At 63.8% G+C, this 54,027-nt stretch carries 63 protein-coding genes and 7 pseudogenes (1 of these 70 only partly in view); 28 read left to right on the forward strand and 42 right to left on the reverse strand.

Annotated features, from left to right (window positions below; genetic code table 11):
• Positions 1-259 precede the first annotated feature (259 nt).
• Positions 260-586, forward strand: coding sequence for a hypothetical protein (locus SYNGFB01_RS11780; protein ID WP_048018191.1), 327 nt, complete (start codon positions 260-262; stop codon positions 584-586).
• On the opposite strand, the gene aroB is transcribed toward SYNGFB01_RS11780, so the two are convergent.
• Positions 583-1,701 (reverse strand): 3-dehydroquinate synthase, encoded by a 1,119-nt coding sequence (gene aroB / locus SYNGFB01_RS11785; RefSeq protein WP_048018192.1) that lies wholly within the window; start codon positions 1,699-1,701, stop codon positions 583-585. The genes SYNGFB01_RS11780 and aroB overlap by 4 nt on opposite strands.
• Positions 1,702-1,772: 71 nt before the next feature.
• Here aroB and SYNGFB01_RS11790 point away from each other — a divergent pair, with 71 nt between their 5' ends.
• A complete protein-coding gene (locus SYNGFB01_RS11790; protein WP_161795896.1) occupies positions 1,773-2,339 on the forward strand; it encodes a hypothetical protein in 567 nt (188 codons plus the stop codon).
• A gap of 16 nt (positions 2,340-2,355) precedes the next feature.
• On the opposite strand, the gene SYNGFB01_RS15735 is transcribed toward SYNGFB01_RS11790, so the two are convergent.
• The 5 genes from SYNGFB01_RS15735 to SYNGFB01_RS11810 form a co-directional block, all read right to left on the reverse strand.
• Entirely contained in the window at positions 2,356-2,568 is a 213-nt protein-coding gene (locus SYNGFB01_RS15735; RefSeq protein WP_235300145.1) for a hypothetical protein, read from the reverse strand.
• Positions 2,544-4,709, reverse strand: coding sequence for an arylsulfatase (locus SYNGFB01_RS11795; RefSeq protein ID WP_235300146.1), 2,166 nt, complete (start codon positions 4,707-4,709; stop codon positions 2,544-2,546). Before SYNGFB01_RS11795 ends, SYNGFB01_RS15735 begins: the two co-directional genes overlap by 25 nt.
• A 102-nt stretch (positions 4,710-4,811) precedes the next feature.
• Positions 4,812-5,210 carry an ester cyclase gene (locus SYNGFB01_RS11800; protein ID WP_048018194.1) on the reverse strand — a complete coding sequence of 133 codons (399 nt, stop codon included), beginning with the start codon at positions 5,208-5,210 and terminating at the stop codon, positions 4,812-4,814.
• Positions 5,211-5,313: 103 nt separating this feature from the next.
• Positions 5,314-5,676, reverse strand: coding sequence for a TSUP family transporter (locus SYNGFB01_RS11805; protein WP_048018230.1), 363 nt, complete (start codon positions 5,674-5,676; stop codon positions 5,314-5,316).
• An 85-nt stretch (positions 5,677-5,761) separates the two neighbouring features.
• The gene (locus SYNGFB01_RS11810) at positions 5,762-6,601 is read right to left on the reverse strand and encodes a cytochrome P450 (protein WP_255347557.1); all 840 of its coding nucleotides are present in this window, start codon (positions 6,599-6,601) and stop codon (positions 5,762-5,764) included.
• Between the two features lie 624 nt (positions 6,602-7,225).
• Here SYNGFB01_RS11810 and SYNGFB01_RS11815 point away from each other — a divergent pair.
• The 5 genes from SYNGFB01_RS11815 to SYNGFB01_RS11835 all read left to right on the forward strand — a co-directional run bounded on the left by SYNGFB01_RS11815 (position 7,226) and on the right by SYNGFB01_RS11835 (position 10,949).
• Positions 7,226-8,233, forward strand: a complete 1,008-nt coding sequence (locus SYNGFB01_RS11815; RefSeq protein WP_152669645.1) for an aspartyl protease family protein — start codon at positions 7,226-7,228, stop codon at positions 8,231-8,233.
• Between the two features lie 19 nt (positions 8,234-8,252).
• Complete coding sequence (locus tag SYNGFB01_RS11820) at positions 8,253-8,738, forward strand: AAA family ATPase (protein ID WP_048018196.1); 486 nt, start codon at positions 8,253-8,255, stop codon at positions 8,736-8,738.
• 136 nt (positions 8,739-8,874) lie between these two features.
• On the forward strand, positions 8,875-9,525 hold the full coding sequence (locus SYNGFB01_RS11825; protein WP_235300148.1) for a hypothetical protein: 651 nt from the start codon (positions 8,875-8,877) through the stop codon (positions 9,523-9,525).
• A 49-nt stretch (positions 9,526-9,574) separates the two neighbouring features.
• On the forward strand, positions 9,575-10,528 hold the full coding sequence (locus SYNGFB01_RS11830; RefSeq protein ID WP_072061624.1) for a transglutaminase family protein: 954 nt from the start codon (positions 9,575-9,577) through the stop codon (positions 10,526-10,528).
• Positions 10,529-10,565: 37 nt separating this feature from the next.
• Positions 10,566-10,949, forward strand: coding sequence for an MAPEG family protein (locus SYNGFB01_RS11835; protein WP_048018197.1), 384 nt, complete (start codon positions 10,566-10,568; stop codon positions 10,947-10,949).
• Positions 10,950-11,054: 105 nt separating this feature from the next.
• Here SYNGFB01_RS11835 and SYNGFB01_RS11840 read toward each other — a convergent pair whose 3' ends face one another.
• From SYNGFB01_RS11840 to SYNGFB01_RS11845, 3 genes are all read right to left on the reverse strand, one after another.
• The gene (locus SYNGFB01_RS11840; protein ID WP_053068476.1) at positions 11,055-11,828 is read right to left on the reverse strand and encodes a hypothetical protein; all 774 of its coding nucleotides are present in this window, start codon (positions 11,826-11,828) and stop codon (positions 11,055-11,057) included.
• A 133-nt stretch (positions 11,829-11,961) separates the two neighbouring features.
• Positions 11,962-12,105, reverse strand: a complete 144-nt coding sequence (locus SYNGFB01_RS15020) for a hypothetical protein (protein ID WP_200900112.1) — start codon at positions 12,103-12,105, stop codon at positions 11,962-11,964.
• Between the two features lie 149 nt (positions 12,106-12,254).
• Positions 12,255-12,869 carry a TetR/AcrR family transcriptional regulator gene (locus SYNGFB01_RS11845; protein WP_048018198.1) on the reverse strand — a complete coding sequence of 205 codons (615 nt, stop codon included), beginning with the start codon at positions 12,867-12,869 and terminating at the stop codon, positions 12,255-12,257.
• Positions 12,870-13,025: 156 nt separating this feature from the next.
• Here SYNGFB01_RS11845 and SYNGFB01_RS11850 point away from each other — a divergent pair, with 156 nt between their 5' ends.
• From SYNGFB01_RS11850 to SYNGFB01_RS11860, 4 genes and pseudogenes are all read left to right on the forward strand, one after another.
• Positions 13,026-13,646 carry a glutathione S-transferase family protein gene (locus SYNGFB01_RS11850; RefSeq protein ID WP_048018199.1) on the forward strand — a complete coding sequence of 207 codons (621 nt, stop codon included), beginning with the start codon at positions 13,026-13,028 and terminating at the stop codon, positions 13,644-13,646.
• Positions 13,643-14,014, forward strand: a pseudogene (locus SYNGFB01_RS15970) (pyridoxamine 5'-phosphate oxidase family protein); the annotation flags it as partial. The gene SYNGFB01_RS11850 and the pseudogene SYNGFB01_RS15970, both read left to right, overlap by 4 nt.
• A 247-nt stretch (positions 14,015-14,261) precedes the next feature.
• Positions 14,262-14,459 carry a pyridoxamine 5'-phosphate oxidase family protein gene (locus SYNGFB01_RS15745; protein ID WP_235300162.1) on the forward strand — a complete coding sequence of 66 codons (198 nt, stop codon included), beginning with the start codon at positions 14,262-14,264 and terminating at the stop codon, positions 14,457-14,459.
• Between the two features lie 472 nt (positions 14,460-14,931).
• Entirely contained in the window at positions 14,932-16,284 is a 1,353-nt protein-coding gene (locus tag SYNGFB01_RS11860; protein WP_048018200.1) for a cation:proton antiporter, read from the forward strand.
• Positions 16,285-16,384: 100 nt separating this feature from the next.
• On the opposite strand, the gene SYNGFB01_RS11865 is transcribed toward SYNGFB01_RS11860, so the two are convergent.
• Positions 16,385-17,872 carry a glycosyl hydrolase family 57 gene (locus tag SYNGFB01_RS11865; protein ID WP_048018201.1) on the reverse strand — a complete coding sequence of 496 codons (1,488 nt, stop codon included), beginning with the start codon at positions 17,870-17,872 and terminating at the stop codon, positions 16,385-16,387.
• 184 nt (positions 17,873-18,056) lie between these two features.
• On the opposite strand from SYNGFB01_RS11865, the gene SYNGFB01_RS11870 reads away from it, so the two are divergent.
• From SYNGFB01_RS11870 to SYNGFB01_RS11880, 3 genes are all read left to right on the forward strand, one after another.
• The gene (locus SYNGFB01_RS11870) at positions 18,057-18,431 is read left to right on the forward strand and encodes a VOC family protein (protein WP_048018202.1); all 375 of its coding nucleotides are present in this window, start codon (positions 18,057-18,059) and stop codon (positions 18,429-18,431) included.
• Between the two features lie 215 nt (positions 18,432-18,646).
• Positions 18,647-19,474 carry an MBL fold metallo-hydrolase gene (locus SYNGFB01_RS11875; RefSeq protein ID WP_048018234.1) on the forward strand — a complete coding sequence of 276 codons (828 nt, stop codon included), beginning with the start codon at positions 18,647-18,649 and terminating at the stop codon, positions 19,472-19,474.
• A gap of 110 nt (positions 19,475-19,584) precedes the next feature.
• Positions 19,585-19,818 carry a hypothetical protein gene (locus SYNGFB01_RS11880; protein WP_048018235.1) on the forward strand — a complete coding sequence of 78 codons (234 nt, stop codon included), beginning with the start codon at positions 19,585-19,587 and terminating at the stop codon, positions 19,816-19,818.
• Between the two features lie 12 nt (positions 19,819-19,830).
• Here the strand turns inward: SYNGFB01_RS11880 and SYNGFB01_RS11885 are convergent, their stop codons facing one another.
• Together SYNGFB01_RS11885 and SYNGFB01_RS14440 are read right to left on the reverse strand one after the other, a co-directional pair.
• Positions 19,831-20,556, reverse strand: a complete 726-nt coding sequence (locus SYNGFB01_RS11885; protein WP_048018203.1) for a hypothetical protein — start codon at positions 20,554-20,556, stop codon at positions 19,831-19,833.
• 145 nt (positions 20,557-20,701) lie between these two features.
• Positions 20,702-21,109, reverse strand: coding sequence for a hypothetical protein (locus SYNGFB01_RS14440; RefSeq protein ID WP_152669647.1), 408 nt, complete (start codon positions 21,107-21,109; stop codon positions 20,702-20,704).
• Between the two features lie 800 nt (positions 21,110-21,909).
• On the opposite strand from SYNGFB01_RS14440, the gene SYNGFB01_RS11895 reads away from it, so the two are divergent.
• The 3 genes from SYNGFB01_RS11895 (at position 21,910) to SYNGFB01_RS11910 (ending at position 23,533) form a co-directional block, all read left to right on the forward strand.
• Positions 21,910-22,188, forward strand: a complete 279-nt coding sequence (locus SYNGFB01_RS11895; RefSeq protein ID WP_048018205.1) for a hypothetical protein — start codon at positions 21,910-21,912, stop codon at positions 22,186-22,188.
• Positions 22,189-22,357: 169 nt separating this feature from the next.
• Entirely contained in the window at positions 22,358-22,612 is a 255-nt protein-coding gene (locus SYNGFB01_RS11905) for a Fic family protein (protein WP_053068478.1), read from the forward strand.
• 357 nt (positions 22,613-22,969) lie between these two features.
• Positions 22,970-23,533 (forward strand): L,D-transpeptidase, encoded by a 564-nt coding sequence (locus tag SYNGFB01_RS11910; RefSeq protein ID WP_369795560.1) that lies wholly within the window; start codon positions 22,970-22,972, stop codon positions 23,531-23,533.
• Positions 23,534-23,545: 12 nt separating this feature from the next.
• Here SYNGFB01_RS11910 and dcd read toward each other — a convergent pair whose 3' ends face one another.
• The gene (gene dcd / locus SYNGFB01_RS11915; protein WP_048018207.1) at positions 23,546-24,070 is read right to left on the reverse strand and encodes a dCTP deaminase; all 525 of its coding nucleotides are present in this window, start codon (positions 24,068-24,070) and stop codon (positions 23,546-23,548) included.
• 205 nt (positions 24,071-24,275) lie between these two features.
• Between dcd and SYNGFB01_RS11920 the strand changes: the two genes are divergently transcribed.
• The 3 genes from SYNGFB01_RS11920 to SYNGFB01_RS11930 all read left to right on the forward strand — a co-directional run bounded on the left by SYNGFB01_RS11920 (position 24,276) and on the right by SYNGFB01_RS11930 (position 26,080).
• The gene (locus tag SYNGFB01_RS11920) at positions 24,276-25,403 is read left to right on the forward strand and encodes a fatty acid desaturase (RefSeq protein WP_235300149.1); all 1,128 of its coding nucleotides are present in this window, start codon (positions 24,276-24,278) and stop codon (positions 25,401-25,403) included.
• A gap of 154 nt (positions 25,404-25,557) precedes the next feature.
• The gene (locus SYNGFB01_RS11925) at positions 25,558-25,803 is read left to right on the forward strand and encodes a DUF3136 domain-containing protein (RefSeq protein ID WP_048018239.1); all 246 of its coding nucleotides are present in this window, start codon (positions 25,558-25,560) and stop codon (positions 25,801-25,803) included.
• A gap of 112 nt (positions 25,804-25,915) precedes the next feature.
• Complete coding sequence (locus SYNGFB01_RS11930) at positions 25,916-26,080, forward strand: Nif11-like leader peptide family RiPP precursor (protein WP_048018208.1); 165 nt, start codon at positions 25,916-25,918, stop codon at positions 26,078-26,080.
• Between the two features lie 235 nt (positions 26,081-26,315).
• On the opposite strand, the gene SYNGFB01_RS12680 is transcribed toward SYNGFB01_RS11930, so the two are convergent.
• From SYNGFB01_RS12680 to SYNGFB01_RS11965, 6 genes are all read right to left on the reverse strand, one after another.
• Entirely contained in the window at positions 26,316-26,906 is a 591-nt protein-coding gene (locus tag SYNGFB01_RS12680) for a TerB family tellurite resistance protein (protein ID WP_053068479.1), read from the reverse strand.
• Entirely contained in the window at positions 26,903-28,039 is a 1,137-nt protein-coding gene (locus SYNGFB01_RS11940) for a glutaminase (RefSeq protein WP_053068480.1), read from the reverse strand. Before SYNGFB01_RS11940 ends, SYNGFB01_RS12680 begins: the two co-directional genes overlap by 4 nt.
• 277 nt (positions 28,040-28,316) lie before the next feature.
• Positions 28,317-28,661, reverse strand: a complete 345-nt coding sequence (locus tag SYNGFB01_RS11950; protein WP_048018211.1) for a cupin domain-containing protein — start codon at positions 28,659-28,661, stop codon at positions 28,317-28,319.
• Between the two features lie 153 nt (positions 28,662-28,814).
• Positions 28,815-29,024 (reverse strand): addiction module protein, encoded by a 210-nt coding sequence (locus SYNGFB01_RS11955; RefSeq protein ID WP_053068481.1) that lies wholly within the window; start codon positions 29,022-29,024, stop codon positions 28,815-28,817.
• Positions 29,025-29,136: 112 nt separating this feature from the next.
• Complete coding sequence (locus SYNGFB01_RS11960; RefSeq protein WP_053068482.1) at positions 29,137-29,535, reverse strand: type II toxin-antitoxin system VapC family toxin; 399 nt, start codon at positions 29,533-29,535, stop codon at positions 29,137-29,139.
• Positions 29,535-29,795, reverse strand: coding sequence for an antitoxin (locus SYNGFB01_RS11965; protein ID WP_048018213.1), 261 nt, complete (start codon positions 29,793-29,795; stop codon positions 29,535-29,537). The genes SYNGFB01_RS11960 and SYNGFB01_RS11965 overlap by 1 nt, the downstream gene beginning before the upstream one ends.
• A gap of 199 nt (positions 29,796-29,994) precedes the next feature.
• Between SYNGFB01_RS11965 and SYNGFB01_RS11970 the strand changes: the two genes are divergently transcribed.
• Positions 29,995-31,131 carry an IS5 family transposase gene (locus SYNGFB01_RS11970; protein ID WP_048018214.1) on the forward strand — a complete coding sequence of 379 codons (1,137 nt, stop codon included), beginning with the start codon at positions 29,995-29,997 and terminating at the stop codon, positions 31,129-31,131.
• A 169-nt stretch (positions 31,132-31,300) separates the two neighbouring features.
• Here the strand turns inward: SYNGFB01_RS11970 and SYNGFB01_RS11975 are convergent.
• Positions 31,301-32,391: pseudogene (locus tag SYNGFB01_RS11975) on the reverse strand (IS630 family transposase).
• A gap of 836 nt (positions 32,392-33,227) precedes the next feature.
• On the reverse strand, positions 33,228-34,142 hold the full coding sequence (locus SYNGFB01_RS14450) for an FkbM family methyltransferase (protein ID WP_161795897.1): 915 nt from the start codon (positions 34,140-34,142) through the stop codon (positions 33,228-33,230).
• Positions 34,143-34,321: 179 nt separating this feature from the next.
• On the opposite strand from SYNGFB01_RS14450, the pseudogene SYNGFB01_RS11980 reads away from it, so the two are divergent.
• Positions 34,322-35,330, forward strand: a pseudogene (locus tag SYNGFB01_RS11980) (IS5 family transposase).
• A gap of 348 nt (positions 35,331-35,678) precedes the next feature.
• On the opposite strand, the gene SYNGFB01_RS15975 reads toward SYNGFB01_RS11980, so the two are convergent.
• The 3 genes from SYNGFB01_RS15975 to SYNGFB01_RS12685 all read right to left on the reverse strand — a co-directional run bounded on the left by SYNGFB01_RS15975 (position 35,679) and on the right by SYNGFB01_RS12685 (position 37,668).
• The gene (locus tag SYNGFB01_RS15975; protein ID WP_048018215.1) at positions 35,679-35,885 is read right to left on the reverse strand and encodes an integrase core domain-containing protein; all 207 of its coding nucleotides are present in this window, start codon (positions 35,883-35,885) and stop codon (positions 35,679-35,681) included.
• Between the two features lie 236 nt (positions 35,886-36,121).
• Positions 36,122-37,471, reverse strand: a complete 1,350-nt coding sequence (locus SYNGFB01_RS11990) for a transposase (protein WP_053068483.1) — start codon at positions 37,469-37,471, stop codon at positions 36,122-36,124.
• A complete protein-coding gene (locus SYNGFB01_RS12685) occupies positions 37,471-37,668 on the reverse strand; it encodes a hypothetical protein (protein ID WP_053068484.1) in 198 nt (65 codons plus the stop codon). Before SYNGFB01_RS12685 ends, SYNGFB01_RS11990 begins: the two co-directional genes overlap by 1 nt.
• 84 nt (positions 37,669-37,752) lie before the next feature.
• Here SYNGFB01_RS12685 and SYNGFB01_RS13485 point away from each other — a divergent pair, with 84 nt between their 5' ends.
• Positions 37,753-37,893, forward strand: a complete 141-nt coding sequence (locus SYNGFB01_RS13485) for an integrase core domain-containing protein (RefSeq protein WP_082326020.1) — start codon at positions 37,753-37,755, stop codon at positions 37,891-37,893.
• 165 nt (positions 37,894-38,058) lie between these two features.
• Here the strand turns inward: SYNGFB01_RS13485 and SYNGFB01_RS13490 are convergent, their stop codons facing one another.
• The 4 genes from SYNGFB01_RS13490 to SYNGFB01_RS13495 form a co-directional block, all read right to left on the reverse strand.
• Positions 38,059-38,868: an alpha-1,2-fucosyltransferase gene (locus SYNGFB01_RS13490; protein WP_235300151.1), complete on the reverse strand. Its 810-nt coding sequence runs from the start codon at positions 38,866-38,868 to the stop codon at positions 38,059-38,061.
• An 89-nt stretch (positions 38,869-38,957) separates the two neighbouring features.
• Entirely contained in the window at positions 38,958-39,326 is a 369-nt protein-coding gene (locus SYNGFB01_RS15980) for a glycoside hydrolase family 99-like domain-containing protein (protein ID WP_082326022.1), read from the reverse strand.
• Between the two features lie 38 nt (positions 39,327-39,364).
• Positions 39,365-40,054, reverse strand: a complete 690-nt coding sequence (locus SYNGFB01_RS15985) for a glycoside hydrolase family 99-like domain-containing protein (protein ID WP_082326023.1) — start codon at positions 40,052-40,054, stop codon at positions 39,365-39,367.
• A 47-nt stretch (positions 40,055-40,101) separates the two neighbouring features.
• The gene (locus SYNGFB01_RS13495) at positions 40,102-41,196 is read right to left on the reverse strand and encodes a glycosyltransferase family 4 protein (RefSeq protein ID WP_161795898.1); all 1,095 of its coding nucleotides are present in this window, start codon (positions 41,194-41,196) and stop codon (positions 40,102-40,104) included.
• A gap of 209 nt (positions 41,197-41,405) precedes the next feature.
• Here SYNGFB01_RS13495 and SYNGFB01_RS12000 point away from each other — a divergent pair, with 209 nt between their 5' ends.
• On the forward strand, positions 41,406-42,359 hold the full coding sequence (locus SYNGFB01_RS12000; protein ID WP_048018216.1) for a GDP-mannose 4,6-dehydratase: 954 nt from the start codon (positions 41,406-41,408) through the stop codon (positions 42,357-42,359).
• 480 nt (positions 42,360-42,839) lie between these two features.
• Here the strand turns inward: SYNGFB01_RS12000 and SYNGFB01_RS12005 are convergent, their stop codons facing one another.
• Together SYNGFB01_RS12005 and SYNGFB01_RS15760 are read right to left on the reverse strand one after the other, a co-directional pair.
• On the reverse strand, positions 42,840-43,895 hold the full coding sequence (locus SYNGFB01_RS12005; protein ID WP_082326024.1) for an IS3 family transposase: 1,056 nt from the start codon (positions 43,893-43,895) through the stop codon (positions 42,840-42,842).
• 155 nt (positions 43,896-44,050) lie between these two features.
• Positions 44,051-44,383 carry a helix-turn-helix domain-containing protein gene (locus SYNGFB01_RS15760; RefSeq protein WP_235300152.1) on the reverse strand — a complete coding sequence of 111 codons (333 nt, stop codon included), beginning with the start codon at positions 44,381-44,383 and terminating at the stop codon, positions 44,051-44,053.
• A gap of 400 nt (positions 44,384-44,783) precedes the next feature.
• On the opposite strand from SYNGFB01_RS15760, the gene SYNGFB01_RS16545 reads away from it, so the two are divergent.
• Positions 44,784-44,936, forward strand: coding sequence for a helix-turn-helix domain-containing protein (locus tag SYNGFB01_RS16545; protein WP_161795899.1), 153 nt, complete (start codon positions 44,784-44,786; stop codon positions 44,934-44,936).
• Positions 44,937-45,597: 661 nt separating this feature from the next.
• On the opposite strand, the pseudogene SYNGFB01_RS16550 reads toward SYNGFB01_RS16545, so the two are convergent.
• The 3 genes and pseudogenes from SYNGFB01_RS16550 to SYNGFB01_RS16555 form a co-directional block, all read right to left on the reverse strand.
• Positions 45,598-45,867, reverse strand: a pseudogene (locus SYNGFB01_RS16550) (glycosyltransferase family 2 protein); the annotation flags it as partial.
• A gap of 76 nt (positions 45,868-45,943) precedes the next feature.
• Positions 45,944-46,540: a cephalosporin hydroxylase family protein gene (locus SYNGFB01_RS13510; protein WP_235300153.1), complete on the reverse strand. Its 597-nt coding sequence runs from the start codon at positions 46,538-46,540 to the stop codon at positions 45,944-45,946.
• On the reverse strand, positions 46,485-46,715 hold the full coding sequence (locus tag SYNGFB01_RS16555) for a CmcI family methyltransferase (protein WP_369795561.1): 231 nt from the start codon (positions 46,713-46,715) through the stop codon (positions 46,485-46,487). Before SYNGFB01_RS16555 ends, SYNGFB01_RS13510 begins: the two co-directional genes overlap by 56 nt.
• On the opposite strand from SYNGFB01_RS16555, the gene SYNGFB01_RS15765 reads away from it, so the two are divergent.
• On the forward strand, positions 46,652-46,870 hold the full coding sequence (locus SYNGFB01_RS15765) for a hypothetical protein (protein WP_235300154.1): 219 nt from the start codon (positions 46,652-46,654) through the stop codon (positions 46,868-46,870). The genes SYNGFB01_RS16555 and SYNGFB01_RS15765 overlap by 64 nt on opposite strands.
• 33 nt (positions 46,871-46,903) lie before the next feature.
• On the opposite strand, the pseudogene SYNGFB01_RS16560 reads toward SYNGFB01_RS15765, so the two are convergent.
• The 7 genes and pseudogenes from SYNGFB01_RS16560 to rfbF all read right to left on the reverse strand — a co-directional run.
• Positions 46,904-47,131: pseudogene (locus tag SYNGFB01_RS16560) on the reverse strand (NAD-dependent epimerase/dehydratase family protein); the annotation flags it as partial.
• Entirely contained in the window at positions 47,025-47,540 is a 516-nt protein-coding gene (locus tag SYNGFB01_RS16565; RefSeq protein WP_082326029.1) for an NAD-dependent epimerase/dehydratase family protein, read from the reverse strand. The pseudogene SYNGFB01_RS16560 and the gene SYNGFB01_RS16565, both read right to left, overlap by 107 nt.
• A gap of 17 nt (positions 47,541-47,557) precedes the next feature.
• Complete coding sequence (locus SYNGFB01_RS15770; protein ID WP_235300155.1) at positions 47,558-48,028, reverse strand: methyltransferase C-terminal domain-containing protein; 471 nt, start codon at positions 48,026-48,028, stop codon at positions 47,558-47,560.
• Entirely contained in the window at positions 47,938-48,753 is an 816-nt protein-coding gene (locus SYNGFB01_RS15775; protein ID WP_235300156.1) for a methyltransferase domain-containing protein, read from the reverse strand. The genes SYNGFB01_RS15770 and SYNGFB01_RS15775 overlap by 91 nt, the downstream gene beginning before the upstream one ends.
• A 41-nt stretch (positions 48,754-48,794) precedes the next feature.
• Positions 48,795-49,354: pseudogene (locus tag SYNGFB01_RS12020) on the reverse strand (dTDP-4-dehydrorhamnose 3,5-epimerase family protein).
• Positions 49,355-49,358: 4 nt separating this feature from the next.
• A complete protein-coding gene (gene rfbG, locus SYNGFB01_RS12025; RefSeq protein ID WP_048018242.1) occupies positions 49,359-50,447 on the reverse strand; it encodes a CDP-glucose 4,6-dehydratase in 1,089 nt (362 codons plus the stop codon).
• A gap of 2 nt (positions 50,448-50,449) precedes the next feature.
• Positions 50,450-51,218: pseudogene (gene rfbF, locus SYNGFB01_RS12030) on the reverse strand (glucose-1-phosphate cytidylyltransferase).
• Between the two features lie 245 nt (positions 51,219-51,463).
• Here rfbF and SYNGFB01_RS15785 point away from each other — a divergent pair.
• Together SYNGFB01_RS15785 and SYNGFB01_RS15790 are read left to right on the forward strand one after the other, a co-directional pair.
• Positions 51,464-51,781 (forward strand): leucine zipper domain-containing protein, encoded by a 318-nt coding sequence (locus SYNGFB01_RS15785; protein WP_235300157.1) that lies wholly within the window; start codon positions 51,464-51,466, stop codon positions 51,779-51,781.
• Positions 51,781-52,047 carry a DDE-type integrase/transposase/recombinase gene (locus SYNGFB01_RS15790; protein WP_235300158.1) on the forward strand — a complete coding sequence of 89 codons (267 nt, stop codon included), beginning with the start codon at positions 51,781-51,783 and terminating at the stop codon, positions 52,045-52,047. Before SYNGFB01_RS15785 ends, SYNGFB01_RS15790 begins: the two co-directional genes overlap by 1 nt.
• A gap of 430 nt (positions 52,048-52,477) precedes the next feature.
• Here SYNGFB01_RS15790 and SYNGFB01_RS12040 read toward each other — a convergent pair whose 3' ends face one another.
• Positions 52,478-53,353: a phytanoyl-CoA dioxygenase family protein gene (locus SYNGFB01_RS12040; RefSeq protein WP_235300159.1), complete on the reverse strand. Its 876-nt coding sequence runs from the start codon at positions 53,351-53,353 to the stop codon at positions 52,478-52,480.
• 68 nt (positions 53,354-53,421) lie between these two features.
• Positions 53,422-54,027 carry the 3' portion of a glycosyltransferase family A protein gene (locus tag SYNGFB01_RS12045; protein WP_048018219.1) on the reverse strand. The gene runs 237 nt beyond the window's last position, so only the last 606 of its 843 coding nucleotides appear in the window; its start codon lies beyond the right edge, outside the window; it ends in the stop codon at positions 53,422-53,424.

The following is a 54,027-nucleotide window of genomic DNA, read 5'->3' on the forward strand; positions in this document are numbered from 1 at the left end:
CCCTGCTGCTGCGGCCGGCGCTGCTGCTGCCCGCCCTGCTGATCGCCCTGCTGCTGGCGCTGGCGGAGCGTCAGCTGGCCCGCTGGCAGCGGGGTCTCGAGCAAGGCAGCGGCCAGCCGCCCCGCAACCGCGCCTGATCCCAGCCAACGCGATCAATCCCGGCCGGTTGCTGATGAATCAGCGATGCTGATCGCTGCCGCCCTTCCGTTGGCAAGTCGCCCGGGCCGACCTAGCAGGAAAGCAGGAGGGTGGTGCCGCCATGGCCGCAGCTGAACCGGACCGCGACCGCTGCAGCGATCCGATCATGCCCCACGCGGCGCCGGTCCACGACGACCAGGGGCGGCTCACCTACATCGGTGACGACGGCCGCCGCTACGTGGTGGGACTCCCGCCCGACTGCGACGAGGCGCGCATCGAGGAGGTGATGGATCGGCTGCGCGCCGGATCCGGCCTGTTCCAGCGGATCGAGCAGCTCAGCCGCCAGTGGTTGCGGGAGGTGGCGTGCACCGATCTCGATGCCCACGAGGCCCTCACCCTGCTGCTCACCAGCCTCGAAACCGCCCTCGAAGACACCGACGCCCCCTAGCCGGCCAGGCGCCGGCAGGCGGCCAGCACCTGCTCGCCGCTCACATCGCCGCGGATCTCCACCGCGCCGATGGCGGTGGGCAGCACGAAGCGCACCGTGCCGTCGCGCACCTTCTTGTCGCCCTGGAGGCAATCGAGCACGGCGCTCTCCTCCAGGCGGGGCCAGCGCCAGAGCAGCCCGGCGGCTTCGATCAGATCGAGCTGGCGCTGCTGGTCGGCGGCGCTCCAGAGCCCCATGGCCACGGCGATCTCTCCCGCGGCGGCCATGCCGATCGCCACCGCCTCACCGTGCAGCCAGGTGCCGTAGCCGCAGAGGGTCTCCACCACGTGCCCGAGGGTGTGGCCGTAGTTGAGGATCGCCCGCAGACCGCCCTCGCGCTCATCGGCCGCCACCACCTTCGCCTTGGCGGCGGCGGAGCGCTCCAGCAGCGTCTGCAGCAGCTCGGGACCCACCCCCGCCATGTCGGCGATGCCGCCGGCGGCCTCGAGCCGGGCAAACAGCTCGGCATCGCCGATCACGCCGTACTTGATCACCTCGGCCATGCCGGCGCGGAACTCCCGCCCGGGCAGGGTGGCCAGGGTGGTGGGGTCGATCAGCACCAGCTTCGGCTGGTGAAAGGCGCCGATCAGGTTCTTGCCGCCCGGGTGGTTCACGCCGGTCTTGCCGCCGATCGCCGCATCCACCATCGCCAGCAGGGTGGTGGGCACCTGCACCACGGCGATGCCGCGCAGCCAGGTGGCCGCCGCGAAGCCGGCCATGTCACCCACCACGCCGCCGCCGAGGGCCACGATCAGCGAGCCGCGCTCGAGCCGCTGCGCGAAGGCCGCGTCGTGGATCCGGGCCACCGTGGCGGGGGTCTTCTGCTCCTCGCCGGCCTCGATCACCAGCCGGCAGGCCGCCAGACCCGCAGCTTCCAGGCTGGCGAGCGCCGCGGCGCCGTAGTGCTGATCCACCACCGGGTTGGTCACCAGAAGCACCTTCGTGCCGGCCTTGAAGCCGCGGGCAAGGATCCGCTCGCCCAGCTGGGCGAGGACGCCGGCGCCGATCACCACCGGATAGGGGTTGGCGCTCAGCGCCACCTCGATCGTGCGGCAGGTGGGAAGCGCGATGGTCATGGGGCGCGGGGCCGGGCCTGGCCTCCGAGGCTAGATGGCCGATCCAGCCCGGCTGCAGGCCACGCCTAGGGTTGGCCGCAGCTTCCGGTCGCGCCTCCGTGAACCACACCGGCCCGATCGATCCCGCCCTGATCGCCGCCTGGCACCGTGCTCTGGCCGCCTGGGCCGGGCAGGGCCGGCTGGCACGGGCCGCCGCGATCGCCCTGGATCTGCCCGCGGATCATCCCGGGCTCGGCCGGTTGGAGCAGAAGCTGGCAGCGGGCGACTTCGCTGACCTGCCGCCGATCCGCGACCTCGACTGGGAGGCCATGGAGGGCATCCCCTGCGCCTATCTGGAGCAGGAGCGCCTGATCCTGATCAACCGCGACTGGCTCGAGGACGCCCTCGAGGAGCAGGTGATCGCGGTGCTGAGCGAACAGCTCGGCCACCATCTCGATGCCCTGTTCAACTCCCAGGACACGGCCGGTGATGAGGGCGAACTCTTCCTGGAGTGCCTGCGCGGCGATCCTTCCGAGGAGCTGATCGCCGACCTGCGCAGCAGGGGCGATGCCGTGACCCTCCGGCTCCACGGCGCCCTGGTCGCCGTGGAGGAATCCGGGGCGGGAGCCCATTGCCTGGACCCCCGCGACCTCGACTGAACGGTCACCCGGCCTCCTACTGGCGGGCGAGGATCTGGCGCATCCGCTCCTGCAGGTCCTCGATCGGGGTGCCGGTCACATCCACCATGGCGCGCCGGATGCGGCCGCCGTAGGCGAAGGGGGGCTTGTAATCCGGCAGGGCGGGTGAGCCGGGATCGGCCCCCACCGCCACCCCTGCCGCCAGGCCGAGGCTGAGCGGGATGGTCACCGGCAGATCGCCGGCGCCCACCGGCTGGCCATCCACGAACAGCTGCACCCGGGCCGGGGTGCCGCGCCGTTGGCGAGGTCGGCGGGGCCGGTGGGGGTGAACTCGGCGCTCACGATGTGGTGGCCGGCCGGCAGGGGGCTGTCGGAGCGGATGCGGAAGAACTGCTCGGCCACGTAGTTGTAGCCGTAGGTGAGCAGGCCGTTCTGCACGTAGAAGGCGAAGCCGCCGTCGTTGCCGCCCATGCTGAACAGCACCCCCTCGGCTCCGGCCTCGGGCACCTCGACCTCCACCGAGATCGAGTGCGGTCGGTTCAGCACCCGCGGCGCCGCGTTGGTGGGCACCATCTGGGTGCCCGGGTAGTAGATGAAGCGCTGCCGATCGGCGCTGATCTGGGGGCGTTCCTCGGCGAAGCGCTGCACGCCGCGGCTGTCGATCGGCAGCACCTTGTACTTGCCGGCCTCCACGTACCACATGCCGATCATCGCGATCAGCCGGTCGCGTTCGGCGGCGGCCAGGTCGCGGGTCTCGGCGAAATCCTCCTGCAGGTTGTAGAGCTCCCAGCCGTGGGCATCGAGCTGGGTCAGCTGGTCGTAGCTGATCGGATCGCCGAAACGGCGTCCCGATTCCACGAACGACGTGCCCGGCCAGGGGCACACGGCCCGCCAGCCGTCGTGATACAGCGCGCGGTGGCCGAACATCTCGAAGTACTGGGTGAGATGCAGGCTCGCAGCCGCCGGGTTGCCGAAGCAGGAGCACAGCGAGAACCCCTCGATCGGGCTCTGGGTCACGCCGCGGATCGTGTCGGGCGGCTCGATCCCCAGGGCCTCGAGCACGGTGGGCACCATGTCGATCGCATGGCAGTACTGGGAGCGGATCTCGCCGCGGGCGGCGATGCCCTGCGGCCAGCTCACGATGAAGGGATCGCTGGTGCCGCCCCGGTAGGTCTCCCGCTTCCAGCGGCGGAAGGGGGTGTTGCCGGCGTGGGTCCAGCCCCAGGGGTAGTGGTTGAAGTACTTCGGGCCGCCGATGTCGTCGATGGCGGCGAGGTTCTGCGCGAGGTTCTCCGGCACGTTGTTGAAGAACTTGCCCTCGTTCACCGAGCCGGTGGGACCGCCTTCGGAGCTGGCGCCGTTGTCGGAGATCACCATGATCATGGTGTTCTCGTATTCGCCGATCTCCTTGAGAAAGGCGATCAGCTCGCCGATGTGATGGTCGGTGTGCTCGAGGAAGCCGGCGAACACCTCCATCATCCGGGCGTAGAGGCGCCTCTCCTCGGCCGACAGCGCGTTCCAGTCGGGCACGTCGGGATCCTGGCGCGAGAGCACCGTGCCTTCCGGGATGATGCCGAGCTCCTTCTGGCGGGCGAAGGTGCGCTCGCGGTAGGCCTCCCAGCCGTCATCGAACTGGCCCCTGTACTTGTCGGCCCACTCCTTCGGCACGTGGTGGGGAGCATGCATGGCCCCGGTGCAGAAGTACATGAAAAATGGCTTGTCGGGCGCCACCTGCTTGGCGTCGGCGATCATCGCCTTCGCCTTCTCCACCAGATCGGGGGTGAGGTGGTAGCCCTCCTCCGGGGTGCAGGGGGGCTCCACCTGGCCGTTGTCGCGCACCAGCTCCGGGTAGTACTGGTGCGTGTCGCCACCCATGAAGCCGTAGAAGCGCTCGAAGCCGCGCCCCAGGGGCCAGCGGTCGTAGGGGCCGGCTGCGGAGGTCTGCTCGGCGGGGGTGAGGTGCCACTTGCCCACCGCATAGGTGTTGTAGCCCTGCTGCAGCAGGATCTCGGAGAGGAAGCCGTTCTCGAACGGGATCAGGCCGTTGGCGCCCGGATAGCCCATCGACCCCTCGGTGATGCAGGCCAGGCCGTTGGAGTGGTGGTTGCGGCCGGTGAGCATGCAGGAGCGCGACGGCGAGCAGAGCGCCGTGGTGTGCATGTTGCTGAAGCGCAGACCCTCCGCCGCCAGGGCGTCGAGATGCGGCGTGGCGATCGGGCTGCCGTAGCAGCCGAGCTGCCCGAAGCCCGTGTCATCGAGCACGATGAACAGCACGTTCGGCGCCCCCTCGCGGGCCCGGTTGGGTCTCGGCCAGGCGGGCACCGACACGTCGGCGGTGCGGCCGATCACCCCCGGGAAGCTGGTGCCGGGCTTGTATTCGAGCAGGGACATGGGCTGGGCCGAGGCCGGACACGCCCCTCAGTGCTAGCCGTGGGGTGAGGCCGCCACAACGCCCGCGTTACGAACCCGGCGGGTCGATGCCCGGGTCACGGCCTATTCGAGCGGAATCCCGAGCTGGCGGGCCTGACTGGCAGCATCGCGGGCTCCCCAGCGGCGTCGGATCCTGCCGCTCGGGTCGATCTCGAACCATTCCATCGCCACCAGCTCGTAGGAGCGGCCGGTGGGTTCACGACCGAAGGCCGGGGCGCGGAACGTGCCGGTTTCGCGGTAGCGGGCCGCCACCACCGGTCCCTCGGCGATCAGCTCCTCGATCGTGAGCTGCATGCCGTAGCCCTCGATCAGCTGGCGCCAGATCGGCTCGACACGCTCGAACGTTCCCCTGCCGAGCACACCCTGGATCTCGGCATCGTCGGCCAGCAGCTCCCGCATTGCCGTCAGGTCGCCCCGGTTGAAGGCGTCCACGTAGGCCCGCACCACCGCCTTCGGATCCACGCTGCCTCTGCCGCGGCTGCGCCAGGGGTAGCTTCCCCTCGCCCGCTTCGCAACCCCGAGGCGATCCAGCCGGCTGGCGATGCGGAGGCCCCGCCGCTCACGTCTACCGGGCCAGCAGCATCCTGAGGCCGATCGCCACCAGGGCCCCGCCGAAGATCCGCCCCAGCACCAGGTTGGGGATCTGGATGGCCAGCCGCGCGCCCGGCAGGCTGCCGACCAGGAAACCGAGGCAGACCAGCGCGGCGATGCGGATGTCCACGTCGCCCTGTTTCCAGTAGGTCCAGGCGGCGAGAATGCCGATCGGCGGCACCATCANGGCCAGGGTGGTTCCCTGGCCGGCGTGTTGGCTCATGCCGAACAGAAACACCAGGGCGGGCACGATGATCACGCCGCCGCCGATGCCGATCAGGCCGCTCAGGGCACCGGCCGCGATCCCGAGCAACACGAAGGGCAGCAGGCTGATCATGGCGTTGCCCACAGGCGCATGGCCGCATCGTCCTCGCAGTGATGGTCGGGCTGGCCGTGACCTTCGGGCCGGGACCACGCCAACGTCACGCCTCAGCCGGGATCAGGCCGATGCGGTAGTCGGGCTTCAGCATCCGCAGCGGGAACTGATCGAAGCGGGGCGCGTCCAGCCCCTGCCAGCGGTGGCTGCGCAGCAGATGCACGGCGAACACCCGGGCGATGGTCATGGCCAGCTGGGCGCCCAGGCAGGCATGCACACCGCCCCCGAAGGGGATGAACGCATAGCGACGGTCTTCCGATGGCGCGGCCAGGAACCGCTCCGGGTCGAAGCGGCCGGGGTCGGGGTAGTTGCGCTCCCAGCCATGCACCAGGCGTGGTTCGGCGATCAGTTTCCAGCCTTGTTTGAGCAGCATGCCGTTGAGCACCACCGGTCTCGTCAGCCGGCGCGTCACCGTGGAGGAGGGAGGCAGGGTGCGCAGCGTCTCGGCGATGGTGGCGTCCAGGTAGGGAAGGCGGCGCAGGTCGCCCAGCCCGAGGCTGTCGATCGGACCGCGCAGTTCGGAGTCGAGTTCCTGGCGCAGCCGCAGCCGCACGGAGGGATGGCGGTCGATCTGCACCATCCAGGAGCCCAGCAGTCCGGTCACTTCATAGTGAGCACCCCAGAGCTGCAGCAGGCACTGGTTGGCCATCAGCGGATCGCTGAACACCCCGCTCGGATCGGCGCGCTGACCGAGCAGCATCATGCCGAGGAAGTCGTGNNGNGCGGATCGGNCNNNGGCGCGCAGCGGCGCCGCTCGATCACCGCCTGCATGAGCTGGATCAGGCGGCGCCGGGCCGCCATGCCGCGGCCATAGGCCGTGAGCGGGCCCTCCAGGCGGACCAGGCCNGAAGNAGNCCTCGTAGAAGGNCTGGTAGAGCCGCCGCAGCTCGGCCGTCGAACTGATCGGCAACCCCTCGAGGCCGCTGTCGGCCGCATCGATCGGCANCCCCAGCAGCANNGGCACGAGCAGTTCGAACACCAGGCTGTCGATCGCCGGCTGCAGCGCCAGGGTCTGCCTNCGCTCCCCAGGCGGCGANGTGCCGGGCCACCAGGCGATGCATCGCCGGCACGGTGCCGGCGAGCATCGCTCCGCTGNAGGCCGGGGTGAGTGCCGCCTTGCGCACCCGATGCAGGTCGGGTCGCTGGAACAGGCTGTACTCCCCGAACATGGCGTTCGTGGTCGGGAACAGGCTCACCTCCGCGTAGTGCCCGTCGCCGTTGAACGCCATCCGCACCGCCTCCGGTTCAGCCAGGAACACCGTGGTGCCCCCGAAGACGCCCGTGCGGAAGATCGGTCCGTGGGCCCGGAGGTTGTCGCGGCAGAACCGGTCCGGATCGGCCATGAAGGCGAGGGTGTCCCACCAGCGGGGTTCGCGCGGTGGCAGGCTCGCGCCGGCGGGCGGTCTGCCGCCCTCCTCCAGCACCTGAAAGCCTGGGGAGGGGTGCGTCATGGCAGGCCGAACCGTGGCCCAGGTTAGGCAGGCGGCGCACCGCTCCTACCCTTGTGCTGTTGCGCTGCCGCAAGGTCGCGACCGGTGCTGCAGCCGCCCTCGCCATGGACCTGCTGACGGCCGCCATAGCCGCTACAGCCACAGCCGCCACAGCCGCAGCGCTGATCCAGGTGCGCGGCACGCCTCTGCCGGGCGGCACGCCGAGCGGCTCGGCGCAGGTGGTGCTGGAGCGCGCGGCCGGAGGCGACACGCCGGTGCTCACCTTCAGCAGCGCCCGTGGTGCGGTGCGCCTGCTCGTGGACACCGGAGCCTCCTCGCATCTGGTGACCCCGGCCCTGGCTGGGCGGCTCGGCCTGGCCAGCGAAGCCGTCGCCCCGGAGGCCTTCGGCCTGGCCGGAGCGGGGGCGGGCTGCGAGGGCCTGCAGGTGCGCCGGGCCGTGCTGCCGCCGCTGCGGCTGGAAGGCGGCGAGGCGGCGTTCTCGATCAGCGGAGCCGGAGCGCTGGTGCTCGAGGTGGGCGGTCTGCCGCCGGGGATCGATGGTGTGCTGGGCGCGCCGCTGCTGCGGCGCCTCCCCCTCTGGATCGATCCCGCCGCTGAGCGGCTGGCCCTCGGCGAGCGGGCCCTGCGGGCCGCGGACCAGGCGGCGGCGACCCGAGCGGCCGTTTCGGTGAGCCTGCCCCTGCGCTGGCAGAAGGGGGTGCCGCTGCTGCCGCTCTCCACCACCACGGGACCCGTGCAGGCCCTGGCGGATACCGGCGCCGAGGGGCTGTTCCTCACGCCTGCTCTGGCGGTGCGGCTGCGCCCTCAGGGCCGAGCGACGCCTCTGCGGCTCACCGGCTTCTGCGGCGATCAGACGGCCAGCCGTGTGCGCCTGTCCGGCCTCGGGTTGCCCGGCTCGGCACCCCGCGGCGGCACCGATCTCGCCGCTCCGCTCGAGGGGATCGTGACCGTGAACCCGATCTTCCAGGCGTTGGGGGTGGAGGCGATCGTGGGGCAGGAGCTGCTCCGCCGCCGATCCCAGCTCTGGCGCCTCGACGCCACGCCGCCGCTGCTGCTTCTCTGGTAAGGCTGCGGCGACGGTGCCGATGAAGGTGGTTCTGCTGGGCAACGCCGGTGCCGGCAAGAGCACCCTCGCCCGACGACTGATGGCCCGGTCTCCCGCCGCCCGCCTTTCCCTGGACGCGGTGGCGTTTCTTGATGGCTCGGAGCGGCGCCCCATCCAGGACAGCATCGCCGCCGTGAACCGGTGGATGGCCGGCAACGAGAGCTGGATCATCGAGGGCTGCTACGCCGACATCCTGGAGCCGATCGTGCCGCTCTGCGATGAGCTCCTCTTCCTCAATCCCGGCGTGGAGGCCTGCATCGCCCACTGCCGCGCGAGGGCGTGGGAGCCGGACAAGTTCCGATCCCGCCAGGAGCAGGACGCGAATCTGGCCAACCTGATCGAGTGGGTGCGCTCCTACGAGGAGCGGACCGACGAGTACGGCCTGGCCCGCCATCGGGCCCTCTACGACGCCTTCCCTGGCCGCAAGCGTGAGTTCCGTGACCCGAGCGCCTATGCGGCGTTGTGACATCCGGAACCGATGGCGATCGGCCGTTCGCTGGCTCCAGCCCCACTGGAGAGCCCTGCTGCCGCTGCTTCTCTCCGCCTGCCAACCGTTCGGCGCTTCCGGCGCCGGGCCCCCCGTCGACACGCTCGCGACGCAGGTGACACTGGCCGTGGGGCCCCATCGCCTGCATGTGCCGGTGGTGGCCGTCTCCCGCGGCGGCAGGTCGGCCGTTCAGCGCCCCTGCCCCGGCGAGGGCTCTGACTGGCTGTGCGCTGTGCCGCTCGGGACCCTGGTCGCCTCCACCGGTTCGCCGGCCGCAGCGGTGAGGGCAACGAGCGTGGAGGTGCTGCTCGAGGGCTACAGCCTGTTCCAGGACACGGGGCGGGATGAGTGGTTGAGCATCCCGCAGCTCTGTGGTCGGCTCAGCCAGCGCTGGGCCCGCCAGCAGTGCCTGGGCCCGTCGCTGTTCAGGGACAGCCTGCGCCGGTTCACGCTGATCGAAGCGGACGCGCTCGCTCGCACCAACGCGCTCGGTGGGATTGCCGGCCAGAAGGAGCCGGTGCGGCAGGTGGTGCGGCGGATGCGGTTGCGCAACGGCGAGCCCGGCACCGATTGTGCTGCCGACGGTCAGGGGCTCTGCACCGCCGCCCTGCGGCTCTCCGACCGCGTGCTGGTGGTCTGGATCGTCTCCCAGAAGGATCTGCCGTCGATCCGGCGGCAGGCTACCGCCATCCGGGCGTTTCTGACCAGTGCGGCAGGGCCGCAGGAGGATTACGACCGGTTCAGCGCCGCGCTGACCCGCCGCTGAACCCGGCGCCAGGCTCGAGAATGGCAACCGGCAAGGAGGCCCCGCCCGCATGCTGTTTCACGTGCGCCATGCCCTGCGGTATGCCTACGAGCGGCCGGTGTTCCTCGAACCCACCACCCTGAGGCTCACCCCCCGCAGCGATCCCGCCCAGCGGCTGCTGCATCACGATCTGCGGATCACCCCGGAGCCCACCGGCAGCGCCCACGTGCTCGAGCCGGACGGCGGCGAGGCGGTGGTGCTGTGGTTCAGGGCCCTGCAGGAGGAGCTCAGCATCGAGGTGGACATGGTGGTGCGCACCCTGCGGGAGAACCCCTTCGACTGGATCGTCACCCATCCGCCGGCCCTGCAGCTGCCGGCCGCCTATCCGCCCGAGGAAGCCCTCTCCCTGGCCCCTTATCTGGAGGGACCCGGCAGCCCCGTCGACGCGTCGGTGCGGCAGTGGGCGGCGGAGCAGGCCGCAGCGGCGGATGGCCGCGCCACCGACTTCCTGATCCATCTGGCCGACACGATCCACCACGGGTTCCACCACGTGGGCCGACCCGACGGCGAGCCGATGAGCGCCGCCGAAACCCTGCGCAGCCGCACCGGCGCCTGCCGCGACACCGCCATGCTCTACGTGGAGGCCTGCCGCAGCCTGGGGCTGGCCGCCCGCTTCGTGAGCGGCTACTCCATGCACCATCCGGAGGAGGTGAGCGAGCACGAGCTGCACGCCTGGGCCGAGGTGTATCTGCCCGGCGGCGGCTGGCGGGGCTACGACCCCAGCCTCGGCCTGGCGGTGGCCGACGGGCACGTGGTGCTGGCGGCCGCTCCCGATCATCGCCAGGCGGCGGCCGTGAGCGGCCGGTACCGCGGCACCGGCGTGGGCTCGTCGATGCGGTACACGGTGGAGGTGCGCACCGCCACCAGCCTCGAGGCCCTTCAGGCGCTCGAATGCGAGCGACCCCTGCGCATGCCGGCGCCGGAGCAGTGGCTCAGCGGCACGGCCACGCAAGGCAGCGGCTGATGCGTGGCAGGGCGGAGTCCTGCCGGACGTCTCCCCGATGACCGTTCCCGCCCTGCCTGCCGTGGTCACCCTGGCCGCCCTGATCACCTACCAGGGCACGGCGATGGCGGTGGGCCAGGCGCGCGTGAAGCACCGGGTGCTGCCGCCGGCCTGCAGCGGCCCGGAGGGGTTCGAGCGGGCTCTGCGGGTGCAGCAGAACACGCTCGAGCAGCTGGTGTTCTTCCTGCCCACGTTCTGGCTGGCCGCCCTGCTCGGCAGTGAATCCTGGGCCTGCCTGCTTGGCTTCATCTGGGTGGGCGGGCGCATTGCTTACGGCGTGGGCTACCGGCAGGCGGCCGGCAGGCGTGCGCCGGGATTCGGCATCAGCTTCCTGTGCAGCGCGGCGCTGCTGGTGATGGCGATCGTGGGGGTGTTCCGCTGAGCCCAGGCCGCTCCAACCGCTTCGACAATCACTTCCCCGGCCGACCCACGCGCCACAGAGCGAGGCCCCGCCGAACCCGAGCGTCATGGCTGCTGGCTGGTTGCCTCAGTCGAGCCGCTCACCGGAGCGCACGGCGGTGGGGGGCGCTTGCGGATCGCTGCCGGGGCGCCAGATGCGGGCGCGCAGCGCGCCCTGATCGCGAGGCTCGAACTCGGCCCGCCAGCCCGAGGCCCACTCGATCACCACCGTGCCTTGCCTGAGCCGCCACACGCCGCCGGCCGAGCGATCCACGGTGTTGAAGGCCAGGCCGTTGGAGAGCAGGCTCAGGGTCGTGGGGGGCAGCTCGTCCTGCACGGCTCGGAAGCGATACACGCCCACCACCGCCGCGATCGCACCGCTCACCCGCACGGCTCTGCCGTGGTTGGTGGGCGGCTGGAGACGGTCGTCGCCCGGTGCCCACGACCACTGCAGCAGACCTCCGGGCCCGGTGAGGATCGCATCGGTCCAGCCGTCGGCGTAGTCGATGCGAACGCCGTTGCCCCACGGCTGCCAGCGGCCGCGTTCGAGCAGCTCGGCGGGTCGCAGGTTCTGGCTGCCGCCGAACGGCGTGCCGGCCACGCCGCTGGTGCTCAGCGCCCGCCCATCGGCGCTGAGGCGCACATTGAAGAGGTTGTTGGTGTTGTCGACCAGCGCCCACACACCCAGGAAGACTTGCCGCTGCTGGCGGTGTTCGCCCGCCAGGCTGGAAGGCGGTTCCGCCGCCGCCACCGCCGCCGCTCCAGCAGCCCCGCCCCCAGCGGCCAGGGTGGTGAGCAGCACCCCCGCGGCGAGGGGCAGCGGTCGGAGGCGGGGCCGTGTCGCGCGGTCGACCATCCCCATCTGCCGGCCTGGCGGACACCGCTCAATCCTGCTCAGGTCACGGGGCCCTGCGGTGGCGGCTGTCGACAGTCGCAACAGAAGTGCCGGCAGGCGATCGAGCCGGCCCGGGGCCCGGCGGCGCTGGCGAGCGCGATCAGGGCAGCGTGAATCCCGACTGCAGGTGCTTGAGATCGAGCATCACCCAGGTGACCCAGATCAGCAGTGCCACCACACCGGACACGGCGGCGAAGCGGGCCGCGGATCGGGCCAGCAGCTCGAGCAGGCTGATCTCTTGCACGGACTGAACCCAGTTCACTTTTCACCCTATCGGGCGTGTCGGCGCCTGCAAGGATCCAGGCGTGCTGATGTCCGGGCGCTGGCTGGATCGTGGTTCGATGCCTGCCGGCGCCACACCTCTCTTCTGCAGCGCCGAGCCCGCCAGCTCGCTCAGCCTCCCACCGGCGTGCGCGCGGCATCGATGAGCACGGCCGCCGCCCGGGTCGCTGCCGCGCCGGGGGCGGGGTCGCGGCGGAGAAACGCCACCGTGGCGGCCCCCTCGATCAGCAGTTCCAGCTGCCGTGCCAGGCCCACGGGATCCGCACAGCCCAGATCGGTGCAGAGCTGCTCGAGCAGTTCGCGGCAGTGGTCCTTGAACGCTGTGGCTGCCTGTCGCGGCGCTTCCTCACTCTGGGGGTACTCCCCGGCCGCCTTGGCGAACAGGCACCCCTGGAAGCCGGGGGAGCGGAGCCAGTCTTCCAGCCAGGCGAACACGGCGAGCAGACGGGCCCTGGCCTGCTCGGGCGCGTCGGCGGGTACGGCTTCCACGCGCGCCACGATCTCGGCCACGATCGCCGCGCCGCGGCGTTCGAGCACGGCTGCGATCAGCTCCTCCTTGGAGCGGAAGTGCTTGTAGAGGGTCATCTTGGCGACGCCGGCCTGCTGCAGCAGCGTGTCGATGCCCACGGCGCGGTAGCCCTCCCGGCTGAAGAGCTCGAGGGCGGTGTCGAGCAGCGCCTCGCGCCTGGCGGAGGCGGCGCCGGCGGCAGGGGAAGGCGGGGCCATGGGCGGATCGCGGCACGATCACGCTAGCCACTAGACAGATCGGTCTGTTACTGTTTCTGGGCAGACGGGTCTGTCTGTATTCGACTCCTCCAACCAGCCCCTCAGCCCCATCCCGCTCCACCGCCTCTTCGTCACCCCTTTCGCCACCGTTTCGCCATGCTCAAGCTCCACGGCCACGAGCTCTCCGGCAACAGCTACAAGCCCCGCCTGCTCCTCCATCTGCTCGATGTGCCCTACACCTGGGTGCGCGTCGATCTGATGCAGGGAGAGCACCGCTCACCCGCCTACCGGGCCCTCAATCCGTTCGGCCAGGTGCCGCTGCTGGAGGACGACACCGACGGCACGACCGTGCGGCTCGCCGATGCCCAGGCGATCCTCGTGTACCTGGCCCGCCGCCATGGCGGGGAGGCCTGGTTGCCGCTGGAGCCTCTCCCCCTGGCCCAGGTGATCCGCTGGCTCTCCATCACGGCGGGTGAAGTGCGCCAGGGCCCGGAGCAGGCGCGCCTGCACCAGCTGTTCGGCGTGAGCTCGATCAATCTCGAGCGGGCTCAGGAGAGGGCCGCCTTCATCCTCGGCCAGCTCGATCAGCACCTGGCCAGCCGCACCTGGCTGGAGTTCGAGCGGCCCACGATCGCCGATGTGGCGGTGTTCCCCTATGTCGCCCTCGCCCCCGATGGCGGCATCGATCTGAGCTCCTATCCCCAGGTGCTGGCCTGGATCGAGCGGCTGCGGCAGCTGCCCGGCTATGTGCCGATGGAGGGAGACTCCACACCATGACAACGCCTGGATGGAGTCGATCGGACTCCCCCTTCCATGCCGGCGAACGGGCCATCCAGGCACGCCTGGGAGTGGAGGAACAGCTCGACCGACAGGGCCGGCGCGTGATCCGCACCGTTCTGACCGAGCAACATCGCGCCTTCTTCGGGATGCTCCCCTACCTGCTGGTGGGGTCCGTCGATGCCGAGGGACAGCCCTGGGCCTCCATGCTGGTGGGGCCTCCGGGATTCCTCTCCTCGCCGGACGAGCGGACCCTGCGGGTGGCCGCCCGGCCTCTGCCCGGCGATCCCCTCGCCGCCAACCTCGCCGCATCAGCGCCGATCGGTGTGCTGGGGATCGAGCTGGCCACCCGCCGCCGCAACCGCATGAATGGCGTGGTCGGCTCCCCTGGCGCCGATGGCTTCACGATCCATGTCGAGCAGACCTTCGGCAACTGTCCCCAGTACATCCAGGCGCGCCAGGTCACGCTGCAGCCCTTCGAGCCCTCGGAGCCCAGGGCGATCGTGGCGGTGGATCGCTTCGGGGAGGAGGAGGCGGCTCTGATCGCCGCCGCCGACACCTTCTTTATCGCCACGGCGGTGGAGGCTGCCGCGGCGGGAAGCGCGGCCGGTGTGGATGTGTCCCATCNGGGGGGGCAGGCCGGGGTTCGTGCGACTCCACGATGCCCGCACCCTCACGATTCCCGATTACTCCGGCAACCACCACTTCAACACCTTCGGCAATCTCGAACTCAACCCCCGCGCCGGACTGCTGTTCGTCGATTTCCGGCANGGGGACCTCCTTTATCTCACCGGNNCANNNCAGCCCAGGTGATCTGGGAAGGAGAGGAGATCCGCCACTACGCCGGCGCCGAGCGGTTGCTGCGTTTCCGGCTCCGGCGGGGGCACCGCGTGCCGGGAAGCCTTCCGCTGACCTGGAGTGAGCCCGAGTCCTCGCCCTACCTGGAGCCGCTGGACTCGAGGTAAGGCGCTGCTGCCGTGCTGGGGCGTGGGCTCGTGATCTGCCGCCAACCTCCATCAGCCCCCACCAGCTGCGCAGCCACGATCCCGTGGCGCTCCGGGCCGTCGGGCTTGGTGGTCTCCCCCAGGGTGATGCCCCCCGAGGCCGTCACCAGCTTTCCGCCGGGGTTTCCCCGGAGGCGCCCGCAGGGATCTCCGGCCTAGCGCTAGCCGCTCGATCGCGGCGTCGTGCAGAGCGTCCCGGCGATGGTTCTCAGTCGCTGATTCCGGCGCAGATCGATGCAGAGGGGTGAAAGGATGCGCGCCATTGCCCCAGCCGGCCTGCCATGGACCTTCCAGCCCTGTTGCTCGCGGCCGGTGGCCACCAGCTCGAAGCCGCCGAGACGCTGGTGCAGGCAGGCCGGTTCGCGGTGATCCTGTTCGCGGCCCGGGCCCTGGCCGAGCTGATGGTGCGGTGGCGCCTGCCGGCCATCCTCGGGGAACTGGTGGCGGGTGTGCTGATCGGCGTCTCGGGCCTCCATCTGATCCTGGCCCCGGAGCTGGCCGGCGAACTCAACGCCTTCGCCGAGCGCACGATCGCCGCGCTGGNCCACGTGGGGCCCGAGCAGGTGCGGGAGATCTATGACCACAGCTTCACCAATCTGCAGGCCGTTGGAAAGATCGGTCTCTTCTCCCTGCTCTTCCTCACCGGTCTGGAGAGCGAACTGGACGACCTGATGGCGGTGGGGGTGCAGGCGATCACGGTGGCGCTCACAGGTGTGGTGCTTCCCTTCGCCCTGGGGACCTTCGGCCTGCATGCTCTCTTCGGGGTGCCGCTGCTGCCGGCGATCTTCGCCGGTGCGGCGATGACGGCCACCAGCATCGGCATCACGGCCAGCGTGCTGGGGGAGCTGAAGTTCCTGCGCAGCCGTGATGGGCAGACGGTGATCGGTGCCGCCGTGCTCGATGACATCCTCGGCATCGTGATCCTGGCCGTGGTGGTGGCACTGGCGGGCGGCGAAGGGTTCGCCGTCGGCCCGATCCTGAAGCTGATCGCGGCGGCCGCGGTGTTCGTGATCGTGGCGCTGTTCCTGAGNCGCACCGCCGCCCCCTCCTTCGACTGGCTGCTCGATCGCCTCCAGGCTCCCGGAGAGGTGGTGGTGGCGGCCTTCCTGGTGCTCTCGGTGGCCTGCTTCGCCGCCCAGGCCTTCGGCCTGGAGGCGGCCCTCGGGGCCTTCGCCGGTGGCCTGATCCTGAGCTCGTCCCGGCACCGGCATGCGATCGAAGCGGCGGTGAAGCCCCTGGTGGCGCTGTTCGCCACCGTGTTCTTCGTGCTGATCGGCAGCGGCATGGACCTCTCCGTGCTCAATCCCTTCGAGGCCGCCAACCACGAGGGGCTGGCGATGGCCGGCTTTCTGCTGGTGGCCGCCGTGGTCAGCAAGGTGGCGGCCGGATGGAGTTACCTCAGCCCGGAACCCACCAACCGGCTGGCGGTGGGGCTGGGGATGATGCCCCGCGGCGAGGTGGGATTGATCTTTCTCGGCCTGGGCACTCAGACCGGGGTGCTGGGGTCGTCGCTGGAGGCGGCCATCCTGCTGATGGTGATCGGCACCACCTTTCTGGCTCCGGTGCTGTTGCGCCTGGTGCTGGCTGATCCCGCCGCCGCCGCGGAGGTGGCCCCGGGAACCCCGGCTCCCTGAGGGCGCGGTGGGTTGGGGCCCGGAAATCCACCGGGGCCCTGATCACTGGCGGCCGGCTCGGTTGCTGAGAGATCGGGGCGCGGCTGGGTCGGGGTGCCACTCATGGAACGCCGCCTTCGCTGTCTTCAGGATGGGCGAGCGCTGCAAGCCCCCGCCGGTGGAGCTCGCGGGCATACTCGGTCCAGGTGNCCTGGCCCCAGTAGCGGAAGCAGCTGGTCTCCAGCAGCAGCAGGTGGAGCAGGGCCTGCTGGTAGGCCGGGGTCTGAGTGATGGCGGGATCCTGCGCCACCAGGGAGTCGAACCGCTGATGGAAGCGCGCGCTGAGGTTCTGCATCGGCTCCAGCACGTTGGCGTAGCCCTCCACCCAGCTGAGGTCGTTGGTCCAGGAGGCGCCGGCCATCGAGAAGGAGGGATCGCCGGCCTGGAGTTCGGCGATGGCGGCGTCCACCGCCGCCGGGGTGGGTGCGCTGCCGGTGCGCTGCCAGAGCCTGTGCTGCCCCACCGCCTGGATCGAGGGGAAGGAGTCGGCGTGGATGCCGGCGGCGTCGAGCAGCTCCAGGTATTCCGTGCCGTTGATCGCCACCGTGGCCGCATCGCCGGCTGCTTCGCTGGCGATGCGGTGATGGGCCTGAACGAACGCCGGCGGGAACTCGTTCATCATCACGCCGCCGTTTTCGCCGTCGGCGATCTGGCAGACGATGGAGGGAATGGTGATGCCGCCCAGCGCTTGCCGGCCCAGCCCCAGGGCCTGGTAGCAGGGCTGCATCTGCCCCACCAGCTTGGTGTCGGAGCCCTGGGTCTTGATCAGCGCCGTGATGGCCACCTCCTCGCCGCTGGAGCTGCGCGCCACCAGCCGGTTGGGGATGAAGCTCTGCTCCTGGCTCAGCGCCGAGCCATCCAGGTTCTCCACGCTGTGCTCCTGCACCAGCAGCCAGCGGTAGCCGCACTCCCGCAGCGCCTGCACCAGGGCGAAGAGCGTGTCTGGATGGTTGGGCAGGGCCATCTCCGGCAGGGAGAAGCCTTTCACCCGCTGCAGGGCCTCGCTGCCGAACAGGGCGGCGACGTGGTGCTGCCAGGCCAGGATCTGCAGCTTCAGATCGGGGATCGGCGTGGAGGGCGCCACGGCGTGGCTCCAGAACGTGCCCAGCCACTCCACATGGGGCTGCATGGTGGGATCCGTGGCCAGGAACCGCAGCGCTTCGAGGATGTCGGCGCGGCCCATCTGCTCGATGCCCCAGAGCAGGTTGCCGGAGTAATCGAGCATGATCCGCGGGTTGCAGCCCTCGGCGATCAGCTGGGGGATGAGTTCGGCCAGGCGCCGGTAGCAGCGGGCGAACGGCTCGGCGTTGTGGTTGTCGCCCTCGCCCGGGTGCTCGAACATCCACTGCAGGTGGGAGATCAGCTCTCCGTTGGCACCGGCCGGAATCGTGGGCTGGTGCATGTGCAGCGCGCAGGCGAAGGCCGATTCGATCGCCTCGAGCTTCAGGTTGGTGCGCTCCAGTGCCACCGGCCCCGGCTGCTGCACCAGGGCGAGAAGTTCGGCTTCACGGCCGGCGATCGGCGGCAGGGGTTGGCGGGGGAAGGACATGGTTGGCAGCTCCGTCAGGAGTCTGTTGCCCTTGGCGAGCCATCCTCAGCATCTGTCGGAAGACCGTGAGCATCGCTGGGATGGCTGTTCAACGCAGGGAAGCAGGCCAGGGCTGAGGGTCTTCCGGGGTGGCTGGAGGCCCGGACAGCACCCGTAGCATGGCTTTCTCGACACGGGCTCCGCCATGGCCAGCAACCCCGTCACCTGGTTCGAGATCGCCGTCTCCGACATCGAGCGGGCCAAGCGGTTCTATGAGACCGTGTTTGCGCTCAGCCTCACCAAGCTCCCCACCCCCGGGGGCGATGACTACTGGACCTTTCCCATGAGCGAGACCCTCATGGGAGCCGGTGGCGCACTCACCACCATGGAGGGCATGCAACCTGGCGGTGGCGGCACCTTGATCTACTTCAGCTGCGAAGACTGCAGCGTGGAACAGGCCCGGGTGGAGCCTGCCGGTGGCAAGGTGCTGCAGTCGAAGATGAAGATCGCCGATTACGGCTTCATCGCCATCTGCCTGGTCACGGAAGGGAACAGAATCGGCCTGCATTCAGAACGCTGATCGCCGTGTGAGGGCTCTGCGGCACACGCTCCTGCCCGCTGTCCCGGCTTCGTGAGGCCTCCAGTGGGCAGCCCATTCCGCAGACCCGGACCCCTCACCGCCGCGCTGTCCGCCGTGACCCTCTGGGCCACACAGTGGTGATCCTGGCCACTGTTGCCGCGAGCAGAAACACCTACGCTGCCGGGATCAGGCCACCAGACAGGCTGCCGCGGATGATGGAGGTCAAGTTCTATGGGGTGCGCGGCTCGATTTCCGTTTCAGGGCCCCGCTACAACGAGTTCGGAGGCAATACGACCTGCTTTCAGATCATGGCCAGCGAAACGAAGCGAATCGGCATCATCGATGCAGGCACCGGCATCCGCCAGCTGGGTGCAGACTTCCTTGCGATGGGCACCGACCAGTCAGAGATCTTCGTGGCGTTCACCCATTTCCACTGGGACCATATCCAGGGCTTTCCCTTTTTCGCGCCGGCCTATGACCCGGACATGACCCTTGTGCTTCTGGCCAAAGGTGGTGACCCGAAGATCGACACTCTGAAGGATATCTTTGCCGCTCAGATGCAGGAGATCTACTTTCCCGTTGCCATGGAAGACATGGGGGCCCGTTTCAAGTTCATGCTGCTGGAGAACAACACCCAGACCTTTCGGCCCCCGGATGGTGTCCCGGTTCGGGTGACGGCGCTGAGACACAAGCACCCCGGCGGAGCCTACAGTTACCGCTATGAACGCGCCGGCCGATCCGTGGTGTTTGCCACCGATATCGAGCATGGCGATTGCATCGATATGAATCTGGTCAGGCTTGCCCAGGGGGCGGACATCCTCATCCATGATGGCCAGTACTCCAATCAGGAGCTGGTGAAGAAAAAGGGGTGGGGACACAGCAGCTACGAACAGGCCGCCGAGGTGGCCATCCAGGCCAATGTCAAGCAGCTTGTCGTGACCCATCACGACCCCGATCACGATGACGAGCATCTCCGCAGCGCCGAGAGGATCTGTCAGGACATCTTTCCCGACACGCTCTTCGCCCGTGAAGGATGGTGGTGAGCACCTGAATCCAGAGAATCCCTGAGCGGACACCGCCCTGACGGCACCAGACTCCTAGAGTTGCCCCAGTCGATGGCTCGCCGTTGCAGACACCCGCTCTCGTTGTGACCATGGGGCTGATCGCCCTGCCCGCCCTGATCCCCGGTGCGGCACTGGCGCAGAAGCGGATTCCCAAGCTGCCGGGCTATGACGAGTGTCCGCTCGGCTATGTGAACGACCTCAAGCAGCACTGCAATTCACCCATCTACTACGAGGTGAAGCCCACCAACGGCAAGCCCTGTGACTCGGGCTGGATGAACATCGGGGCGGGGTACTGCAAGAAGAAAACCCTGAGAATCTTCTGAGCCGGCTGCGGCTCAGGCCACATCCAGCACCTCCTTCATGGCCCCAGCCAGGCTTTCGAGCATGCCCCGGCTGGCACCTGTGAAGCACGATCCGTGCATCAGTGCCAGGGTGACGGGCTCGAGATCGGCGAAGGTCTGCAGCAGCCGACTGGTCTGCCGCGTGCAGGGCATGTACGACGCCAGCGGGCCCTGCTGCATCTGGCGCATCGCGGCGAGCGCTGGCCCGATCAGATCACCGGAGGTGAGGGGCGCGACATCGCCGAAGTGGTGGAACAGATCGGAGCAGAACAAGGTTCTGCGGGTTTCCTCGAACAGCAGGCCCGCATCCCAGCCATGCGGCAGATGCGGAGAGGGGAGGAACCGGAACCGGAACCGTCCCGTGCTCAGCACGTCATCGGCGGTCATCCCTCTGGCGGGCCTGATCGCGAAGTCGTCGATGCTCACCACCTTGCCCACGAACGTGCAGACGGGTTCGGCCTGTGGTGCCAGCGCCAGCCAGTGATTGAGGCCGCCGATCTCATCCGATTCGAAGTGACTCCAGGCCACATAGCGCAGCGTTGTGGGATCGATCAGTGTCGCCACAGCGTCGCTCAGATCGCTGAACATCCCCTTCAGGCCGGCATGAAACAGCAGCGGCTGCTCGTCTCGAACCAGAAAGTGATTGAACTGCAGATCGAGATCGGCTACGTAGATCGACAGGCGGAACAGATCCGGTGCGATCTCGGTGACGCTGGCCATGGCTCGGGGCAGGGATCAGTGGCTCGCGCTGACTGCACGAGCGTTTCCCAGGGTTGGCCGGATTGGCGCTGATGGTGCCGATCGCCACGGATCTCTTCACAGCTCGGCCACGGGTCTGCCACGGCTCGGCGAGTGGCCGGCGTGCTCAGCGTCGCCAGCGCTCGTAGGGCGCGGCGAGGCCCAGCGCCACGATCAGGTAGAGCAGAACGGTGCCGATCACCGCTGCCTGGTGCTGCGGAAAGGCGCCTGAGGCGAGCAGGAGCGCGATGGCGGGATGCCGCGAGACCGTGGCCGAGGCGAGTGCTCCACGGTTGCCCGGATCGCCGCCGAGCCAGTGCCCCGCCAGCAGCCCGAAGACGACGACCGCCACGATGACGAGCAGCGTGCCGCCGCCGAGCAGGGCCAGGATCCCGCGGCCCTGAACGATGAGGAGCACCACCACGCCGAGCAGCAGCACCGGCCCACCCACCCTGTCGGCAATCCCAGCCAGCCGCGGCGCCGCACGCGGCCAGAGCTGGGCGAGCCCGATGCCGAGAGCCAGGGGAGCCGCCACGTGATCAGCAGCACCCGCTCCACAGCCAGGGGTTCCAGGAAGGTCTGCACGCCGAACAAGCGGTCGACGATGCCGATCAGGAGCGGGATGAGCAGCAGTGCGACGCCGGAGGAGAGCACCTGCAGGCCGATCACGTAGTCGGTCTGGCCGCCCACGGCGGTTCCCTTCTTCGCCCAGGGAGGCAGCACGGGCGAGATCGCGATGCCCAGCAGTGCCGCGCCCACGCCCTCCCGGAGCGGCAGGAGCCACACCAGCATCAGCACGAAGGCGGGCACCGCCAAATACATCGCCGCCATGGCGCGCAGGCCGAGGGCCGGCTTCCGCAACAGCAGCATCGGTTGCTCGAAGCGCGCCCGCAGGCCGATGGCCATCACGAGCAGCACCACACTCAGGAGCAGCACCAACTTGAGGATGGTGGCGGGATTCATCGGCGCGCTGCTGCGTCAGCTGAAGCGTTGCTTGAGCAGCATGACGCCATCGCCCCAGAGCTGCAGCAGCTGGGTGATCACGCAGGCGCCCAGCCAGTGGCTGATGCTCAGCGGAGCGGCACGTTTCATGGCTGTTCAACATAGGCCAGGCTGCGGAAGTCGACAGAGCGGAGAGGATCGGGTGCGATCGGGGAGACTGAAGCGATCGGCGGATGATCCCGGTGCGCTGCGCGATGGTTTCGGCGGCCTGCTGCTGCCCTGCTGGCTGGATGAGACACCCTCTGGCGCTGGACCTCCCAGCCCTTCCGCCTGAGCTGCAGCCTTGATTCCGACTCGCCCACGATCTTCCGTATCGAGCCCCGGAGCGGGCAGGTGCAGGAGCTGGATCCGAAAACGGACCAGGTGAGGAGCACGATCACCACCAGTGAACCGCCGCCCGAACTCGGTGGCGGCATCATCGACGACAGCCGGGTGACGATCACGCCGCGGCAGGTCAGCTGGGAGACCAGGATGTGCAGACCCCAGTGGGCGCGGGACAGCCATTCGATCGATCTCACCACGCTCCGCTACACATCGGAATCGGTCGTGCAGATCGCTATGGGCCCGGAGATGAGCAAGGAGACACGCACGGGACGCTGCCGCAGGATCTAGCGGCGGAACTCCGGCCGGTCTTCCTCACAGATCACCAGCAGCAGGGTGTCGCTGAGAGCGGTTTCGGTGTGGGTGTCACCGGGCTCCACGAAGTCATAGCCGCCGGCATCGAAGGTGTGCGGGTCTTCGCCATGCCCTGCTTCATCCGGTAGAGGCCCGATTCCACGTTGTGGTCGCCCTCCCAGAGGCGGCGCTGGCCGAGGTTCATCTTGAACTTGTTCTCATCCATCCCTTCCGTGATGGCAATGGCCGGATCGCACGACTGCTGGCTGACGTGATGGCCACTCAGGCAGGAGTCGGCCCTCTCGACGATTCAGCCTGGGACCACCAGCGTGAGCAGTATTTCGCCGCCATTCGTGCCGGAGCTGTGTTGAACAACGCTCCGATCAAACGGCTGTTCAGGCAGGTGCTGCAGGGTGCGTGATGATGGGCTGGGGTCGCCGAGCCTGAAGCTGGGTTTCGATCTCGGCGATGGGCTTGCCCGTTTCGATGGCTGTGGAACTCGCTACCGCACGGATGATGCGAGAGCGAAGCGGCAAGAGATCAGCTTGCTGCCGGAGGCGCTGAAGCCCTGGATCGTGGCATGCCATGAACCATCTCTCCCCGGTTGCCTTTCTGCCACCACCATTCCTCACAACGCGCGCCTGCGGCACCCCAGGCATCATGGGCGCGCAGCCTCAGCCCCGTCATGCGTCGTGTCTCCGCAGTCGGCCTGGTCGGCGTCTGTCTGGCTCTTGGCGGCTGCGGGCAGAGCAGCGCGCCCAGACAGCAAGCTTCTGGCGTGACGGAACCCATCCGGATCGAGCTCGATCTGAGCGATCCATCCAGGAGCTTCGGTGTGCTCACCCGCGGCAAGGAGCGCACCGTGTTCAAGGTGGGGTTCGGCAGACACGGCGTGACCTGCGCGGGCAGCCGCTTCGAGGAGGGCTACACGCCGCTGGGCAGCTTCCGGGTGAATGCGATTCTCAGCGATGGGCGCTTCGTGATGGAGCCGGCGCTGATCGCCCAGTCGGGCAAGTCAGAGGCCGAGCTGAGAACGACCCTGTTCCGGAACATGAACGCGATCGACTTCAGCGGCGATGGCGAGACCGGTGAGTACGGCATCGGCTACGTGAGCCTGGCTCCGGTGAACAGCGTCAAGCAGCCCTTCGCGTTCAACACCTACGACGGCCGCTTCCGCTGGTACAGCTTCGCGATCCACGGCAGCAACAACGACCAGCGCATCGGCCAGCAGGTGACCGGCGGCTGCGTGAACGTGGCTGAGCCCGCGCTCCGCACCCTGCTCGCCGCCGTGCAGCTGGGCGATGAGGTGGTGATCAGCGCCAAGGGTCCCTGCACCCCGTGAATGCACGGGCGGTCAGAAGGAGTCTTCCGTCTGGCCGGCGAAGCGGCCGACGTAGCTCTCGCTGCCCTGCAGCTTCTGGAACACGAACTGGCAGATCGCGGTGCCGGGATACACGGCCAGGGGAGCGGGGCCGAAGTTGCTCATCTCCAGCACCTGCTGGCTGTCGATCCCCGGCCCCATGAAGGGGGCGCTGATGTGCACCATCAGGCCCAGCCGCGCGAAGCGGCTGCGACCCTCCAGCCAGCCGCACAGCCCGGGGNCCAGGCGCAGCCGCTCCCGGGTGATGCCGAGCACCGTTTCGCCCGGCATGATCAGGATGTGCTCGCCCTGGGGCACCTCGATCTTGTCGGTGAGCTGGCGGTAGTCGGTGTGCTCGCGCACGTCGATCACCTCGTGCACCTTGCGGAACACGCGAAAGGTGTGGGCCAGGGTGAGATCGAGCGAGGCGGGGCCCACCCGCTCGGGAACGAAGGGCGTGACCGTGATGGCGCCTTCTTCGATCGCCTGCAGGATCGCCTCTCTCCCGAGAACGGCCATGTCTCTTCCTGGGGGTGGGCGGTTGTGGATTGTCTCAGGGCGTCCGCCGGGGATCGCAGGCCGCGGGGGCACTGTTCCCGCGGGGTGCGCGGAGCCGGTGTCTGCTGGTCCAGCCGGTTCAGCTGTGGATCGCGACGGCCCGCTTAGGGTTGATTCATAGAAAACGGGGACCCTTTTGACCGATGGCCAGCTTCCGTCTCAAAACTTGACCCTGGAGCCCGGGGCTCCCTGCAGCGGGGACGATCCCTCCGCCCCGGGCCGACTGGACATCGAGCGGGGTGATGTCGTGCTCAGGCCGTTCCTGGCCAGCTGCGACCGCACCGCCCTGCGGCAGCTGGCCAACACCCTGATCCCCTATGGCCTGCTCTGGTGGGTGGCGATCTGGTGCCAGGGGCAGGCTCCGCAGCTGCTGCCGCTGGTGATCGCCGTGCAGGTGCTGTTCCTGGGCCGCTGCTTCTCGCTCATGCACGACACCGGCCACGGATCGCTGTTCCGCCGGCCTGCCGCCAACCGGATCGCCGGCTTTCTGTTCGGCATCGTCTGCGGCCTGCCGCAGCTGCCCTGGTCGCGGGGTCATGCCTTTCACCACCGCCACAACGGCGACTGGGAGCTCTACCAGGGACCGGCCTCCGTGATCAGCACCGAGTCCTACCGGAGCCTCTCCTCCCCACGGCAACGGCTCTATCGCTGGCTGAGGCATCCGTTGATGCTCGCTCCCGCCGGCTTCTTCTATCTGGTGATCAAACCGCGCCTCACCCTGCTGCAGGCCCTCGCCGGCCTGGTGGGTCACGCGGTGAGCAGCCTGCAGCGATCACCCTCGATGGCGATGGGGGAGGTGATCGCCACCTACCGCAGCCGGCACTGGCACAGCCTCGAGGAGGGCCTCGACCTCATCCTCAACAACCTGGCGGTGATCGGCCTCTGGCTGCTGATGGGTTTCGCCATCGGCCCGGGGCGTTTCTGGATGGTGTACGCGCCGGTGATGGCCGGCAGTGCCGCGATCTTCCTGTGCCTCTTTTTCGTGCAGCACAACTTCCCGGATGCCTATGCCCATCGCACCCGGGGCTGGGATCCGCTGAGCGGCAATCTGGAGGGCACCAGCGACCTGCATCTGCCGGCGCTGCTGAACTGGTTTTCCGCCGACATCGGCTGCCACGCCATTCACCACCTCTGCTCGGCGATTCCCAACTACCGCCTGCGCGACTGCCAGCGCCGCAACGCCCACCTGCTTCAGGGGGTGACCCGCCTCGGCCTGGCGGATCTGAGCCGCTGTTTCGCCTACATCCTCTGGGATCCGGAGCTCTCCCGGCTCACCACAGCCGCCGAGCTGTGATCAGCATCTCTTTCCCCGGAACAGCGCGGGATCAGCTCCAGTCCGCTTAGGCTGTGTCCCTGCGGGGTGCGGCGCGTCTGCATCACAGCCATGCCTAGGATCGTTCTGTGGCGCTGGTTGTACAGATTGCCGTCGTTCTGCTGTGCCTCCGATCATGACTTCTTCCAGCGAACCTGCCCTGACCATCGCTGAACTGGAGGCCAAATACCCCACCTATTGCAAGGTGCTGCGCTACCTGCTGGTGGAAGGAAAGAATCAGCAGGCCATCGAGCGTACGGTCTGCTGGGATCGGCTGGCCACGCTGCACAACAGCCTGCCGAAGCGCTACAAATCGCCCGACTATCTGTTCTGCCTGTTCCGCCGCGAGATCGAGCGCGAGAAAATGCTCACCAACGGCTGAGGCTGCAGCACCGGTGAGCGGCTCCGCGTGCGCCGCCAGCGAACAGCGGAATCTCTTCCGATCCCGCGGGCGCCACTCGACTATGCATGGAGGTGACCCCAGGGATCCTCCCGTGTCCAAAGCCCAGCTCACCGCCTTCATGGTCAAGGTCGCCGCCGATCCCGCCCTCAAGGCCCGCGTGGATGCCGCCGCCGATGCGGCCGCCGTGGTGGCGATCGCCCACGAGGAAGGCCACAGCTTCTCGCCGGCCTCCTGGAGCCGTCACCTGCGCGGCTGAGGCGGGTGCCTCAACGGGGGCGGCCCAGAGCGGAGATGATGGGCGCCGTTGTCTGAAGCGATCGCCATGAAGCTGCCGGAGGGATGGAGGGTGTGGCTGGCGGTGCTGGCCCTCAACGTGATGGCGGGCGCGATGTGGTACGTGAACCGGGGCATGGAGCGCCCCGAAGCCGGCGGCAACCTCTGGGCCGNCCTGCGCTCGGTGGGCTTCGGGCGGGGCGGGATAGGCGCCGCGCTCAGGCGAGCAGCTGCCGCTGGAAACGGCCGATCTCCAGCTCCAGCACGCCTTCATGGATGGCCAGGGCATCGGCGATGGCGCGCAGCTGCTGGTCTTCCTCCGGTTCGATCTCCCCATCCGCGCAGGACACGCGGAAGGCGGCCTCGAGGATCAGTTCGCGGCTGTTGTCATCCAGCAGGGGCAGCTCCTTCCTGAGCCGCTCCAGCAGTGCCTCGAACGCTCCGGTGGCGCCCTGCCGGCCCTCCGCGGCGGCCTGCTGCTGGCAGGCGGCGGCCTGCTGCTGCAGCGCTGCGGGATCGGGCCGCTCGTTCATCAGTTCGGCATAGGCCTCGGCCATGGTGGCGAGCTCGGAGGTCTCGATCTCGCCATCGGCCAGGGTGATCGAGATCATGCAATCCAGCATCAGATCCCGCACCCGGGTGGCATAGCGGTCGCCATGGGATACGGCCCAGCGCAGATCGGTGATATCCCGCTGACGGCGGGTGTGCTGCGAGGCCCGCGGGTCGCGCTTGCAGCCCGTGCGCCCACCGGAGATGCTGTCGTACATGTGGAAGGTGAAGCGCTCCACCAGCTGCCGGCAGAAGTTCACGCCCCGCANCGGAGTTGCCGTANGGATCGAGGCGGGGCNGAGAAGGTGGCGAANCCCATCAGGTTGGGGATCACCACCATCACGGCGCCGGCCACGCCTGATTTGGCCGGCAGGCCCACCTCGAGGGTGAACACGCCGGCATTGTCATACATCCCGGCCGACTGCATCACCGACAGCGTCTTCTTCACCACGTCGGTGGGGAGCACCTGCTCGCCCGTGATCGGGCAGACGCCGCCATTGGCCAGGGTCGCCGCCGCGATCGACAGCATCCGCGCGGTCATCTCGATGCTGCAGCACGACAGATAGACATCCATCATCTTGTGGAGATCCACGCCACGGGGTAAACCGCAGCGGCCGCGCAGCAGATAGGCGATCGCAAAGTTGTTGTCGGCGGTATCCCGCTCCGAACGCATCGTCTCCTCGCTGAAGCGCACTGGGGCGATATGGCCGCAGAGCCTGGCCCAGAGGTCCATGATCACCTGGGTGATCTCGCGGGAGCTCAGATCCGGTGTGCCCGATGCAACCAGGCCAGCCATCATGATNGCTCCGGCATTCACACAGGGGTTGTAAGGGCGTTCGTCGGGCAGCAGATCCAGCGCATTGAACGGGCGGCCGGAGGGCTCCATCCCCACGAATCGATGCGTGAACTCGAACCCCTCCCTGTCGAGCGCGAAGGCATAGGTGAGCGGCTTGGAAACCGATTGAATCGAGTGGTACACATCCACATCGCCCAGGCCGATGCGCTGGCCATCCACGCTGCACACGGCCACGCCCCACCTCTCGGGATCGGCATCGCGCAGGATCGGGATGTAGTCTGCGTTGTTGCCACTTCGATCCGGTGCCACATGGTGGTACACGGTTTCGATGTCGGCGCAGAATTCCTGCCAGTCGGGAATCACCAGCTGGCGCCTGAAGGCGCGATTCACCATCAGCAGCTCATCGCCCACGATCGCGGCGAACTGCTCGAAGGAGATCGGTTGATCGCCCAGCTCCTGCAGCCTGGCCATGGTGGTGGCCAGACGAAAATCGTCGCCACCGAGGCCGCTGCTCTCGATGCGGGCCCGGATGTCTGCCGCCGTGGTGGTGGTGCCGTGCGGCGCCACCAGGTCGAAGAGCTCGCGCAGACGATCCATGTCTTGCACGCTATCGCTCCTGGGAGATTAGGGAGATGCTCTGAGAGGGTCTGTAGCGCCGCGAACGGCCAAGACGCTGACCCAGCACGGGATCCTTGGCAGATCCTCCACCGCCCAGCTGGCTCCGCAGCTCCGCCCAGGCCCGAACGGCCAGGGGCCGGGGAGATGAGGACTCGATCCAGCTCGACAGGTTCGAGGGCCGGGAGGGGTGGAACACCCAGATCGAGATGGGGTCTGCCTTCTCGGTGGAGAAGCAGACAGACCGCTGCCGAATTCTCTAGCGACGGAACTCCGGCCGGTCTTCCTCGCAGATCGTCAGCAGCAGGGTGTCTGTGAGGGCGGTTTCCCGGTGGGTGTCGCCAGGCTCCACGAAGTAATAGCCACCGCAGCCGATGATGTGGGGCTGCTCACCTTCGGCCTGCACCTCCATCGTTCCACTCACCACGTAGATCTGGCACCAATAGGGATGGTGATGGGAGGGAAGGGCCATGCCCTGCGGCATGTGAAAGAGGCCCGATTTCACGTTGTGATCACCCTCCCAGAGGCGGCAGGCCTTCATCGGCATCCCGACCACGTCGATCGTGCGCCACTGCTGCGCTTCGGTGGGGAGGTAGCGGGTCATCGCCGGCTGGGTTCAGGGGGCTGGGCTGTGCCGATTCTGGTGGCCCTGATGGTGGATCACCAGCCCCATCAGGGGCACGGCACGAGGGCTCACGGAAGCTGGGTCTCCAGCAGATCCTCCACCGCCTCGGCAGGAAGCGGACCGAGGGGCGGGTCATTCGATGCCGAGCCGGTTCCGTATCTCATCCCAGGACAGATCGGCGTCCGGGTTGTCGCGATGGGATGCCCAGCGCTGGTCGAGCTCGGCGCAGAGGGCAGGGTCGATGGGCAGCGCACGATCCCGGGTCTGCTCATCGAGGCTGTCCCACAGGGCGATCGCCAGGGCCAGTCGCTCGCTCTGCGGCAGTTGGAGCAGGTCAGACATGGGCGCCATCGCCACCTCGGTCGGCCCGTCATCCTCAAGGACGTCGCAGTGATTTCAGGGCCTGGGGACCCTGTCGGCGGTGGTGTGGTGTGGGTGCCGAACGGTCCTGCCCTCACCAGGCCTCCAGCTCCAGTGCGGCCACCTTGGCGAAGGCCTGATCCGCCGTCACCAGGGCGCAGCCTTCGCTGAGGGCATGGCTGGCGATCAGCAGATCCATGGCCGCCAGAGGTGTGCCCTTCCGTTCCAGATCGGCCCGCAGCCGCCCGTAGACCCTGGCGCAGCCATCGGTCCAGGGCAGGATCTCCAGGATCTCCATGGCCTCCTCCACCAACGCGCTCAACCGCGACGCTGGGGGCAGCTTCTCCAGCCCGTAGCGGATCTCGGCCACCACGATCGAAGACAGGCAACAGCGTTGCTCCCGGGCCCAGGCATCCAACTGTGGCGACAGGCCTTTCAGCAAGGCGCTCACGGCGTTGGTGTCGAGCATCAGCCGGGCCGGCGCCGAAGCCATCAGGGGAACGCCACCGGTTCGGCAGCACGGGTGTCGCGCAACCCTTCCAGGAACGCCGCCATTTCCGCCTGCAAGGCTGGGTCTTCCAGCAGCGCATCCCTGCGCTCCAGCCAGGCCTGGGCCGAAGGCCGCACCGGTGTGAGCACCACCGCGCCACTCTCGGGATCGCGATGCACCTCCACCTCCGTGCCCTCGAAGCGGAATTCGGCTGGCAGACGCACCGCCTGGCTACGGCCGTTGCGGAACAGCTTGGCGCGCATCGGCCCACTCCGCAGACGGTCGATACCGAGACTAGACCACATCCGCCGCCTCACGCCGCCCGCGGCTCGGTTCCTATGCCGGTTCAGCGATAGCTGAGGAACTCCTGCACGGTCATGCCGATGTCTTTCGCAATCAGGGCTAAGAGGCTGCTGAAAAACCTGGCCAGCCGCGTGAGAATGGCCCATCGGCACTGAGCGGATGCGCGGCCAGCAGGAGCGGACCGGTCCCCTGTTCTCCTACGTCTCCACCGAGGACCCGAATCCCCAAGGCCCATCCCCTGCGCAGGTGCGGCGGTTGGCGGATCATGCCCTCGATCGGCTCAATCCCACCTTCTGGAGGCTCTACCCCGAGGGCGGTCGGCCCTCGATCCCGCCGGAGCAACTGCTGCTGGCCCTGTTGCTGCAGGCGATCTACGGCATCCGCTCGGAGCGGATGCTGATCGAGCAGCTCGACTACAACCTGCTGTTCCGCTGGTTTGTCGGCCTCAACCCCGACGACCCCGTCTGGCATCCGACGACATTCACCAAGAATCGCGATCGGCTGCTCAATGAGGAGCTCATGGCTCGGTTCCTGGAGCTGTTGATGGCCGCACCGGAGGTCAAGCCACTGCTGAGTTCGGAGCACTTCTCGGTGGATGGCACCCTGCTGCGGGCCTGGGCCTCCCACAGCTCCCTGGAGCGGATCGACGGGAGTGATGAGGATCCGCCACCACCCAGTGGCGGCAATGGGTTTGGGGCAGCTCCTGCCAAGGGCAAGAAGCGCGCCAAAGGGGATTTCCGCGGTCTGCTGCTCTCCAACCAGACCCACCGCTCCAGCAGCGACGGCGAGGCCCGATTGTTCCGCAAGTCGAACAGCACCGGCGCCTACCTCAGCTATCTGGGCCACTGCCTGATGGAGAACCGCCACGGCCTGGTGGTGGCCAGTGAGGTCACCCCAGCGGACGGCTATGGGGAGCGGGCGGCGGCGATCCGGATGGCCCGTTCGCTCGTTNGGGCGCACCGGAAGACGCTTGCCGCCGACAAGGGCTACGACACCAAGGATTTCGTGGCCGACATCCGCTTTGCCGGCATCACGCCGCATGTGGCGCAGAACATCCAGGCGCGCCGCCGCTCCGCCATCGACGGCCGCACCGTCCGCCATCCGGGCTATACCCAATCCATCAACGCCAGGAAGCGGATCGAGCAGGTGTTCGGCTGGATCAAGCAGGCCGCGGGCTTGAGGCAGCTCAAGGCCCGAGGCCGCTCAAAGGTGGGAGCGGTGTTCCGGTTGCATGTGGTGGCCTACAACCTGATCCGATTGGCGAACCTGCTCAGCCCACGGCAGGCGCTGGCATGAGACGGGAGTTGATGGGCGATCAGAGCCGATTCACTNCCCAGAGANGGGGACAGAGGCCAGCAGGTATTGCTCGATGGGCCGAGCGAACGTCCCAGAGGGCACTGGTCCCCTCCGGCTGGAGCGAGAGCATCAGGATGGGACTCGCTTGGGCCGCTATTTCAGCAGCCTCCTAGTGTCCCGTCCCGGAGATTTGCGAACAAAGTCGCTGGAGCTTCTCCAGGATTGAATCCGCGGTTGCGGTCCAGTTGAACGGCGCTTTGGTCTTGTTGTAGGCGGCCACGAACTGCTCGATCTTGGCGATCAGCTCCTTGACGCTGGAGAAGCTGCCGCGCCGGATGGCCGCTGGGTGATGATCCCGAACCAGCGCTCCACCTGGTTCAGCCAGGAGGCGTATGTGGGCGTGTAGTGCACGTGGAAGCGGGGCCTCTGCGCCAGCCACGCCCTGACCTTGGCGTGCTTGTGGGTGCAGTAGTTGTCCACGATTAGATGNACGTCCAAGTGCTCTGGCACTGACGNCTCGATCTGGNGCAGGAAGNCCAGGAACTCCTGGTGCCGGTGGCGGGGCTTGCATTGGGTGATCACCTCGCCGGTGGCGACGTCCAGGGCGGCGAACAGGGTGGTGGTGCCGTGGCGGATGTAGTCGTGAGTGACGCCTTCCACGTAGCCCAGACCCATGGGCAGGAGCGGCTGGGTGCGGTCCAGGGCCTGGATCTGCGTCTTCTCGTCGACGCAGAGCACCATCGCCTTGTCCGGCGGGTTCAGGTACAAGCCAACGATGTCCCGGACCTTCTCAACAAAGAAGGGGTCGGTCGAAAGCTTGAAATGCTTCTGGCGGTGGGGCTGCACCGAGAAGGTCTGCAGCCAGCGGTGGACCGTGGTCTTGGAGATCCCAGTCGCTGCAGCCAAAGTCCGAGCGCTCCACTGGGTGCTGCCATCGGTTGGCTTGGTCTGCAGGGCCCGGTTGATGACCTCGGCCACCTTGTCGTCCTCGTAGGTGCGGGGCCGGCCAGGACGCAGTTCGTCATGAAGGCCCTCGATGCCCAGATCGAGGTAGCGCTGCCGCCATTTGCCCACCGTTGAGCCGCGGACTCCAAATTGCTTGGCAACAGCGGTGTTGGTGTCACCAGCAGCGCAGGCCAGCACGATCTGCGCCCGCTGAACGATCGAATGCGGCAAGGTCCTTGATCCAGCCAGGCTCTGGAGCTGGCTGGTCTCATCAGCCGACAGCTCCAGAGGAGCCATGGGGCGACCAGTCGGCATGAAACGACTCCCCGAGGAGACACTTCATATTCTACCGGCTATTTGCGGGACGGCACACTAGCCACAGGCACGGCCAACGGTTGCGTGCGATTCGAGTACGGGGATAGGCGCTGCCGGGGCGTTGGTGGAATGGTCTTGCCCGCTGTCTGGCGACAGCACGCCGACGGCTGTAGGTGGCACCTCAGTAGCTGCGGCTGTGGGTCATAGAGGACCCTCCTGCTAGTCAGCAAGCAACACCGCAACCCTCGGTAAGTCAACCGGCCGTATCGGTCTCGCCAGAGGCTCCGGCTCTGGTCGGGGCGCTGGATCGAAATTCTCCAGCCGTCCGACCACATGCTGAAGCTGAGCGGATCGCCATTCGCAGGTGTCTATATCGACCAGGCTGATCCAGACCGGGGCGGTGTCCCAGTGGATCCTGTCGATGCTGCCCACCATTGGACCACTTGTGGTCGTGCGCATCACCGCCACGATGTCACCGTGCATGAGGCGTCTTCTCCCAAGAGAGGTCATCGCCCCACCACGCCCATAGATTGGCAAGCCTGAGTCTGGACCAGGAGGGGACGGCAGCATTATCAAGAGTAAGGACTGTTGATAGACAAACCTCAGGGGAGGCCCTTAACTTGCAGTTGTTGGTTCGTTGCCCGCCCGTCGGTGGGAGCCCCTTTCAGGGGCGGTGCCCCGCCTCAGAGATTAACGATGGGACCTGTCAAGAAAAACCAGTTCAACTCACTAGGGGGACAGATCAAGTGGCATCATGTGCAGAGTATAGGGTCAGATTGTCCTTTCAACGTTTCTGTTCAGCGGTGGCGTCTTACGTAGTCCGCTGCAACCTGTCTTTAGCCCCTCTTATCGTCTTCGACGGCATTAAAATCGCTCACGGCAAACAAGCCCAAATACACATCGGGCAACCATGGGAATGTGGGCTGATCAATATTTGTAGGGAAGAATCGCTTGTTCGGGATGAACTGACCTTGGTAATCTGAACGACGAACATACGTAACTTCAATCACGTGTGGCAGCGCCAACTCACACAACCAGCTAACACTGCAGTATCCATTTGCATGAACATGAATAGATTGATGAGTTTCATTAATCTTCGCTAGGGCCAGGAAGATTCTTGCTAGATCTTCTGAAGTACTAGTAGGGTTGAGTCCATGGAATTCGATCACAATCTGCGAGAACTGATTGAGAACATCGCTCGGCGTCTCCTCAATCACGCTCCATTCATGACCTTCAATGTCCATTTTTAGGATTAGGTTGTTAGTTTCTTGATGGCCATTTTCAGCTACTAGGGTGCTCAGTGTTGCAAGGCCTTCGCTAGAAGGGATGCCGGCAACGCCCTGTTTAAAGAAATGGAAACGTGGGTGTTGTCTCGGCAATGCTTCTATTGTATGATCATACATGAAAACGTCTATCCCCAAGCCTGCAATATCTTCATCCCAGGACACATCATCCGAGATCCCGAAGCTGTAGGCGGCGTCGATACTCCGGATAGCAAAGTCATCTAGCATAATATAGCCGCCATCATAATCCCGCCCTACACGTCGATATCTTGCTCCCGAAATATCCATTGGGGACAAAAGCTTGATTAATCTATGGAGATTTTGATGCTTATTCGAAGATATCATTCGTTCGACATCAATCTGCGTGAACTCAAGGTATGATGCCGCCTTATCCAGTATATGCTTCTGCGCATACATCTGCTTTCGCAGCTGTTCTTGCTGATACATAATCTGTTCCTGCTGATACATAATCTTTTCCTGCCGACACGCAAGCTGTGTGACGCCCAAAAGGCGTCGGATAAAAAGGATTGGTTTAGTTGAGATGCTCTTAAGCATGTGAATAGGCGCGGCTTAGGCTAGGGAAACCCTGGAAAACCCAGCCCGGCCACGGGACAATGGTCCTGTGATCACAGGCCAGGGCTGTGGTGATGGGCGGTAAGCAGCTGGGATTTGGCGATTACGAGCAGACCACCTCCAAGAAGCGCACCAAGCGGGAGAAGTTTCTGGCTGAGATGGATGCGGTGGTGCCCTGGGGAGCCCTGATCGACCTGATAGAGCCACATTACCCCAAGACCGGCAGCAAAGGCGGCCGGCCGCCCTACCCGCTGGCCACCATGCTGCGGATCCACCTGATGCAGCAGTGGTATTCGCTCAGTGATCCAGCGATGGAGGATGCCCTGATCGAGGTGCCGACCATGCGCCGGTTCGCCGGGATCGACATGCTCAGCGACCGGATTCCCGATGAGACGACGATCCTGGCGNTTCGGCACCTGCTGGAGNNAAGCACNNAACCTCGGCGAGCAGANTTTTGAGACCGTCAAGGCCCATCTCAGGGACCGGGGCATGGCCATGAAGCAGGGGACGATCATCGACGCCACCTTGATCGCCGCGCCCAGCTCCACCAAAAACAAGGCTGGTGAGCGGGATCCGGAGATGCACCAGACCAAGAANGGGCAGCAGTGGTACCACCGCTACGCGGAAGGCTTCGCCTACGGCATGAAAATCCATGCGGGCGTGGACAAGGACTCAGGACTGATCCACTCGGTCGTCACCACTGCAGNCAACGTGCATGACCTCACCCCAGCAGCTGAGCTGCTGCACGGGGAGGAGGAGGTGGTCTACGCCGACGCTGGCTACCAGGGAATCGCCAAGCGCCCAGAGATGGCCGGCAAGTCAACGGAGTTTCGGGTGGCCATGCGTCCTGGCAAGCGCCGAGCACTGCCCAATACACCTGATGGCCGGCTGGACGATTTGGTGGAGACAGCCAAGGCCCACATCCGCGCCAAAGGTGAGCATCCATTTCGCGTGATCAAGCAGCAGTTCGGCTTTCAGAAGACCAGGCTGAGGGGCATGGTGAAGAACCGCTGCAAGGTGAATATTCTGGCTGCACTGACGAATCTGTTCCTGGCGCGGCGTCAGTTGCTTGCGACTCCGTGATCAGGGGAGTGGCGTGCCTGAAAGAGGCCATTCACGGGTGCAAGGCAGCAAAAAAGGGTCATAAGATGACCCTGGTTGGGCACAGATCAATCCCTGAGCACATCCGGAGGGGCAATCCGGCGATGTCTGATCTCAGGAGGCTCCCAAGCCCTTGTTGCTCAGAGCATCCCTAGTGAAGGTGGCGTAGATTGATGAAGACTATAAATTGGCTAGCGCTGATTAGGAGGGTGTGGCAAAGAAAGTTATGGTGGGTGTCCTTTATTGGACAGATGTAGCCACTCACTGCGTAAACCTTGGGCGGGACGAACGGGGTTTGGTCTCAGTTTAGACCTCATAGAAAACTTTTCCTCAAAGTGCGCTGTGAGGCCTTCCACTGCAGTGCCTCCACAGGAAGCGCGCCAGTCTGATTTCAGCGTCCCAGCCATCACTATAGGCATGCGGGTAGACCTCCTGGTACTTGACGGTTCTCCACAGCCGCTCCACCAGGATGTTGTCGTAGCAACGCTTCCTTGCTGACCAGCTGATCCTGATCGTATTAGCCTGCAGCTTCTGCATGCCCCATTATCTCGCTCAGATTCACTGGGGTGACTGGATTCTGGAAGGATTCAGGGGCGTATGTGGAGGGCGCGCTGGCGATCTATGCGCGACACGCTCCTAGGAGTTTGTTGCCAATAGAGCAGTGAGNCCCAGTCCACGACGAAACGTGGCTGAGGTAAACCCCAGCGGCACCGTTCATCTGCTGAGCGGGTTCATTGCGGCGGCTTTGAGTCAGCCCTGGCCGCTGTCGCCCCTCATCCCGTCGCTACTGCCAGCGCCTGCTGCTGTGACCGCCTGTACCTGATCAACTTCAGCAGGTTGTGCGTGGCAGCGATCAGGTGCCATTCACCGTCAACCTTCTCCAGGCCCCGCAACAGGAAGCGCCGCAGGCCCCGGCCTTCCTTGATCTGGCCATTCACCGGCTCCACGATGGCCTTGCGTTGGGCGTAGATCGCTGATCCCTTCTTGCTTCTGAGCTTGCGGGCCATGCGGGNTTTGACATCGGCACCCCTGGGCAACGGTCCCCGCATCGGCGGAGGGGGCTGGCCGTGCGGCAGACGGCCGGTGGCGATGTAGGCGTCAATGCCGCGGGTCTGGCAGTGGCCTGCGTTGTCCTCGCTCCAGTAGCCCGCATCCAGCGTCATCACATCCGGCAAGGCACCGGCGTTGCTGGCGATGCGCTGCAGCATGGGCTCCAGGTGCTCGACATCCGGCGGCTGGTTGCTCACGCCCACCGCCACGATCACCTGGTGGTCGCGATCGACAGCCAGCTGGCAGTTGTAGCCCTGCAGATAGGCCCCGCCTGACTGCATGAGATGGCTGTCGGGATCCGTGAAATTGCGCTGGGTCTTCTTGGTTGGTGCGCCATCAGCTTTCCTGGCCAGCCCGCGCCTGGGCATCGCGTCAGCCGCCAACGGCTCCAGATCCGGCGGTTCCAGGCCAGCGCTCTCGGCGGCCTCGAACGCCGCCTCACGGGCCGCCTTGGCCTTGGCTGCTGCCGCCTCAGCTTTCCTGGTCAGCTCGGCCTGCTCAGCAGCCGGTGCATCGGCCTCATGCGCAGCCGCCGCTTTGGCCCTGGCCTCTTCTGCTTCCTCCTGGCGCTGCCGCGCAGCCGCCGCAGCGGTTTCTGCCTCCATCTCCTTGCGGGCCTGACGGATTTTCTCGAGGCGGCCCTGCTTGTGCCTCAGCTCATCCGGCAGCTCACTGCCCAGCTTCCCCTTGCCGTAGCGCCGATCCTCCTGGGCATCCAGGATCTCGGCCTTCCGCATCAGGGCGTTGATCTCCTGCTGCAGCTGCTTCTCCGCCTTGAGCATCCGCTCGTGGCTCATGGCCTTGTGCTTGGAGGCATTGGCCTGCACCTTGGTGCCATCCAGCGCCACGTGGCCCAGGCTCACCATGCCGGCCTTCTGGCAGAGACGCAGGATCTCAACGAACAGGTCGCGCAGCGCATCGAGGTTCCGCCGCCGGAACTCGCTGATCCGGCTGTGATCGGGCTGCTGGTTGCCCGTCAACACACGGAAGGCCAGATCCTCGTAGCAGGCCCGCTCGATCTTGCGGGAGGAGACGATGCCAACGCAGTACGCGTAGAGCAGCAGCATCGTCATCATTCGCGGATCAAACCCTTTCTCCCCGCGGGATCCTTGCTCTGAGCCGGGATCAGGACCTGTGAGAGATTCAGCTCATCCACCAGATCCAGCAGGAAATACACCTGATGGTCATCTGACAGCCAGTCGCTGGGTGATGGCGGCAGCAGGGTGGTCTGCTCCGGCTGCCAGGGTCGGAATGACTTGGGCTTCTGCATGCCCCATTATCTCGCTCAGATCCACTGGGGTGACTGGATTCTGGAAGGATTCAGGGGCATCTGTGGAGGGCGCGCTGGCGATCTATGCGCGACACCCTCCTAGAGGAGTGGATCCACGTGATGCCCTACGGAAGCTCGGCCGCCAGGAACGCGCTGTTGCTGGCCTACCTGCGAATCTATAACGGGCGCAGGTGCCACATGGCCCTAGGTGGCCTCACCCCCTAGCTGCGGCTGGCTCAGCTGCAGGCAAGAACAACCTTGTGCGAAATTACAGCTAGCCATTTTCAAAAGTCTTTATTGCGGCCTGGTCATTGTAAACTGGTTGTTGCAAGTAAATTTAAAATCACTGGCAACAATATGCAGTGGTAAGCATTTCCAGGCTTGCCGGTACTATCCGATTCTAAAGTCGCCTATTAAAGGCTTCTGTTGTGGGTCGCTTATCGTGTATCGCGGGACACTCCCGTAGAATGATGCCCAGGCGCTGAATGTGCTGGGTGGGCCTATTAGGTAGTCGCAGTTTGAGAGTGTATAGAGGTCTTCCATGGGAGAGCAGTTAACCGCTATTGCATTTAAGCCATAATAGTGGATCTCAGGAATGGGCTCATTGGAAGTCAGTATAAATACTGGCGACTGCCCCTCGAGCATGTTGCGCACATTGCGTATGATGGCAGCATATTGGTCATGCGAGTAAAAGAACCGACCGTTTACGAAGAACTTGTAATCACCGCGTCGAATATGTACACCGACAATCATTGAGCCCCTTTGTCGTGCATAGTGAATGTTTCGGTCGACTGTGGATCTGATTGGAGCTACGGGTTCAAAATAATCTCGGATAGTGCGCGCATTCTTTTGTACCCAATCCTGGGTTTTCACGCGGAATAGCGGGCCAGTCAATACAATGAGATTGTTGCTTTTGGCAATTTCCCTGAAATCTTTGCTCCCAAGGTCGTATTCACCGGAGGCATTGGTCAGTGTTGTCTCGTATCCCGAGGATATGAATGCCATTTTTAGACTTCTCGCCAGGAAGCTGTCCGGATGCCTAAGCATGGTCAGCGCTTTATGTATTAACTTTCTCGCTATCTTGCGCCCCAGAGGAGTTGGTGAAATTAGAGATTGCTGCGGTCCTGGAAAGCGGCAGAGGATATCGTTGCGCGTCCCGATAAAGTATTTCGCATATTCTTCAAAGAATGGGTTGACCACCTGATGATTTAGTTCGATTGAAGCCGCAATTATATCTCGATATACGAAAAGCCTGTTGCAAAGATTATTTGCCTTGTCTCCGACGATTATCATTTATCCACCATCTCGGCGATAGAGTGAGCTGTTGCATCCAGATACGCATGCCCCCAATGGAGGTCGGGTTCAAGGTGATTGCCTTCTGCCCACTCGTTCCAAGCGTTGATGAATACGATCGGTTCGGGAAGGCGGTTAAAGGTGGCTTTGTCCCTAAGCACCGAGTTGAGCCAGTGGGCATAGCCCTGGGGTGTGGAACCGTGCAGGATGGTTGCCCCGCCGTTGCGTCGGCGGGCTGTGTTGTCCCAGGAGGGCACAACGCAGGGGAAGCGGGGATAGTTCACTGGGGGGCGTGCCAGCATGGCGGCAACCGCTTCAGGGTAGGAGAACACGTGGTTGGTGCCGAACGGATGAGGGCTGGCCACGCCGAGCGTGTTGAGCAGTGTCCAGCGGCGTGGTGGCTTTAGTGGTCGGGGAGCGATCCCCAGTCGGGTTGGAAGTCCAGCGCGGCATCGAAACCATCGGGCTCAGGGTGGCGCGCGCGTTCTACGGGGAAGCTCTCGACCTTAACCAGATAAAGGCCCTCTAGGCCGTTGGCCTGGGCCTGATCACGCCAGAGGGCCGTGGTGGCGCGGGGATCTGGCAGCTCCGAGCTGCGGTAGACGAGAAACAGGGGCTTGTTGTGGATGCGGATATAGCGTGGGTCGTGGAAATAGGGAAGCAGGGCCTGGATGTGGTTCTGGTCGTCGGCTGGTGAGTACTGCTGGCCGATGAGCACTTCCTGGTCCTGGCCGTCCCAGCGGCGGGTCCAGTTTTCGTTTGCCCAGCAGAGGCAGAAGGGAAAATCAGGTTGGCCTGTCCTCAGAATCTCGGAGACAGGTCGCTCCAGCAGTTGCTTTCCAGTGAACCAGTAGTGGTAGTAGCAGAAGCCATCGATGCCATACTGGCGGGCTAGATCAGCCTGATGCTGGCGTACTTCTGCTAGCCGCAAATCGTAGTAACCAAGGTCAGCCGGGTGATGCGGCTGGTAGTGGCCTGGGAAAAGCGGTTTTGCCCTGGTTACGTTTCGCCATTCGGTGAACCCTGCTCCCCACCACTTATCGTTTTCAGCGATGGGGTGGAATTGGGGGAGATAAAGGCAGATGGCTCTCATTGATTACAGGGCGTAAAAGGTGATCTGTTTTCTATTCAGGGAAAATCCTAGGAGGTCGATTCATTGGCCAAGGAAACTAGATGCGCTTCCAACATCTCTTGTGCCCTTGCAATCCCCCAATGTTTGATGACGTGCTGCCGGGCTTGCAGGCCAAATGTATAGGCATACGACAGATCTCCAGTGAACTCTTTTATCGCAGCCCCAAGTTCATGGGGGGAGCAGCTCGACACAAGAACTCCATTGACGCCATCCTGAATAGTTTCCCGTACACCCCCTTCAGCCACGCCAACCACTGCTGTACCACAGGCATTGGCTTCAAGTGGTGCATAGCCAAACGGCTCAAGCAAGGGTGTATAAAGCATTACAGCGGCCGATTGCAACAACTTGGTAAGAGTTTCTTCTGAAACTCCTACCATTATCTCAAGGTTCACAGAATATTTGCGTGCCTTTTCGCGAAGAAGGGCTTCGTAGGCATGGTCAGAGAAGTTGCCAATCCAAACTAGCGTTGGACGCACATCAGCATCTATGGTTCCGAGGGCTTCGATAGCGAGCTCAATCCGCTTAAGTGGGTATACACCTCCTAGGCCAATAACGTAGCACTCCTTGGGGTGGGAGCCTTCAGTAAAATGAGATGTGTCTATGCCAAGATAGCAGACTTGTGCATCCAATCCGTACGCTCTTGTTACGCTCTCTCTGCTGAAGAGTGAGTTTACTAGTAGGCGATCAAAGGCTTGAGCGTTTACAAGCTCTTCTCTGGCTTGAACTCGAAGAGCATAGGTGCTGAAATGATCCTTCAATATGGCCTTTGCAGATGCCAGTGAAAATCGCTGATCTTTAGGATCTATCGCAATCCACGGCAGCCGGGGCAGTGCCTCGTAGAGCCATCGATAGGGCTCTTGAAGATAGAGCAATGAAGGAGCCTCAACGTATCTCCCAATAGGAGTATTGTAGAGGAGGCTGGAGGAGTTTGCGAATACTACATCAAAGCCGCCCGCATTAATCTCAGCGGCGCAATCTCTGCAGTGTTTATCTAAAGCACTTAAATTTGCAAATACATTGTCGTGACTTCCAAAAATGCTCCGGAGCTTCCAGCGNCTTGGCAGTGGTCTATGGCTGAGGTCTATGATATGGTGCTTGGCCAACGAGCGAAGCGATAGGTAATCAATGTCAGCTGAGGGAGGGCACCAAATCTCGACATGGTGCCCTCTAGCTACTAGGCCCTGAATGTGGCCAAAGAGTGCGCGCTTTGCCCCACCAGACAGCAAATTGTGCCAAACTGCAATTCGTAACTTCTGTTTATCCATCTTAGGTTCTGATTTCTTGCCACGTTAGCGCTCTGCTATTTTAACTCATGGCCAAGACCGCACTTATCCTTGGAGTGACAGGGCAAGACGGCGCCTACCTGGCACGATTGTTACTGAGCAAGGGATATCGAGTGGTTGGCACCAGCCGTGATGCGCTGATGGCAAGCACCAGCAGGCTTGAGCGTCTCGGGGTGCGAGAGCAGGTGGAGATCTTGTCGCTAGCACCGAACGATTTTCGCAGTGTGCTCAAGGTTGTTAGCAGCGTGGAGCCGCAGGAGATCTACAACTTGTCTGGCCAGACAAGTGTAGGTCTATCTTTCGAGCAGCCGGTGGAGTGCATGGAATCGATCTCTGGGGGTACGCTGAACCTCTTGGAGGTGATTCGCTTCCTGCAGGCCCCAGTACGGCTGTTCAACGCCGGTAGCTCAGAATGTTTTGGGGACACAGGCAAAGAGCCTGCCAACGAGCAAACTCCCTTCAGACCCCGCAGCCCATATGGGGTCGCCAAGGCCACAGCGTTTTGGCAGGTTGTTAACTATCGTGAGGCTTATGGTCTCTTCGCCTGTACCGGTATACTGGGCAACCATGAATCACCGTTGCGTCCCAACAGGTTTGTCACCCAAAAGATCATTCAGGGTGTGAAGGCGATCGCCGAAGGACGGCAGGAGGTGTTGAAACTTGGCAACTTAGACGTGTGGAGGGACTGGGGATGGGCACCAGATTATGTAGAAGCGATGCATCAGATGCTATTGGCGGAGCAAGCAGACGACTACATCATTGCCTCTGGAACAACTTGCTCACTGCGGCAATTTGTTAAGGCTTCGTTTGCTGCGGCCGGTATTGATGCTGAGGGGAGGTTGCAGCTCTCTAGCCTGCTGATGCGACCCTCTGATCTCACGTATTCAGCTTTGGACCCCACCAAGATCAATGAGAAGCTAGAGTGGAAGTCTAGCCGTAGCCTTGACGAGATTGTTCTGCTTATGCATACAGATGCTCTTTAGGTCTGCCGTCGGTCGCTCATTGGACTATCCTTTTTAGGTCGCAGATGACACGAGGTTTTATCAAGTTGACTTGTTCAAATTCCATTGTAGCATCAACAGCAAGGAGTGTGTCGCATGTTGACTGATTCCAGCCGCAGGCGCACTGGAGTCATCCTCAGCGTGTTTGACAAGGCTGGAGTTCGTTCTGACTTGAGTGTCCTCAGGCCATCACTATCGATGCCATGAACAACTTGAGGATGTTGTGAATTGAGGCCATCTACGCCCACATCCTGTTCACCTTCTCCAAGCCATGCAACAGGAGCCGATCCAGCCCTCCGGACCCGCTGAACTGGCCAAACACCGGCTCGACTACCCTTCTGCGCGGGGCGTAGATCGCCTGGCTGACCTTGGATCGGAACATGCGATCCCGGCCTCTGGCATCGGGATCCTTCGGCGCCCTGCCTCGGTGACTGTCAGGAAAGATGACGCCCCTGCTGCTGATCAGGCGGCCATCACCAACGTAGCTGGATTGATCTCGGTTTCATGTGGCGGCGGATTGATCCAGACCACCTCCGGTTGACGCCAGCACCTGGTTGATCGTGACCATCGCCTTGGATTTCGCTGGCGAGCTTGTTCGTAGACGACAGCGCGATGGCGGCAGACCTCAACCGCATCACCGTTGTGGCGCTGATGAGGTGTCACGATCTTGATCCCGCTGTGGCGGTGCTGGTGGTTGTACCAGGCAACGAACGCGGCGACCCACTGACAGGTCTGGTCTTTGGAGGCAAAGGGTTTGCNGGGGTAATCAGGTCGGTATTTCACTGTCCTGAACAGCGATTCGGAGTAGGGGTTGTCGTTGGACACCCTTGGCCTGGAGAAAGACCTGAGCACGCCCAGTTCTTCCAGGCGACTCTCCAGCGTGGCGGCGCGCATGGCGTTGCCGTTATCCGCGTGGAGAATCANGGGCTGTTTCCTGCCCTTGCTGATCCGCTCTCTCAGGCAAGCCCTACTCACCAGATCGGCGGCACTGGCTGGATCCTCACGCTCATCCACATCCCAGGCCACGACCTTTCGGCTCCAGACGTCGATCACCAGGTAGAGGTACAGCCACACGCCGCGCACGGTGGTGGGGAGATAGGTGATGTCCCAACTCCACACCTGATTCGCTCCTGAGGCCCTGAGCCGTGGCACAGNCCTGGGCTCCTGTGGTGGCCGCGCTCGATCGCGCCGGTGGGCCTGGCCGTGAGCATGGAGCACCCGGTAAAAACTGCTCTCTGAGCCGATATAAATCCCCTGATCCGCCAGGGCTGGCACGATCTGCCCCGGTGGCAGTGAGGCGTACTCCGCCTGGTTGCAGGTGAGCAGGATGCGTTGGCGCTCCTCTTCGCTCAGCTTTTGCGAGACCAGGCGGTGACTCTCCTTGCGGCGATCGTGGCCGTCACCATCACCCAGAGATACCTTGCGCCAGCGTTTGAACGTGCGCAAGCTGATGCCGATCTCGCCGCAGGCGCTGACCAGGCCAGCACCCGCGGCATGGGCCTCGCTGATCAACTCCATCGCCTTGCGCCGGTGAGCGGCGCTGGTCAGCCTTCCGCGTCCTCCGAGCAGAAGGCCTCCCACTTTTTTCGCAGCACCAGCAAGGCCGCCATCTCCGCCATGGCCTTCTCCTTGCGCTGCAGTTCCTTCTTGAGGGCCTTGATCTCTCGCTGGTCCTAGGCACGGAGCTTTTCCAGCTCCTTCTGCTCTTTCAAGGTGAGCACTGGATTCTCGTTGGCATCCTGGGCGGCCTGACGCCAACGTTCCACCTGCTCCGGATACAGCCCCCGCTCCCGGCAGTAGGCACTCAGCTCGGTGGCGTTCAACCCGGCGGTCTCCAGCACCACCGTGAATTTGTCAGCCGCACTCCAGNCCTCGGGTTCCCTCTCGGATGCCGGCACCACCTCTCCCTGCAACCTCCAAGCCTTCCTCCAGTTGTAGAGGGTGACCACGTGAATGCCCAGCTCGGCTGAGATCTGGGCCACGCTCTGGCGGTGTGGCGGACTCATCCGCCTTCTCACATCAGCTTTGACGGCTTCGCTGTAGCGACGCATTGGTCATGTCCTCAAGCCCCCAGGTGTACTGATCAGAGGGGTGACATCTTTCCTGAAACCGGGGGGTGGAGCGGCTCCAGCGGCGGGGTTGACGCTGACGGGCCTGCTCGTAGACGCGGGCACGGTGGCGGCAGATTTCCTCGGCCTGACCGCTATGGCGCTGTTGAGGCGTCACGAACCGGATGGCACTGTGGCGGTGCCGGTGGTTGTACTAGTTGTTCTGTCTCAGCAGGTTGCTCAGTGACAAGGGTGTGAGGCCGCTAGAGCTTGAGGTGCGACCCACCAANCCAGGCCTCACGCACCCATGCAGAGCCACTCCAATGCACGTCTTACCTAGAAGGGCCCCCTCCAGCTGGTGATCCAGCACTTGGAGAACGGCCGCAGCCTGGCCGAGCTGGCCGCTGAGAGCTTGATCAGCCTCCGCTGCGCTTACCGCTGGCTGCCCCGCTCCCGTTCAGGCGGTCCATACTCTCTGGCGGATCGAAGGAGTATCCGCAGACTAACCTAGCAAGAGACAACACCTAGGATTCCTACTTGATACCATCCTTGGATTTAGGCTAATGCGAAACCGAAGAATCTGCGATAAAGATAAAGCCCTAGTCTTGTAGAAATTGCCTTGAGTGCCACTCTAATTATCACAATCTTGGCAAGTGAGTGAGCCTTTCTGGTTTCAAGGCTTGCTTGATCAAGAGCTGTATAGTGGTTAAGCGAGAATAGTTTTGCTTCAATGTTACTCCTCGCCGCCTTTGAGTCATTCTTTGATAATGTGTAAGCAAACCTTGNAAAAGTTAAGGAGAGGGTAGAACCAGTGAGCCAGTCTGCTCCTAAACATGCTATATCTAGATTCACTGTAACTCATTCCGTTATCTGAAAATATAGTTAGCGCGTCAGGAGACCTAAGTATGTCTCCTCTTTGGGCTAAGAAACAAATGAATATCCAGTCGCCTGCAAGGCATTCTAAGAGTTCGAAGTTAAAGTCATCGCATAATTCTCTGTGCATTAAGGAGTAGAAAAGAGCATTCGAGTGAAAGGAATTGTCAATAAACTGCTTTAATCTTTCAGATTTCGAGCCCGCTAGCGTAAAAGTGTTGATTTGGTTGCGCCCAATAAACTTGTCAAAGCTTGTTGCGGCCACGCATGATTTGTGCGATTCAAGTAGTTTCACGCATTCACCTNNAAAAATTGGGTGAACGCCAGTCATCTGCGGCTGCCCACATGAAATACTTGCCCCTGCTCAAACTCAACACATATTCAAAATTCTTATAGGCTCCGATGTTGCGCGGTTGCCTAAAGTAACGTATCCTCGAGTCTTTGGCCATGTATTCTTTAATTATCTCTGGCGTTCGGTCTGTCGAATGGTTGTCTGATATGTGTATCTCAAAGTCAGTGAACTCTTGCTCCAGTATTGAGTCAAGTGCGTAACTAATTGTGTACTCGCCGTTNNAAAACGGGCATACCTATGCTAACTACTGGCATGCTTTGGTTCATGCTAATCGTGTGGTGCTGTACTTATTTCTATTGTGGCAACCGTTTAAGAAAACCATGCGGTGCGACGCTGATTAGCAACTTGTTATCAATATTCTTATTGATCTCAAACTCGGAATGGTTCTTCAGCCACTGATGCACGGCTGTTTTGGGGTTGTTCCCAACATCCCACGGGCGGTCGGGAAATGAACCTTCTGATAAGTCTTCGATAACGGTATCATATACAATGCAGTAGCTACCGATCGACACAAGATCGGCGTAAGCATCAAGCTCGGCTAGAACATGGTCGTGCGTATGATTGGAATCTAAACAGACCAATACACGCTCTGCGCCCCCGGCATGACAACGCACTTGCTTGATGATTTCAGAGTCGATTGAAGATCCTTGAATTAGCTCCAACTTGAACCGAAGAGGATGTTCGTTGAGGGCTTTCCGGTTGTGTGGCCTGATTTCGATGTCCACGCCAACGACTTTGCGGTGTGACTGGCGGGGGTCCAGCCCTTCCATTATATCGAGAAGGCACAACAGGGAAGCTGAAAGCACAAGGGAGCCGCCGTGAGCGATGCCAGTCTCAAGAATCACATCCGGCTTTACATCNAAAAACAATCTCTTGGAAGGCAACAACATCCTGGGGGTACTGGATGATGGGCCTCCCAAGCCAGGTAAAGTTGTAGGAATAACGCAACTCATGGCTTCGTGCAAAGAATTCTCCAGCAGGCTTGGTGATGGTTGGATCAGATGCCTGCGTATTCGCTCTCTCAATTGCTTGCTCAAAGTGCGCCTGGATTGGGTCGTTACTCATTGTTCAATCTGTTGGGAGCGGTGAAGACCCTGAAGCTTCTCCATATTAGCCCAGAAGGCCAATGGCTCATCAGTTCGATCTGGACGGGCTCCTCTCTTGAGCTGAATACATCCGCCATGGGCTACAACAGCTTCCTCGACCATTTCGAAGACTGAGCGGGGCATTCCTGTGCCTCCATTGTAGACGCCAAATGCATCCTGATGAGTTGCTAATGTCAGCAGCTGCTCGGCTACGTCTTCAACTGGAATGAAATCCCGAAGCTGGCGACCAGAGCCCATTGGAAATACCTTGTCTCCATTCTCCAGAGCCTTATGAAGGGAAGGTACAAGTGACTTTGGGTTCTGCCCTTGTCCATAAGGATNNAAAAATCCTAAGCCAGCACCACTCCACTTTGTGTTCGTCGCATCGATTAGCAATTACTCGGCGTAGGCTGTCCTTGGCAATAGCGTAGCAATTGGCGGGGTCAGTGAGTTGATCTTCCTTTAACCCGCCGTTCTGCAGGNCATATTCATAACAAGTACCAGCGGCCACAAGGCGTTGCAGGCCGGCTGCCAACAATCGCTCTACCAGTTCAATACAGGCCGGCAAATTATGGGTCACATGAAAGGGCTTTTGATAATTGGGAAGGCCAGGCCAGCTCAGTAGTATGACGTGGGTAGGCTGATGGCTAAGTAGTTTCTGCCAGCTGGATGGATTTAACAGGTCGAAGTGGTGATCATGATCGGAAGAGCGGTGGCTCCAGCAATGCAATGGCAGATTATAGGCTTGCCGTTGAACAGCGCTGCCAATGAAGCCTCCACTTCCTAGCAAATGGATTGTTGTCACTTATTGAGNAAAAGCAATCACAATTCATTGATTGGACGCATTCGCCGCAGCTCGGGAATCGCCGTCACCAGTTCAATGTCCGCAAGCTGATGGCTGATCTCGTCGATCAGATTCCAGGGCAGTACCAGCAGGGCCTCGGCTTCCTCTATGGCGAGTTGTTCGGGGCTGATCACAGGGATGTGGCTGCCTGGCAGCATCTTGCCCTGCTTGCTGGAAGCACGGTCGGCCACGGCGGGCAGTAGATCGGCACGGATGCCGGCGTAGTTCAGCAGTGTGTTGCCCTTGGCGGCTGCCCCATAGCCCAGGATGCGCCGCCCATCTCGTCGGGCATGAAGCAGAAACTCCAGCAACTCGTGCTTCGCCGCTTCGGCTCGCACCTGGAACCCGGTGTACGCTGTCAGCGTTTCAAGTCCTGCGGCTGATTCGTTCGCAAGCACTGCCGAAACCGGCGTTGAGGNCTCAGNCGTGCCAATGTGGGCCAGCCACACCCGGANGCTGCCGCCATGGTGGGTAGCTCCTCAACATCCACCACTTCAAGGCCAACTGAGCCAGCGATCCGCTGCACGGTACGCAGACTCAGGTAGCTGTAGTGCTCATGATAGATCGTGTCGAACTGGTTGCCGGCCAGCAGCCGAAGTAGGTGGGGAAACTCGATCGAGGCGCGGCCAGTTGGCTTGAGCAGCTTGGCGATCCCAGCCACGAAGTCGTTGATATCCGGCACATGTGCCAGCACGTTGTTGGCGACCACTAGATCCGCTCCCCCTTCCGCAGGGCTTCCAGCGCCGATCAGGTCCTCCGCCAGCGCCACCCCGAAGAAGCGCTGGATCGTTTCGATTCCCCTTGCTCGTGCCGCTTCCGCCGTTGCCTGGGTTGGCTCGATCCCGAGGTGGGGGATGGAACGCTGTTTCACGAATTGCAGAAGATAGCCGTCGTTGGAGGCCAGTTCCACCACTCGGCTCTCGGGACCCAGGCCAAGCCTGTCAACCGCCGCGGCGACAAACCGTTCGGCATGGGAGCACCAGCTGTTTGATGTGCTGGAAAAGTAGGCGTAGTCAGCGGAGAACAGCTCTTCTGCCGCCGCATGGGCGGGCAGCTGTACCAGCCAGCAGCTGGTGCAGATAAAGACCCTGAGTGGATAGGTGATCTCTGGCAGCGCCAGCTGATCCTGTGTGAGGTAAGCGTTGCTGGGCGGCTGGTGGCCTAGATCGATCACTGGATGCTTCAGTGTTGATTGGCAGTGCCTGCAGGGGTAAGTCATCGGCAACTGCTTAACGACGTTGGCAGATGGGGCAGGTCCCGATCGCGGTCGCTCAGTTCGGTCACGACCAAAGGCCAGGCGATGGCTAGCTGGGGATCGTCATGGCGCACGCCCGTTTCCGCCTCCGGCACCCAGGATCCGGAATGCAGATAAAGTAGCTCACTGCCTGCTTCCAATACCTGAAAGCCATGGGCGCAGCCTCCGGGATCAGGAGGGCATTACACCGCTCAGGGCTGAGCTCAATGGCCTGCCATTTGCCATAGGTTGCGGAACCGCGGCGCAGATCCACCGCTACGTCCCAGACCTTTCCCTTCAGGCAGCGCACTAGCTTGGCTTCGCTGTGGGGCGCGGCCTGCAGATGCAGCCCCCGGACTGTGCCGACGGTCTGGGAGCTGCTGAGGTTCACCTGACCAATGCCTCGAGCGCCCCAGGATCGAACGAACGCGCTTTCATCGGCTCGGAAGAGATTGAGAAAGGAACCGCGGCGGTCGATGCAGGGATGTCCCTGCATTTCGTATACGCCTTTGATGGTTGTGTGGTGGAGCTCAAAAGGCAAGCGATTAATCCTGCTCGAAGGCTTTCAGATCAGCCATACAGCAATCTAGTGGGGTCGCTCCATTGTGCACGGCCCTATACCAGCCCACTGTTCGCGCAACCGTGGTAGAGAAATCCCAGCGGGGCAGCCAGCCGAGTTGGTGATGGGCCTTGTCAACCTGCAGGTGAAGCCGGCCGGCCTCATGGGGTCCCTTGGGATCTGAGACACTCTGCCAATGACCGGGCCAGTGGAGCAACACGGCCTGTACCAGATCCCGGACCGAGCGGTTGGCCTCCAGTGAGGGCCCGAAGTTGAAGGCACTGGCATAGGCAGCGCTGCCAGTGAATAGTTTCTCGGCCAGCAGCATGTAGCCCGCAAGCGGTTCGAGCACATGCTGCCAGGGTCGGGTCGACTCGGACCGCCGCACTGGGATCGGGCCTCCCGTCGCCAGGGCTCGCATCGCATCGGGCAAGATCCGGTCCTCCGCCCAGTCGCCACCTCCGATCACGTTGCCGGCTCTCGCCGTGGCGATGGCTAGATGTGGAGTCTGTTGGGCTCCCGTGCCGCAGAAGCTTGCGCGCCAGCTGGCAATGGCCAACTCCGCAGCAGCCTTGCTGGCACTGTAGGGGTCGTGACCGCCAAGGCGGTCGGCCTCCCGGTAGCCATAATCCCACTCCTGGTTGGCGTACACCTTGTCTGTGGTCACCATCACAACGGCGCAGGGGTGCTGCAGCGGCTTCAGCGCCTCAAGGAGGTGCAGGCTCCCCTGCAAGTTGACGGCCCAGGTGCCTAGCGGGTCTTGATAGCTGCGGCGAACCAGTGGCTGGGCCGCCAGATGCAGCACCACCTCTGGCTCGGCTTCCGCCACTTGTCGCTGCAGAGCATCCAGATCGCGCAGATCCCCAAGGCGATGGTGAAGACGGCCCCAATCGGCATTGCCAGTGGCTTCATCCAGCTTCAGCTCGGTAAACAGCGAGCGACCCGCTTCCGGAGCCAGCGCATAGCCCCATATCTCGGCGCCCAGGCTGAGCAGCCAGAGCGTGAGCCAGCTGCCCTTGAAGCCGGTTTGGCCGGTGAGCAGCACCCGTCGGCCGCGCCAGAATTGAGCATCCATGCTCACCAGACCTTCCAAGGAGCCTGCCCAGCGGCCCATAGCTCCTCCAACCGTGTTCGATCCCGCTGGGTATCCATCGGCTGCCAGAAGCCTTGATGCCGGTAGCGCTCAGCTGGCCAGCCGCCGCCAGTTGGGGCAGCACATCACTCTCCCAGCTGGTGTGGTCGCCTGCGATGCGTTCCAGCACTGCAGGCTCCAGCACAAAGAAACCGCCGTTGATCCAGGCGTTGTCGCCATCGGGCTTCTCTTGAAATTGCTGCACAGCCTCTCCATCCAGGTGCAGCGCGCCATAGCGCCCCGGTGGTTGCACCGCCGTGAGTGTGGCCTGGCGGCCCTCCCGCCGGTGATGCGCGATCAGGGAGCCGATGTCAACATCAGCCACCCCATCCCCATAGGTGAAGCAGAAACACCTGCCATTGAGAAGGGGCGAACGCGGGCCAGGCGACCACCGGTCTGGCTGAGTTCGCCCGTGTCGACCAAGGTTACCTTCCAGGGCTCGCTCTTGCGCTGGTGCACCTCCATGTGATTATCGATGTCCATATGGAAGGTGATATCACTGGTATGCAGAAAGTAGTTGGCGAAATACTCCTTGATCATAAATCCCTTATAACCGCAGCAGATGATGAATTCATTGATGCCGTAGTGACTGTAGATCTTGAGTATGTGCCAAAGGATCGGCTTGCCGCCTACCTCTACCATGGGCTTGGGCTTGAGATGTGTTTCTTCGCTGAGACGGGTGCCAAATCCTCCTGCTAAAATTACGGCTTTCATGGTGTTAGGTGCTTCGTTGCAAATGATCAAAAGGCCGTAAGTGTTGCGGATGCGCTAGCTAGAAATGCGATATGCTGCCTTTGTGCTGTATGGTCGCATATTGATTGATCTTCTGCAGCTCGGTGTCTGCATGGTCTGTGGCTTAAGTGTCTAGTTGTTGTGTCTCACCAGGTTGTTCAGCTGAGAAGAAGGTGTGAGGTCGCCAGGGTCGCGGTGTCACCGCCCGTTCCAAGACCTCACCTCCCATGCATAGCCACCCACTGGCCCGACTGACGCCGATCAGCCGGGAACGCCTGATTCGTCGGCACCTCGATGAGGGCGTGCCGCTAAAGGCCCTTGCGGTGCAAGCCCGGATAGCTTGCGCAGTGCGTAACAAGTGGCTGGCGCGCTTCCCTGCTGGCGGCTTCGCGGCACTGGCGGATAGACGGAGTGTTCGCCGCACCCCGTGGCGGACGCTCGATCCGCAGCAACTGCAGCAGGCCATGAAGCTGAGGCACCAGCGCTGCACGCTCCGCCGGATCGCCAAGCCTCCCCAGGCGNNCTCTCGAAGGTCGGGCGTGTGATGAACGCTCTTGGGCTGGGCCGGCTCAGGAATCTGGAGCCCAAGAAGCCAGTGCAGCGCTACCAGTGGGAGCGCCCCGGCGACATGATCCATGTCGCGGTCGACGACGCCACCTGCCTGGCCTACGTCGAGGTGCTCGCCGATGAGCAGAAGGCCACGACCACCGGGTTCCTGGCCCGTGCAGTCGGATGGTTCTCCGAGCAGGGGATCACCTGCCGCCGGGTTCTCTCGGACAATGGCACAGCCTGCCGCTCAGGGGACTGGTGAAAAGAGTCTCAGGCACTGGATCTGAAACCGATCCGCACTGGGTCTACACGCCGAAGGCCAATGGCAAGGCGGAACGGTTCATCAAGACACTCTTGGGGGAGTGGTCCTATATCATCGCTTACCAGACATCGGACGACCGCAACCACTGGCTACCCGGCTAGCTGGGGATCTATAACGGCACAAGGTGCAATATGGCTCTCGGTGGCCTCAGCCCCCAGCAGTTCCTACAGCGGCTGCTGATCGCTGAATGACCTGATGAGAAAACACAGCTAGGCAGCGCAACGAAGCTTCATTCTGAGTTGATCGACGACTACTTTCAGCCGTTGCATCAGTGATTCGTACGATCCCGCTGCCGATTCACTAAGTCACCCGGCTGAGAGCGCAATTTCATCAGATATGCTCGGCGCAGCCGTAGTCATCTGTGTAGGGATTAGTGAACGGACAAGACCTCCCCAACCACCTCCAGGTCTGCACGCTCGAGAAGGGTACGCCGATCACGTTCTGCGAGCGTGGAGATCAAGCTTGCCGGGATCTGCTGTGGCCACAGATGCCCCCGCTTGTTCATGCAGTTCACCTGGAATACATTCCGTCGGTGTGGTGAACGTCTCCCGAGGTGCAGCGCCTGCGAGTCGAAGAAAATCAGGCTTCCGGCACGCCCATGGCACACCCGCTCCCGCCAGCCGAATCGCTGTTGCAGCAGTTCGACTTCCTCGTCGCTGAAGAAATTGTGTACCCGCCTGGCACGAGAGTAGAGCAAATGGTGGGAGCCGGCTAGCACGATGGTGGCGGGGCCATTGGCCGGAACGTCGGTGAGTAGCAGGAGGGCGTTCAGCTTGCGGCCGCGAGCGTCGTGATGCCACTGAGCGAAGCCCTCCCGCGTCGGGGCCGACGACTCGGTACGGGTCGCGATCATCGCCTGGTACAACCACCCCCTTCCAAGGTAGCTTTCTGCGATGGCCGTCAATGCCGGGAGCAGCAGAAACTGTGCATACGTAGGCGAAAACATCAGCGGATCGTGACTGCGGTAGATGTTCAGATCTCGCTGGAACTCGTGAACTCGGTAATCAATGATCCCGCCCGTCGAGCGTGGCTTCGTGCGCCACGTCCCCTGCAATGCAGGCATGCGCTCGATGAAGCGATCAAGATCGGCGACGGCTGCGGCTACGAGGGCGGTGGTTGCGGCTCCCTCAAGAACCGATACACCGTCCCGCTCCAGTTCCTGGACAACCCGCCCCAGTTCCGGATCGGCTTCGGGGCGCGGGCACCTGCGACGGCCATCCAACAGCTGCGGGAGCAGGTCGACCATCGCGCGCGGACGGGTGANGGGCCACGAGTGGATGTCGTGTTTCCAGAAGACACCATCAACGGGAGAAATCATCTCTTGANCCCTCTGAACTGCTGGGCAATTCGAGCTGCGGCACGTACCCATAGTTCTCCCATGCCCCACCAGGAACAGGGCGGATCCGGTCCAACATCCTTCAGGTAGCCGATCATCGTCGCCGTTGCGCTGATGATGTGCCTCGGCTTGGCCGACCACTGCGCATGAGTGCTCTCCGGATAATAGCGCTTCAGGTACTGCGAGCCGGGCTCTTCGGCCAACCCTCCCAGCAGGGATACTCCGAAGAGCCAGGCTCTTTCCGCAAAGATCAGATCGCGCGTGGGGCGAATGAGAAGGGCCGCCTCGAGTACCCGTCGCCGGCGGAACAGGCCTTTGAAGGCGCCGTCACATGAGCCGGTCCAGAACAGGTCAAGCGAATGCCGAAACGACCACTGCCCCGGGAAATGGACCGGACAGGTGTTCAGACGGTCGCGCTCTGGCAGGCGGCGCCCCGCGGCATCGATCGCGCGGGTGGGTGCGTAGGCCAGGATGACCGCCGGGTCCTGCCGCAGCCGCGCCACCAGCGGGTCAAGGCACCCGTCAGGGAAGAGATCGTCATGTGGCATCCAGCGAAAGAAGTCGCCTTGGGCCTCGCTCAGCAG

It is taken from the genome of Synechococcus sp. GFB01, from assembly GCF_001039265.1.
In the GTDB taxonomy this organism is placed as follows: domain Bacteria; phylum Cyanobacteriota; class Cyanobacteriia; order PCC-6307; family Cyanobiaceae; genus NIES-981.

Bases quoted from the DNA above. Each gene is read 5' to 3' on its own strand.
- SYNGFB01_RS11780 (WP_048018191.1), top strand. From the start codon at position 260: ATGGCCGCAGCTGAACCGGACCGCGACCGCTGCAGCGATCCGATCATG.
- aroB (WP_048018192.1), bottom strand. From the start codon at position 1,701: ATGACCATCGCGCTTCCCACCTGCCGCACGATCGAGGTGGCGCTGAGC.
- SYNGFB01_RS11795 (WP_235300146.1), bottom strand. From the start codon at position 4,709: ATGTCCCTGCTCGAATACAAGCCCGGCACCAGCTTCCCGGGGGTGATC.
- SYNGFB01_RS11820 (WP_048018196.1), top strand. From the start codon at position 8,253: ATGAAGGTGGTTCTGCTGGGCAACGCCGGTGCCGGCAAGAGCACCCTC.
- SYNGFB01_RS11830 (WP_072061624.1), top strand. From the start codon at position 9,575: ATGCTGTTTCACGTGCGCCATGCCCTGCGGTATGCCTACGAGCGGCCG.
- SYNGFB01_RS11835 (WP_048018197.1), top strand. From the start codon at position 10,566: ATGACCGTTCCCGCCCTGCCTGCCGTGGTCACCCTGGCCGCCCTGATC.
- SYNGFB01_RS11840 (WP_053068476.1), bottom strand. From the start codon at position 11,828: ATGGGGATGGTCGACCGCGCGACACGGCCCCGCCTCCGACCGCTGCCC.
- SYNGFB01_RS11845 (WP_048018198.1), bottom strand. From the start codon at position 12,869: ATGGCCCCGCCTTCCCCTGCCGCCGGCGCCGCCTCCGCCAGGCGCGAG.
- SYNGFB01_RS11850 (WP_048018199.1), top strand. From the start codon at position 13,026: ATGCTCAAGCTCCACGGCCACGAGCTCTCCGGCAACAGCTACAAGCCC.
- SYNGFB01_RS11870 (WP_048018202.1), top strand. From the start codon at position 18,057: ATGGCCAGCAACCCCGTCACCTGGTTCGAGATCGCCGTCTCCGACATC.
- SYNGFB01_RS11875 (WP_048018234.1), top strand. From the start codon at position 18,647: ATGGAGGTCAAGTTCTATGGGGTGCGCGGCTCGATTTCCGTTTCAGGG.
- SYNGFB01_RS11880 (WP_048018235.1), top strand. From the start codon at position 19,585: ATGGGGCTGATCGCCCTGCCCGCCCTGATCCCCGGTGCGGCACTGGCG.
- SYNGFB01_RS11885 (WP_048018203.1), bottom strand. From the start codon at position 20,556: ATGGCCAGCGTCACCGAGATCGCACCGGATCTGTTCCGCCTGTCGATC.
- SYNGFB01_RS11925 (WP_048018239.1), top strand. From the start codon at position 25,558: ATGACTTCTTCCAGCGAACCTGCCCTGACCATCGCTGAACTGGAGGCC.
- SYNGFB01_RS11950 (WP_048018211.1), bottom strand. From the start codon at position 28,661: ATGACCCGCTACCTCCCCACCGAAGCGCAGCAGTGGCGCACGATCGAC.
- SYNGFB01_RS11955 (WP_053068481.1), bottom strand. From the start codon at position 29,024: ATGTCTGACCTGCTCCAACTGCCGCAGAGCGAGCGACTGGCCCTGGCG.
- SYNGFB01_RS11960 (WP_053068482.1), bottom strand. From the start codon at position 29,535: ATGGCTTCGGCGCCGGCCCGGCTGATGCTCGACACCAACGCCGTGAGC.
- SYNGFB01_RS11965 (WP_048018213.1), bottom strand. From the start codon at position 29,795: ATGCGCGCCAAGCTGTTCCGCAACGGCCGTAGCCAGGCGGTGCGTCTG.
- SYNGFB01_RS14450 (WP_161795897.1), bottom strand. From the start codon at position 34,142: ATGTATCAGCAGGAACAGATTATGTATCAGCAAGAACAGCTGCGAAAG.
- SYNGFB01_RS15975 (WP_048018215.1), bottom strand. From the start codon at position 35,885: ATGCAGAAGCTGCAGGCTAATACGATCAGGATCAGCTGGTCAGCAAGG.
- SYNGFB01_RS12685 (WP_053068484.1), bottom strand. From the start codon at position 37,668: ATGCAGAAGCCCAAGTCATTCCGACCCTGGCAGCCGGAGCAGACCACC.
- SYNGFB01_RS13485 (WP_082326020.1), top strand. From the start codon at position 37,753: ATGCGCGACACCCTCCTAGAGGAGTGGATCCACGTGATGCCCTACGGA.
- SYNGFB01_RS15985 (WP_082326023.1), bottom strand. From the start codon at position 40,054: ATGAGAGCCATCTGCCTTTATCTCCCCCAATTCCACCCCATCGCTGAA.
- SYNGFB01_RS12000 (WP_048018216.1), top strand. From the start codon at position 41,406: ATGGCCAAGACCGCACTTATCCTTGGAGTGACAGGGCAAGACGGCGCC.
- SYNGFB01_RS15765 (WP_235300154.1), top strand. From the start codon at position 46,652: ATGCCTGCGTATTCGCTCTCTCAATTGCTTGCTCAAAGTGCGCCTGGA.
- rfbG (WP_048018242.1), bottom strand. From the start codon at position 50,447: ATGGATGCTCAATTCTGGCGCGGCCGACGGGTGCTGCTCACCGGCCAA.
- SYNGFB01_RS15790 (WP_235300158.1), top strand. From the start codon at position 51,781: ATGAACGCTCTTGGGCTGGGCCGGCTCAGGAATCTGGAGCCCAAGAAG.
- SYNGFB01_RS12040 (WP_235300159.1), bottom strand. From the start codon at position 53,353: ATGGTCGACCTGCTCCCGCAGCTGTTGGATGGCCGTCGCAGGTGCCCG.